Annotated in this window: 53 protein-coding genes and 1 other annotated feature; of the genes, 40 read left to right on the top strand and 13 right to left on the bottom strand. The window is 38.1% G+C overall.

What is annotated here, in order from left to right; translation table 11 throughout:
- Nucleotides 1-6 precede the first annotated feature (6 nt).
- The gene (locus tag ABH902_RS10325; RefSeq protein WP_404590641.1) at nucleotides 7-348 is read right to left on the bottom strand and encodes a hypothetical protein; all 342 of its coding nucleotides are present in this window, start codon (nucleotides 346-348) and stop codon (nucleotides 7-9) included.
- 256 nt (nucleotides 349-604) lie between these two features.
- Between ABH902_RS10325 and mnmE the strand changes: the two genes are divergently transcribed.
- From mnmE to ABH902_RS10310, 3 genes are all read left to right on the top strand, one after another.
- Nucleotides 605-2,002 (top strand): tRNA uridine-5-carboxymethylaminomethyl(34) synthesis GTPase MnmE, encoded by a 1,398-nt coding sequence (gene mnmE / locus ABH902_RS10320; protein WP_404590640.1) that lies wholly within the window; start codon nucleotides 605-607, stop codon nucleotides 2,000-2,002.
- 13 nt (nucleotides 2,003-2,015) lie between these two features.
- The gene (gene mnmG, locus ABH902_RS10315) at nucleotides 2,016-3,914 is read left to right on the top strand and encodes a tRNA uridine-5-carboxymethylaminomethyl(34) synthesis enzyme MnmG (RefSeq protein ID WP_404590639.1); all 1,899 of its coding nucleotides are present in this window, start codon (nucleotides 2,016-2,018) and stop codon (nucleotides 3,912-3,914) included.
- Between the two features lie 522 nt (nucleotides 3,915-4,436).
- A complete protein-coding gene (locus tag ABH902_RS10310; protein WP_404590638.1) occupies nucleotides 4,437-4,883 on the top strand; it encodes a hypothetical protein in 447 nt (148 codons plus the stop codon).
- 319 nt (nucleotides 4,884-5,202) lie between these two features.
- On the opposite strand, the gene pcp is transcribed toward ABH902_RS10310, so the two are convergent.
- The 4 genes from pcp to ABH902_RS10290 all read right to left on the bottom strand — a co-directional run bounded on the left by pcp (nucleotide 5,203) and on the right by ABH902_RS10290 (nucleotide 7,870).
- Nucleotides 5,203-5,850, bottom strand: coding sequence for a pyroglutamyl-peptidase I (pcp, locus tag ABH902_RS10305; RefSeq protein ID WP_404590637.1), 648 nt, complete (start codon nucleotides 5,848-5,850; stop codon nucleotides 5,203-5,205).
- A 30-nt stretch (nucleotides 5,851-5,880) separates the two neighbouring features.
- A complete protein-coding gene (locus tag ABH902_RS10300; protein WP_404590636.1) occupies nucleotides 5,881-6,801 on the bottom strand; it encodes a DUF979 domain-containing protein in 921 nt (306 codons plus the stop codon).
- Nucleotides 6,801-7,487, bottom strand: a complete 687-nt coding sequence (locus tag ABH902_RS10295) for a DUF969 domain-containing protein (RefSeq protein WP_404590635.1) — start codon at nucleotides 7,485-7,487, stop codon at nucleotides 6,801-6,803. The genes ABH902_RS10300 and ABH902_RS10295 overlap by 1 nt, the downstream gene beginning before the upstream one ends.
- A 218-nt stretch (nucleotides 7,488-7,705) precedes the next feature.
- The gene (locus tag ABH902_RS10290; protein ID WP_404590634.1) at nucleotides 7,706-7,870 is read right to left on the bottom strand and encodes a beta-class phenol-soluble modulin; all 165 of its coding nucleotides are present in this window, start codon (nucleotides 7,868-7,870) and stop codon (nucleotides 7,706-7,708) included.
- Between the two features lie 293 nt (nucleotides 7,871-8,163).
- Between ABH902_RS10290 and ABH902_RS10285 the strand changes: the two genes are divergently transcribed.
- From ABH902_RS10285 to ABH902_RS10225, 13 genes are all read left to right on the top strand, one after another.
- The gene (locus ABH902_RS10285; RefSeq protein WP_404590633.1) at nucleotides 8,164-9,411 is read left to right on the top strand and encodes an NAD(P)H-dependent oxidoreductase; all 1,248 of its coding nucleotides are present in this window, start codon (nucleotides 8,164-8,166) and stop codon (nucleotides 9,409-9,411) included.
- A gap of 332 nt (nucleotides 9,412-9,743) precedes the next feature.
- Nucleotides 9,744-10,130 carry a transcriptional regulator GutM gene (locus ABH902_RS10280; RefSeq protein ID WP_404590632.1) on the top strand — a complete coding sequence of 129 codons (387 nt, stop codon included), beginning with the start codon at nucleotides 9,744-9,746 and terminating at the stop codon, nucleotides 10,128-10,130.
- A 23-nt stretch (nucleotides 10,131-10,153) separates the two neighbouring features.
- Nucleotides 10,154-10,681, top strand: coding sequence for a PTS glucitol/sorbitol transporter subunit IIC (locus ABH902_RS10275; RefSeq protein WP_404590631.1), 528 nt, complete (start codon nucleotides 10,154-10,156; stop codon nucleotides 10,679-10,681).
- A 24-nt stretch (nucleotides 10,682-10,705) separates the two neighbouring features.
- Complete coding sequence (locus ABH902_RS10270; protein ID WP_404590630.1) at nucleotides 10,706-11,719, top strand: PTS glucitol/sorbitol transporter subunit IIB; 1,014 nt, start codon at nucleotides 10,706-10,708, stop codon at nucleotides 11,717-11,719.
- Between the two features lie 24 nt (nucleotides 11,720-11,743).
- Complete coding sequence (locus ABH902_RS10265; protein ID WP_404590629.1) at nucleotides 11,744-12,100, top strand: PTS glucitol/sorbitol transporter subunit IIA; 357 nt, start codon at nucleotides 11,744-11,746, stop codon at nucleotides 12,098-12,100.
- Between the two features lie 81 nt (nucleotides 12,101-12,181).
- A complete protein-coding gene (locus tag ABH902_RS10260; RefSeq protein WP_404590628.1) occupies nucleotides 12,182-13,123 on the top strand; it encodes a sugar-binding transcriptional regulator in 942 nt (313 codons plus the stop codon).
- 410 nt (nucleotides 13,124-13,533) lie between these two features.
- Nucleotides 13,534-13,998 (top strand): PTS sugar transporter subunit IIA, encoded by a 465-nt coding sequence (locus ABH902_RS10255; protein WP_404590627.1) that lies wholly within the window; start codon nucleotides 13,534-13,536, stop codon nucleotides 13,996-13,998.
- Entirely contained in the window at nucleotides 13,991-14,269 is a 279-nt protein-coding gene (locus ABH902_RS10250) for a PTS sugar transporter subunit IIB (RefSeq protein WP_154777044.1), read from the top strand. The genes ABH902_RS10255 and ABH902_RS10250 overlap by 8 nt, the downstream gene beginning before the upstream one ends.
- A 20-nt stretch (nucleotides 14,270-14,289) precedes the next feature.
- A complete protein-coding gene (locus ABH902_RS10245) occupies nucleotides 14,290-15,549 on the top strand; it encodes a PTS ascorbate transporter subunit IIC (RefSeq protein WP_404590626.1) in 1,260 nt (419 codons plus the stop codon).
- A gap of 136 nt (nucleotides 15,550-15,685) precedes the next feature.
- Entirely contained in the window at nucleotides 15,686-16,294 is a 609-nt protein-coding gene (locus tag ABH902_RS10240; protein ID WP_404590625.1) for an SIS domain-containing protein, read from the top strand.
- Nucleotides 16,291-17,184: a 4-hydroxy-tetrahydrodipicolinate synthase gene (dapA, locus tag ABH902_RS10235; RefSeq protein ID WP_404590624.1), complete on the top strand. Its 894-nt coding sequence runs from the start codon at nucleotides 16,291-16,293 to the stop codon at nucleotides 17,182-17,184. The genes ABH902_RS10240 and dapA overlap by 4 nt, the downstream gene beginning before the upstream one ends.
- A gap of 12 nt (nucleotides 17,185-17,196) precedes the next feature.
- On the top strand, nucleotides 17,197-17,826 hold the full coding sequence (locus tag ABH902_RS10230; protein ID WP_404590623.1) for a ketohydroxyglutarate aldolase: 630 nt from the start codon (nucleotides 17,197-17,199) through the stop codon (nucleotides 17,824-17,826).
- A 191-nt stretch (nucleotides 17,827-18,017) separates the two neighbouring features.
- Entirely contained in the window at nucleotides 18,018-20,084 is a 2,067-nt protein-coding gene (locus ABH902_RS10225) for a BglG family transcription antiterminator (RefSeq protein WP_404590622.1), read from the top strand.
- 165 nt (nucleotides 20,085-20,249) lie between these two features.
- Here the strand turns inward: ABH902_RS10225 and ABH902_RS10220 are convergent, their stop codons facing one another.
- Nucleotides 20,250-24,572, bottom strand: a complete 4,323-nt coding sequence (locus ABH902_RS10220) for an LPXTG cell wall anchor domain-containing protein (RefSeq protein WP_404590621.1) — start codon at nucleotides 24,570-24,572, stop codon at nucleotides 20,250-20,252.
- A 581-nt stretch (nucleotides 24,573-25,153) separates the two neighbouring features.
- On the opposite strand from ABH902_RS10220, the gene ABH902_RS10215 reads away from it, so the two are divergent.
- From ABH902_RS10215 to ABH902_RS10195, 5 genes are all read left to right on the top strand, one after another.
- Complete coding sequence (locus ABH902_RS10215; RefSeq protein ID WP_404590620.1) at nucleotides 25,154-25,480, top strand: hypothetical protein; 327 nt, start codon at nucleotides 25,154-25,156, stop codon at nucleotides 25,478-25,480.
- Nucleotides 25,481-25,483: 3 nt separating this feature from the next.
- Complete coding sequence (locus ABH902_RS10210) at nucleotides 25,484-25,732, top strand: phage holin (RefSeq protein ID WP_404590619.1); 249 nt, start codon at nucleotides 25,484-25,486, stop codon at nucleotides 25,730-25,732.
- Nucleotides 25,719-26,456, top strand: coding sequence for a peptidoglycan amidohydrolase family protein (locus tag ABH902_RS10205; RefSeq protein ID WP_404590618.1), 738 nt, complete (start codon nucleotides 25,719-25,721; stop codon nucleotides 26,454-26,456). Before ABH902_RS10210 ends, ABH902_RS10205 begins: the two co-directional genes overlap by 14 nt.
- 79 nt (nucleotides 26,457-26,535) lie before the next feature.
- On the top strand, nucleotides 26,536-27,504 hold the full coding sequence (locus tag ABH902_RS10200; RefSeq protein WP_404590617.1) for a dimethylarginine dimethylaminohydrolase family protein: 969 nt from the start codon (nucleotides 26,536-26,538) through the stop codon (nucleotides 27,502-27,504).
- A 354-nt stretch (nucleotides 27,505-27,858) separates the two neighbouring features.
- Entirely contained in the window at nucleotides 27,859-28,902 is a 1,044-nt protein-coding gene (locus tag ABH902_RS10195; protein WP_404590616.1) for a bifunctional transcriptional activator/DNA repair enzyme AdaA, read from the top strand.
- 42 nt (nucleotides 28,903-28,944) lie between these two features.
- Here the strand turns inward: ABH902_RS10195 and ABH902_RS10190 are convergent, their stop codons facing one another.
- On the bottom strand, nucleotides 28,945-29,889 hold the full coding sequence (locus ABH902_RS10190) for a 1-phosphofructokinase family hexose kinase (RefSeq protein WP_404590615.1): 945 nt from the start codon (nucleotides 29,887-29,889) through the stop codon (nucleotides 28,945-28,947).
- 61 nt (nucleotides 29,890-29,950) lie between these two features.
- On the bottom strand, nucleotides 29,951-30,709 hold the full coding sequence (locus ABH902_RS10185) for a DeoR/GlpR family DNA-binding transcription regulator (RefSeq protein WP_404590614.1): 759 nt from the start codon (nucleotides 30,707-30,709) through the stop codon (nucleotides 29,951-29,953).
- A 206-nt stretch (nucleotides 30,710-30,915) separates the two neighbouring features.
- Between ABH902_RS10185 and ABH902_RS10180 the strand changes: the two genes are divergently transcribed.
- The 14 genes from ABH902_RS10180 to ABH902_RS10115 all read left to right on the top strand — a co-directional run bounded on the left by ABH902_RS10180 (nucleotide 30,916) and on the right by ABH902_RS10115 (nucleotide 44,615).
- A complete protein-coding gene (locus tag ABH902_RS10180; RefSeq protein WP_404590613.1) occupies nucleotides 30,916-31,392 on the top strand; it encodes a PTS sugar transporter subunit IIA in 477 nt (158 codons plus the stop codon).
- The gene (locus tag ABH902_RS10175; protein ID WP_404590612.1) at nucleotides 31,385-31,687 is read left to right on the top strand and encodes a PTS sugar transporter subunit IIB; all 303 of its coding nucleotides are present in this window, start codon (nucleotides 31,385-31,387) and stop codon (nucleotides 31,685-31,687) included. Before ABH902_RS10180 ends, ABH902_RS10175 begins: the two co-directional genes overlap by 8 nt.
- A gap of 123 nt (nucleotides 31,688-31,810) precedes the next feature.
- Nucleotides 31,811-33,166 (top strand): PTS galactitol transporter subunit IIC, encoded by a 1,356-nt coding sequence (locus ABH902_RS10170; protein WP_404590611.1) that lies wholly within the window; start codon nucleotides 31,811-31,813, stop codon nucleotides 33,164-33,166.
- Nucleotides 33,167-33,184: 18 nt separating this feature from the next.
- A complete protein-coding gene (locus tag ABH902_RS10165) occupies nucleotides 33,185-33,445 on the top strand; it encodes a hypothetical protein (RefSeq protein ID WP_404590610.1) in 261 nt (86 codons plus the stop codon).
- A gap of 6 nt (nucleotides 33,446-33,451) precedes the next feature.
- The gene (locus ABH902_RS10160) at nucleotides 33,452-34,210 is read left to right on the top strand and encodes a class II aldolase/adducin family protein (RefSeq protein ID WP_404590609.1); all 759 of its coding nucleotides are present in this window, start codon (nucleotides 33,452-33,454) and stop codon (nucleotides 34,208-34,210) included.
- Nucleotides 34,211-34,457: 247 nt separating this feature from the next.
- Complete coding sequence (gene rsmG, locus ABH902_RS10155; RefSeq protein ID WP_404590608.1) at nucleotides 34,458-35,174, top strand: 16S rRNA (guanine(527)-N(7))-methyltransferase RsmG; 717 nt, start codon at nucleotides 34,458-34,460, stop codon at nucleotides 35,172-35,174.
- 15 nt (nucleotides 35,175-35,189) lie between these two features.
- Nucleotides 35,190-35,951, top strand: a complete 762-nt coding sequence (locus ABH902_RS10150; RefSeq protein WP_404590607.1) for a ParA family protein — start codon at nucleotides 35,190-35,192, stop codon at nucleotides 35,949-35,951.
- On the top strand, nucleotides 35,944-36,837 hold the full coding sequence (locus ABH902_RS10145; RefSeq protein WP_404590606.1) for a ParB/RepB/Spo0J family partition protein: 894 nt from the start codon (nucleotides 35,944-35,946) through the stop codon (nucleotides 36,835-36,837). Before ABH902_RS10150 ends, ABH902_RS10145 begins: the two co-directional genes overlap by 8 nt.
- An 830-nt stretch (nucleotides 36,838-37,667) precedes the next feature.
- Nucleotides 37,668-38,477: a helix-turn-helix domain-containing protein gene (locus tag ABH902_RS10140; RefSeq protein WP_404590605.1), complete on the top strand. Its 810-nt coding sequence runs from the start codon at nucleotides 37,668-37,670 to the stop codon at nucleotides 38,475-38,477.
- A gap of 44 nt (nucleotides 38,478-38,521) precedes the next feature.
- Nucleotides 38,522-39,328: a hypothetical protein gene (locus tag ABH902_RS10135; protein ID WP_404590685.1), complete on the top strand. Its 807-nt coding sequence runs from the start codon at nucleotides 38,522-38,524 to the stop codon at nucleotides 39,326-39,328.
- A gap of 17 nt (nucleotides 39,329-39,345) precedes the next feature.
- The gene (locus ABH902_RS10130) at nucleotides 39,346-40,524 is read left to right on the top strand and encodes a hypothetical protein (RefSeq protein WP_404590604.1); all 1,179 of its coding nucleotides are present in this window, start codon (nucleotides 39,346-39,348) and stop codon (nucleotides 40,522-40,524) included.
- A gap of 178 nt (nucleotides 40,525-40,702) precedes the next feature.
- On the top strand, nucleotides 40,703-41,935 hold the full coding sequence (locus ABH902_RS10125; RefSeq protein ID WP_404590603.1) for a DUF916 and DUF3324 domain-containing protein: 1,233 nt from the start codon (nucleotides 40,703-40,705) through the stop codon (nucleotides 41,933-41,935).
- 45 nt (nucleotides 41,936-41,980) lie between these two features.
- Nucleotides 41,981-43,222: a coiled-coil domain-containing protein gene (locus ABH902_RS10120; protein WP_404590602.1), complete on the top strand. Its 1,242-nt coding sequence runs from the start codon at nucleotides 41,981-41,983 to the stop codon at nucleotides 43,220-43,222.
- A 286-nt stretch (nucleotides 43,223-43,508) separates the two neighbouring features.
- Nucleotides 43,509-44,615, top strand: coding sequence for a tyrosine-type recombinase/integrase (locus ABH902_RS10115; RefSeq protein WP_404590601.1), 1,107 nt, complete (start codon nucleotides 43,509-43,511; stop codon nucleotides 44,613-44,615).
- Between the two features lie 39 nt (nucleotides 44,616-44,654).
- On the opposite strand, the gene ABH902_RS10110 is transcribed toward ABH902_RS10115, so the two are convergent.
- On the bottom strand, nucleotides 44,655-46,178 hold the full coding sequence (locus ABH902_RS10110) for a helix-turn-helix domain-containing protein (protein WP_404590600.1): 1,524 nt from the start codon (nucleotides 46,176-46,178) through the stop codon (nucleotides 44,655-44,657).
- 293 nt (nucleotides 46,179-46,471) lie between these two features.
- On the opposite strand from ABH902_RS10110, the gene ABH902_RS10105 reads away from it, so the two are divergent.
- The 5 genes from ABH902_RS10105 to guaB all read left to right on the top strand — a co-directional run bounded on the left by ABH902_RS10105 (nucleotide 46,472) and on the right by guaB (nucleotide 52,038).
- Nucleotides 46,472-46,654, top strand: coding sequence for a DUF951 domain-containing protein (locus ABH902_RS10105; protein WP_271494175.1), 183 nt, complete (start codon nucleotides 46,472-46,474; stop codon nucleotides 46,652-46,654).
- A gap of 21 nt (nucleotides 46,655-46,675) precedes the next feature.
- Entirely contained in the window at nucleotides 46,676-47,776 is a 1,101-nt protein-coding gene (gene ychF / locus ABH902_RS10100) for a redox-regulated ATPase YchF (RefSeq protein WP_404590599.1), read from the top strand.
- A 97-nt stretch (nucleotides 47,777-47,873) separates the two neighbouring features.
- Nucleotides 47,874-48,557 (top strand): DUF1129 domain-containing protein, encoded by a 684-nt coding sequence (locus ABH902_RS10095; RefSeq protein WP_404590598.1) that lies wholly within the window; start codon nucleotides 47,874-47,876, stop codon nucleotides 48,555-48,557.
- 179 nt (nucleotides 48,558-48,736) lie between these two features.
- Nucleotides 48,737-50,428: a hypothetical protein gene (locus ABH902_RS10090; protein ID WP_404590597.1), complete on the top strand. Its 1,692-nt coding sequence runs from the start codon at nucleotides 48,737-48,739 to the stop codon at nucleotides 50,426-50,428.
- Between the two features lie 125 nt (nucleotides 50,429-50,553).
- Nucleotides 50,554-52,038, top strand: coding sequence for an IMP dehydrogenase (gene guaB, locus ABH902_RS10085; protein WP_404590596.1), 1,485 nt, complete (start codon nucleotides 50,554-50,556; stop codon nucleotides 52,036-52,038).
- Between the two features lie 304 nt (nucleotides 52,039-52,342).
- Here the strand turns inward: guaB and ABH902_RS10080 are convergent, their stop codons facing one another.
- The 4 genes from ABH902_RS10080 to ABH902_RS10065 all read right to left on the bottom strand — a co-directional run bounded on the left by ABH902_RS10080 (nucleotide 52,343) and on the right by ABH902_RS10065 (nucleotide 57,392).
- Entirely contained in the window at nucleotides 52,343-53,830 is a 1,488-nt protein-coding gene (locus ABH902_RS10080) for a polysaccharide deacetylase family protein (protein WP_404590595.1), read from the bottom strand.
- A gap of 111 nt (nucleotides 53,831-53,941) precedes the next feature.
- Nucleotides 53,942-55,213, bottom strand: a complete 1,272-nt coding sequence (gene serS, locus ABH902_RS10075) for a serine--tRNA ligase (RefSeq protein ID WP_404590594.1) — start codon at nucleotides 55,211-55,213, stop codon at nucleotides 53,942-53,944.
- 92 nt (nucleotides 55,214-55,305) lie between these two features.
- Nucleotides 55,306-55,515 (bottom strand) — a binding site (T-box leader).
- A 25-nt stretch (nucleotides 55,516-55,540) separates the two neighbouring features.
- Nucleotides 55,541-56,713, bottom strand: a complete 1,173-nt coding sequence (locus tag ABH902_RS10070) for a sensor histidine kinase (protein WP_404590593.1) — start codon at nucleotides 56,711-56,713, stop codon at nucleotides 55,541-55,543.
- The gene (locus ABH902_RS10065; RefSeq protein ID WP_404590592.1) at nucleotides 56,703-57,392 is read right to left on the bottom strand and encodes a response regulator; all 690 of its coding nucleotides are present in this window, start codon (nucleotides 57,390-57,392) and stop codon (nucleotides 56,703-56,705) included. The genes ABH902_RS10070 and ABH902_RS10065 overlap by 11 nt, the downstream gene beginning before the upstream one ends.
- Between the last annotated feature and the right edge of the window lie 279 nt (nucleotides 57,393-57,671).

Here is a 57,671-nt window from a genome sequence, read left to right as displayed (position 1 = left end):
GTCTTATTAGCCGATAGTTGTTTGAGTAAATTGGACCACAGTGCCGTAAGCAAAGATTTCAACGACCCATTTTCCTTGGTATTCCACATATTTTTCTTCAAAATGACAGTTGATTACGGCATCAGCTTCATATTCAAAGGCTATCTCTTTTAATTGACGATAAACACCGCTGAAAACATCGTTTGCGTTTACTTCCGGTGAAAATAAATCTGTTTCAATTCGGTCTGTCGCAAAAACAATATCCCGAACAATATATTTCTTATTCACATTTCCGGTAGATAAAGTAATTCCGCTTAAACGGTTGTCCAATTCTTCCGGTGTTAGCTCTTCTTTTTGTGCACGTTTCATTTCAAAAACCTCCTGTCTTAGATACTTTTATTTTAAAGATAGTAAGGTTGAATTGCAAAATTTAAGCTATATTTTTAAAAACAGCAGATGTTGCGAAAAAAAAGAAAATATGCTATTCTAGGTCAAGAATTAAATAGGAATTGATGCAGTGAAAGTGCTAGATCCTACCCGAAAAAATATGGGGGGAAGTGGGCGCTTTTTTTGTAGTCAAAAATCAGCATACATAGTAAAAACAATGAGTGAAAGGAAGTCAATCATGCAAAAAGTCACGTTAGAATTTGATACGATTGCCGCTATTTCAACGCCGCCGGGTGAAGGTGCGATCAGCATTGTCCGTTTGAGCGGTGAAGAAGCAATTGCAATTGCAGATAAGGTTTACCGTTCCGGCAGTAAGCAACTGACGGATGTGCCGACGCATACGATTCATTATGGTCATATTATTGATCCACAGGATGAGCATCTACTGGATGAAGTCATGGTGTCTGTTATGCGTGCGCCTAAAACGTTTACTCGTGAAGATGTTGTGGAAATTAATTGTCACGGCGGCATTGTTGTCGTGAATCAGCTGCTGCAGCTGTTGCTAAGAGAGGGTGCTCGTTTGGCCGAGCCGGGAGAATTTACGAAGCGGGCCTTTTTAAACGGACGAATGGACTTGTCACAGGCAGAAGCAGTAATGGATCTCATTCGTGCGAAAACGGATAAAGCGATGCATGTGGCATTAGATCAATTAGACGGAAATTTATCTTCTCTAATTCGAGCATTGCGTCAGGAAATTTTAGAAACTTTGGCGCAAGTTGAGGTGAATATTGATTATCCGGAATATGATGATGTCGAAGAATTAACAACGAAATTATTATTGGAAAAAGCTGGCTTTGTCAAAGGTCAGATTGATGCACTTTTAACAACGGCCAAGCAGGGAAAAATTTTGCGGGAAGGCTTGAGTACAGCTATCATCGGACGACCGAACGTGGGGAAATCCAGCTTGCTGAATCACTTATTACGTGAAGAAAAAGCGATTGTTACCGATATTGCCGGAACAACCCGAGATGTTATTGAAGAATATGTCAATGTACGTGGTGTGCCTTTGAAATTAATAGATACAGCCGGAATTCGTGAAACAGAAGATATTGTGGAGCGAATCGGTGTAGAACGTAGCCGTAAAGCTTTAGCGGAATCAGATTTAATTTTACTTGTATTGAATCAAAATGAAGCATTAACGACAGAAGATCAACAATTATTGGCAGCTACTGAAGGCTTAAAACGGATTATTCTATTGAATAAAATGGATTTGCCGACAGAATTAGATAAAGAAGAGTTGAAGCAGCTAGTGAAGGATGAGGAAATTTTACCTGTTTCCGTTTTATCTAATACAGGCATGGATGCCTTAGAAGTGAAGATTGCCGACCTGTTCTTTGGTGGACAAACGGCAGAAAAAGATGCGACTTATGTATCGAACACGCGCCACATTGCTTTGCTGGATCAGGCAGCTATTGCTTTAGATGAGGTAATCCGCGGCATTGAAGCAGGCATGCCGGTCGACTTAGTCCAAATGGATATGACACGCTGCTGGGATTTTTTAGGAGAAATAGTCGGAGACAGTGTTCAAGACGAGCTGATTACACAATTATTCAGCCAATTTTGTTTAGGAAAATAGAGAGGAAGAGACGATGAATCAATTTAAAGCAGATTCTTATGATGTAATTGTTGTGGGAGCAGGACATGCCGGTTCAGAAGCTGCCTTAGCCGCTGCGCGTATGGGTAGCAAAACTTTGCTTTTAACAATTAACTTAGATATGGTCGCATTTATGCCCTGTAATCCATCAGTCGGCGGACCAGCCAAAGGAGTAGTCGTTAGAGAAATTGATGCCTTAGGCGGAGAAATGGGTCGTAATATAGACAAGACATACATCCAAATGCGGATGCTGAACACAGGAAAAGGTCCGGCCGTTCGCGCCCTGCGCGCCCAAGCGGACAAACATGCTTATGCAACAGAAATGAAGCATACGATTGAAAAGACAGAGAACTTGACACTGCGTCAAGGTGTCGTTGAAAAATTATTAGTAGAAGAAGGGATTTGCCACGGTGTTGTAACAACAACGGGTGCGGAATATCACAGTCAAGCTGTTATTATTACAGCGGGAACAGCTCTACGCGGTGAAATTATTATCGGAGAATTAAAATATTCCTCCGGTCCCAATAATTCATTGCCGTCTATTGGTTTAGCCGATCATTTAAAAGAATTAGGCTTGGAAATGGATCGTTTCAAAACAGGAACACCGCCTCGGGTGAAATCAAGTACCATTGATTATTCCGTGACGGAAGAACAGCCGGGGGATGAAACGCCTAATCATTTCAGCTTCAGCACGCCGGATGATGCATATAATTTAGATCAGCGTTCTTGCTGGCTGACATATACCAATGAAGGAACACATGAAATCATTCAGGCAAATCTGCATCGGGCACCAATGTTTACAGGAATTGTCGAAGGTGTAGGCGCTCGTTATTGTCCGTCGATCGAAGATAAAATCGTCCGTTTTTCAGATAAGCCGCGTCATCAGTTATTCTTGGAACCAGAAGGCTTAAACACGGAAGAAGTCTATGTTCAAGGACTTTCTACTTCTTTACCGGAAGATGTGCAAACGCAAGTCCTACATTCAGTAGCAGGCTTGGAAAATGCTGAAATGATGCGTACCGGCTATGCGATCGAATACGATGTGGTTGTGCCGCACCAGTTACGCCCAACCTTGGAAACAAAAATTATTGAAAATCTCTTTACAGCAGGCCAAACAAATGGTACCAGCGGCTATGAAGAAGCAGCCGGTCAAGGCTTGATTGCCGGAATTAATGCTGCTTTAAAAGTTCAAGGAAGAGACCCCTTTGTCATGAAACGCAGTGATGGCTATATCGGTGTAATGATTGATGATTTGGTTACTAAAGGAACCAACGAGCCGTACCGTTTACTAACCTCAAGAGCCGAATATCGCCTTATTTTACGCCATGACAATGCCGATTTACGTCTAACGGAACAAGGTCATGCGCTTGGCTTAGTGAAGGAAGCACAATATACTGCTTACTTGGCTAAGAAAAAAGCCGTAGAAGCCGAAATTGCTCGCTTAAGCTCTGTCAGAGTGAAGCCTACAGCTGACGTTCAAGCCTTTTTAGAAGCGAAAGGCTCTGTTCCGCTGAAAGATGGCGTCTTAGCCAGCGACTTCTTAAAACGCCCGGAAATGACGTATCATGAAGTCACACAATTTATCCCAGCTGCAGAAACAGAACTGGATGCAAAAGTCATCGAGCAAGTCGAAATCCAAATCAAATACGAAGGCTACATCAAAAAAGCCATGGACAAAGTTGAAAAACTAAAACGCATGGAAGCCAAACGTATTCCGGAAAACATCGACTACGAAGCAATTAACGGTCTGGCAACAGAAGCCAAACAAAAACTACAAAAAATCCAGCCGGAAACCATTGCCCAAGCCAGCCGCATCAGCGGTGTGAACCCCGCTGATTTGAGTATCTTGATGGTGTATATCGAACAAGGCAAGATAGCGAAGGTGAAGGCTTAAAAGTTTGTCGTTTCACTTTTTTTAGCAAATTATTAGGATAAGCCTTATATAAATATTGGTTTTTCCTATAGAGTAACGAATGACTGAACACCACATTATCATTGAATTTTTTCTCTTGTGACAAGAGTGAACACTTCTTTGGTAATGTGGTTTTTGTATTTCTATTTCATCATTATTATTGGCTTTGATCAATAGTAAAAGCTAAGTTAGTGATTGTTTTTGCAGTACTTGTTTAGTGACACTATATATACCGTTTTTTTCTGTCTCTTCAAGCATGATTATTTAGAGAACGCAAGTTAAATAATTTTTTGTATATATATATTATTACTTTTGGTATTATAAATTAAGAAGGAGAGCTGATGTTAGTTGAATCTATTTTGGCTTTAATTTTTAGGTGCTTTTGAAGAAAAGACTGATAAATTAACAAACAATCAAGATCAAATTTTATATTTGATTGTCGCTTAGTAGTGAAGTTTAAACTATCCTATTAAGAAGTTTATTATAAAATAAAGGAATGTTTCTATGCGAAAAATAGTAACAAATTTAATGTTCATAATGGCAGTTTTTATTTTAACTGCTTGTGCATCGAATAGCAAAAAAACGAGTTTAGATAGTACAGCAACAACGGTCAGTGTGGAAAAAGTGAGTCTATCTAAGAGGGAATATGATGCTTTGATTGGGACATGGGAGTGTGTAGACCCTGATTGGTCAGGAGAAAAAGTTTATATATCAAGAAATGATAAAGGGTTGGATATCAAGTATGATGATCGAGAGAACACAAAAACTAAGTTTGTTTCTAAGTCTGATGAATCAGAAGATGTTTACTATCGTTTTGAAAATAAAAAGGAGAAACTTGGGTACAATATTGTCTTGTTGAAGAACGGAAATATTATTCTAAATTTCGGTACCACAAACCCAGAATTAACTGGACTAAGCAAACCGATGGAATATAAAAGAGTTACAAGATAAGTATGTATAGCGCCGTACTTTTATGTGAATTTTAGTTGATCTTAAAGGTAAAAAAGTTTTATCTGTTAGTCTTTAAAATGAGATATCGTTACTATACTCAATTATAATAAGCAAGGAAAGAGCGCGAGTAATTGGTTAGAAGCTCAAGAAGCATTATGTAATGAACAGAGCGTAAAAAATCCCTTAGTAGACTCAGTTATGTTTACTAAGGGGTTTTTCATAAGGATTTGCGCGCCTTTTTGTAGTTCTCACTACATGTTTAGTGTACCATAGTTGAGATATCCTAAAAAATAATTATGGGTAAAGCTAGATAAGTCTCTTAATGCGTTGTTCCTTCAATTGTTTTAACATCTTCTTTTCCGTCAAATGCCACGATTGCTTCGATAGCTTTTTCAAGAGAAGTAATAATATCTGTTAAGCTCATAAAAGGATTTCCCGGTTTATCAACGACTTGGGAGGCAATAAACGGTACGTGAATGAAGCCGCCCTTTATTTCAGGAAATTCTTTGTCAATCATGTATTGAACTTGGTACATAATATGGTTGCAGACAAATGTTCCGGCAGAATTTGACAGCGCAGCAGGAAGCCCGGCTTCTTTGATAGTTTTAACCATTGCTTTTACCGGTAATTGAGTAAAGTAAGCAGGCGCGCCATCTTCGTGGATCGGTACATCGATTGGCTGATTGCCTTCGTTGTCTGGAATACGAGCATCATCTACATTAATTGCTATACGTTCCGGTGTCACAGTATAACGTCCGCCAGCTTGTCCGATATTCAATACGACATCCGGCTGATGCTGTAAAATCGCTTTTTTCGTTACCTCAGCAGATTTGTTAAAAACAGTTGGAATTTCCAGCTTAATAATTTCCGCTCCATTGATTTCGTTCGGAAGCCCCTTCACTGCTTCTAAGGCAGGATTCGTAGATTCTCCGCCAAATGGATCAAAACCTGTAACTAATATTTTCATCGTAATCATCCTCTCTCATCTATTGTAAAACTAAAACGCCAAAAGATACATTAATACGATATGAATGACAATCATAATGAACGCCATTGGAGCTTGTGTCTTAATAACGCCGTTAGGATCTTTCATTTCCAAAAGTGCCGCTGGCAGGGCATTAAAGTTAGCTGCCATTGGTGTTAAAAGCGTTCCGCAAAAGCCGGCAGTCATCGCTAAGGTACCGGCAACCACAGGATCGCCGCCCTGCGCAATAACGAAAGGCACACCAATTCCCGCAGTAATAACAGTAAAGGCTGCAAAGCCGTTCCCCATAACCATTGTAAAGATCATCATACCCAAACAGTAAGCAACCACCCCTACAAAACGATTTCCTTCAGGAACAAAACCGGAAATAGCATTAGAAATAACATCGCCTACACCAGCAGCATTAAAAATGACGCCAAGCGCTGCAAGTAATTGGGGTAAAATCCCTGTCGTTCCAACCGATTGAAACATCCGATCTGTATCATCCAAAACTGTTTTAGGTTTTGCGCGTGTAATGAACATCGCAACTAGTAAAGCAACAATCGAAGCAATTCCGATTCCTACTTGCCCGCCAAGCGGTGTATAAGAAATACCGACAGCGACAGCAGCCAATAGGACAGAAGGGAAAAAGACCCAGCTGCCAATTCTTTTCGCAGATTCTTCGCCTTCTTTTTCACTTAATTCCGCTAACTTTCCAACCTTTACTTGCTTAAACAATGTAAGCACACCAATAATGGCTAATAGTATACCGGAAACCATATAAGGAATGAAATTTCCTGCGGCAAAAATAACTCCCAGAATCAACCAGAAAAGTCCTGTGCCAATACGTGCTTTATTCGTTTTGTCTCTAAAAGCACGAACGGAGGTCATAATAGCCAGCAGTCCAATTAAGATATAAAAGAATTCTAGAATATTTGGTAACAATTCCGCCATTATTTTTCCCCCTCTTTTTTCCCGTATTTTTTCGCTAATTTTCGATCAAAAAGCATATTGGAAATCGCCGTTAAAACAAGAGCAATCAAAGCGATCAACAACGCTAAGCGAGCGATGCTGCCTTCTGATACATCGTAATTCAGATCCTTCAATGTTCCTGCAATTAATAACACACCTGAGGCAGCTACAAAAGTATTTTGGGCAAAGAAGTTTCCGTAATTTTCATTGGCAGCAGCTCGTGCTTTAATTTTATCTTCGTCTGCTTCGGAAAGCTCACCGTATTTTGTCTTTGCAGCAGCCTGCGCCATCGGATTGACAATAGGTCGAACAAATTGGGGATGTCCGGAAATACGAATCCCAAACAAGCCGGCAATTTCTCTAATGGCTGTGTAAAGCGTTAAGAATTTACCCGGTGTCAGCCCTTTGATTTTCTGTATTAAAATAACAGCCTGCTGTCTTAAGCCAAAACGTTCTGATACACCGATCATCGGTAAAGTCAGTAAGAAAATCGTGACTAAACGATTATTTACAAAGGCTTCACCCAGCATAGTGAAGAAGTCACCAATCGAAATTCCTGATACAAGTGCTGTGACTAATGCCGCAATGATAACAACGGCGATTGTGTCGAATTTTAAAATAAATCCGACTAAAATAATCAGAATCCCGATTAATTTGATCCATTCCATCTAATTCATCTCCTTAAAGTAATACCTTATTATAAAGCAATAAATAACATGATGTAAAGAATTATCAAGTATACTGTGCCATTTTTAAAGGGTAAAAAAGACAATGAAATCAAATAAATACAAAGAAAAAACTGTTCTTCTCATAAAAAATGAGTCGAACAGTCTTTTTAGAATGATTGCTTCAGCTACAAAATAAGACCACAAACAAAATAAAAATATTAGATAAAACCTAACAGACTTAATAATGTGTAAGCTAACTCAAAAGCAATTCCAAGAGAATTTTGAACAATATCAACGATACTTAAGCCTAAATGCACCCAGTCACCATAGATCGCACTTTGAACAACCGCACGTATCGAATCAAATAATCCTTCTAAAGCCATCCTCTATCCCTCCTTTCCTTCAAATAGTATACACAAGACAAATTGTAAAAAAAACGTGTTTTTTGCAAACTAAATTTGATTAATTTTGTGAATATAAAATTTTATAGCAATTTAAATGAAAAATAACTCCCGATTGAGAGGAAACAAGCACGACAATAATTATTACCACAAAAAATTTCACAGAGTCATTAAATAACCATTGACATATGACAATTCATTTGTCATAATTTTAATGTAATAATCAAATGACAATGTATTTGTCAAATGACAAAAATTGCACAGGAGGAATAAAAATGACTTTGTACGGAAAATTATTGCAGAGAGAACAAGAAGGAAACTCAATTAAAGTTGGCGTGATTGGAGCCGGGCAAATGGGCTTCGGGATGGTTTCACAAATTTCCACCATTCCTGGAATGGTTGTCGCAGGGATTAGTGATATTAATATAGATGCCGCTAAACGTGCAGCTGACGCATATAATGCAAGCGCAAACAAAAAAAGGTCAATCTTAACTAGCACCGATTTTAAGGAAATTGTCCAATCGCCAAATGTGGAAGTGATCGTTGATGCGACAGGTGTTCCGGAAGTAGGAGCGAAAATTTCCTTAGAAACATTAATTGCTAAAAAGCACTTGGTATTATTGAATGTTGAGATTGACATTACCATTGGCCCCTTAATGAAAAAATTATATGATGCTGCTGGCTTGGTTTATACCGGATCGGATGGAGACGAACCTGCTGCGACTGCTCAAATGTACGAATTCGCGAAAAGCATGGGTATGGAAGTTTTAGTAGCCGGCAAAGGCAAAAACAATGCATTGAAAGTAAGTGCGAATCCTGACACTGCACAAGCTGAAGCAGATTCAAAGAAAATGAACAGTCATATGCTGGCAGCGTTTCAGGATGGAACCAAAACCATGGCGGAAATGAACTTATTATCGAATGCCATCGGCTTTGTACCAGACGTAGTGGGTATGCACGGAATTTCTGCTGACTTGGACGGTACAGTGAACAATCTGGATCTCAAAGAAAACGGCGGCGTTTTGAACAGCTTTGGTGTTGTGGAATATGTGGATGGCATTGCCCCGGGCATTTTCTGTATTGTCAAAGGCCAAAATGAAGGTGTACAGCATGAGCTAAATTATTTAATGAAAAAAGGTGATCGGGATCATCATATTTTATATCGGCCTTATCATCTATGTAGTCTGGAAACGCCGTTAACCATTGCCCGTGCCGTCTTAGAGCATGATCATGCCATTGTACCGCTAGGCGCGCCGATTTCTGAAACGGTAGCTGTTGCGAAAAAAGCGATCAAAGCAGGGGAAAGAATTGACGGAATTGGCGGATTTTGTGTACGCGGCGTTTTAGAAACACATGGGGATATGAAGAAAAACGGCAATATTCCAATCGGTCTCATCGGTGGTTCAGCTGTAGCAAAACGTGATATCCAAGATGGAGCATTCTTAACGTATGATGATATCGAACTAGATGAGTCAATGACTGTTTTCAAATTACGTAAATTGCAGGATGAAACTTTTGCATAAAGTAACAAGTAAAGTATAGGATTTTGCTGAATAAACAGATTTTTCATAACGGCTAACCTTGTGAAAGAAAATAAAATACCCTAGAATAAATAAGTGGCTGTACTTGATGTAATATGTTAAAAGTCAGTCATAAATGCATTTTAATAAATAGCAGAAACAGAAGTTGCTCCTTTTTTGACATCTAAATATTCACAAAGAAAAAAGAATATATCTGGTAAAACAATTCTTGTTGCTGGAAAACATAACAAAAATAATAAAATAATACAGAGTATTTAAATCAATTTTGGCTGATTGCACTTTTGTTTCTGCATAAATAAGAAGGAGGGGATTTATTGAGTAGTCTGGCGGCATTAGCAACCGTTATTTTGTTGCTGCAAACGGTGTTCAGCCTGTATCAGGTGAAGTATTATAATAATTTTGTAAAGAAACTGGCACAGAAATACAGTGAAGCAAAAGGATACCATTTAACAACAGAAGTAGCGAAGCATCTTATGACTTCTATCGTAGCAGTGGTAATAACAGATGAAAAAGATACCATTATTGAGCTATATTTTTATAGCGGCTTAACGATTTTTTCGAGATTTCGACGGTTTAAAACATTCGATGGGAAGCTGTTGGACAGTATGTTACTAATACAACTGGAGCAAGAAAAATCGAAGCTGAAGCAAAAAGTCTTTAAACAACTAATTAACAAAAAAATGGAAGCGATTACTATTTAATAAAATAGGAGGAAATAGTAGATATGAAATATATTGAGTGGTTTGGAAAAAATTTCATCGGCCTTTTTGAAGCCGGCGGTGAAACGTTTATGGGATTTATGACGGGTATTATTCCTTTGCTGATTGTACTGCTGACCTTTACGTATTCGTTGATTGCTTTTATCGGGGAAGACCGCGTAAATAGAGCAATTGAACGTAGTGCGCGTTTTACGCTACTGAGATATACGGTGATGCCAGTGCTGTCCGTTATGCTTTTGACCAATCCGATGGCCTATACATTTGGGAAATTCGTTAAGGAAGTAGAAAAACCAGCTTTTTATGATTCGGTAGTAACCTTTTTGCATCCTGTAACGGGCCTTTTTCCCTATGCTAATGCAGGCGAGCTCTTTGTTTATTTAGGTATTGCCAATGGAGTAATGAAAGCCGGCTACGATCAGGGAAGTTTGGCTGTTCGTTATTTTCTGTGCGGTATTGTTATTGTATTTGTAAGAGGCGTTATTACAGAAAGAATAACGAAATTTTTGATTAGACGTGAGGGGATTACTTTATAATCACATATCGGAGGACAATAAATTATGTATAAAAAAGTATTAGTCAAAAAAGGTACCGGCGGCTGGGGTGTCGGCTTGGAACTTGAACCACAAGGCAAAAAGACCAAAGTGATTTCGGTAACTGGCGGCGGGATTCATCCGGTTGCTCAAGCAATTGCTGATTTAAGCGGAGCAGAGGTAGTGGATGGCTTTGCTAACTCTGTGCCGGAGGATGAAATTATGGCAGCGGTAATTGACTGCGGCGGAACTGCCCGAATAGGCGTGTATCCAATGAAGCGGATTCCCACGATAGATGTTTTGCCGTCCTCTCCATCTGGTCCGTTATCCAAGCACATTACAGAAGATATTTTCGTATCCGGTGTAACGCCTAAAGATATTGAAGTTATGGACGTAGCAGTTGAAAAAGAGCCAGAAGCATCAGCTACTGTTGAACAAATAGAAGTAAAAGAAGCCTCCTTTGACGAAAAATATGCGCAAGCTAAAGCAGAGCATAAAGCGAATAAACAAAAGGAAGACGGTTTTTTGATTAAGTTTTCCAGAGGCATCGGGAAAATCATGGGTGTTTTCTATCAAGCTGGGCGTGACGCAGTGGATATGCTTTTAAAAAATATCATTCCTTTCATGGCCTTTATCAGTATGCTGATAGGGATTATTAATTATACGGGGATTGGCGATTTAATTGCGAACCTGCTGGCACCGATTTCTGATTCTATTTTAGGAATGATCGTGATTGCTTTTATTTGCAGCTTGCCGTTCTTGTCACCTATTTTAGGACCGGGTGCAGTCATTGCTCAAGTGGTTGGCGTATTAATTGGCACCCAAATTGCGGCTGGCTCAATTCCCGTAACCTACGCACTGCCGGCATTGTTTGCTATCAATGCGCAGGCCGGTTGTGATTTTATTCCTGTAGGTTTGTCATTAGGCGAGGCCAAACCAGAAACTGTTCAGGTCGGCGTACCGGCAATCTTGTACAGTCGCGTTGTAACAGGTGCACTAGCTGTGGTGATTGCTTGGATATTTAGTATTGGCATGTATTAATTTTAATGAATGAGGTGGAAAAAAATGATTGAAAGTAAAGTGATAGAAATTGGCGAATTGGTTGCGGCTTTCGCGGAAGAAAAACTTTTGGTACTATTTGGACCGACAGCGACAGCAGAACTAAGATCCATCTGTGTGATCCATGAATTTAACAAGCAGCCGGAGAATCTTTTAAAACCAGGTTTAAAGATGGAGATCGGTGGACAAACCTATACGATTACTAAGGTTGGCGACGCGGCAAATAAGAATTTTGATGAACTGGGACATATTTCTATTTATTTTAGAACAGGTGAAAATGAAATTCTACCGGGCGCAATTATCGCGGAGCCGGAAATTTATCCGGCAGTGAAGCTTAACGACACAATTCGCTTTCATCAATAATTAGCAAAGCAAGCCTGTGTTGTTCGCCCGTAAGTTATTGTGGTATATTAATCATAATGAATAAGGTGGAGGGTCTATTCTATGGATCAATTAGAAGAAAAAGAATTCGTTAGAGTAGCTACAATGTATTATGAAGAAGGAATGACACAGGCTGAAATTGCTAAAAAAATCGGTGTTTCCCGTTCGTTAATTTCTAAAATACTACTAGATGCTAAAAAATCAGGAATCGTTGAAATCTTTATCAATAGTAAAAGTGCGTATACCGTTAATTTAGAGCGCAAGCTAGAACGCAAATATGATCTCAAGCGGGTCATAATTGTAGATACCTCAGAAGTTGAAAATAATGAAATCAGCAAAACGATTAGCCGTGAAGCAGCCTTGTACTTAAAAGAAATATCTAAAAATACTTCCTCAATCGGTATTTCTTGGGGCGAATCATTAAGAGGATTGGTTAGCCATTATCCGTACACTAATCAGTCGGATATCACTGTTTTTCCTCTAATTGGGGGAATGGGAGATGACTATATTGATATTCACTCCAATCAGCTTTGCTATGATTTAGCTAGAAAAATGCGGGCTAAAGCCAAATACTTATATGCGCCGGCACTAGTCTCCAATGAACGCATCAAAAAAGAATTGAAGGACAATCCCACAATTCATGCAGTTTTTGAAGAAAGTAAAACAGTCGATATTGCATTGGTAGGAATTTCCAGTCCCTTTAAAGAAAGCACTATGGTTAAAATTGGTTATTTGAATCAGGATGATTTAAGTGAAATTAAAGCCAATCACGTCATTGGTGATATAAATTCCCGTTTTTTTGATGCAACGGGTGAAGAAGCTGACTGCATGATCAATCGAAATGTTCTGGGTATTAATTTAAAAGAAATCCAGCAAATCCCTACAGTTATGACGATTGCTTACGGAGATGAAAAATTCAATGCCATCCAAGTCGCTGTAACGAAAAAGCTCATTAATGTTTTGATAACCACAGACACGATTGCGATGAAACTGCTAGAAGAATAAGCTAGCATGTTTTAATTATTAATGTTCAATATTTCACAATTACTCATATTTCTCCTTTTTAATTAGAAAAAAGACTAAAAATCCTTTCATGAATAATCATGGAAGGATTTTTTTGTTAGAAAAAGAGTTATGTTGAATGTCGTGCCTCTTTTCATCCCATTTTTTGTAAGCGTTTGAAACAAAAGCTGGGGCTTAATGTGAAAATAACGGTAAATTTATCAGTAAATGGAAAACAGTTGCTGGATTTAGTGAAAATGTTTGTTACTTCGGTTCACTTTTTGTCAGAACGGCCAACTAAATCAGGTCTTAATCGTTATTGCCAATTGTGACCGGGTGACCTATAGTCTAGGTGTAAGGTAATTACATCAAGTCGATCGCTTGAAACAAAAAAATACTGAAGGTGATAGAATTTGTTAAGTGAAATTTTAAAAGAAAGTTATATTCAGCTGAATGTGACAGCAGATACATTTGAAGAAGCAATCATAAAAGCAACTTCACCTCTAGTAAATGACAAGGTTATAACCGAACAATATGTAGAAAAAATCCTGAGTATTTATGAAGAAACAGGACCTTACATTGTTATTACTAAACATGTTGCTTTGCCTCATGCACCAAGTGATGCCGGCGCTTTAAAAACAGCCATTGGAATTACAACCTTGGCAAAACCGGTTATTTCCGGGCATGAAACCAATGATCCAGTGAAATATCTTTTTGCATTAAGTGCTTCTGATGGAAAAACTCATTTGAAAGCGCTGTCTGAGCTGGTCGGATTATTAAGTGATCCAGCCTTTTTTGAACAATTAGCGTCAACGGATCAGCCACAGGAAATTATTAACTATATTAAACAAGTAGAGAGGAATGAAGAAGATGCATAAAGCATTAGTTGCATGTCGTGCTGGCGTTGGTTCCAGCTTAATGTTGAAAATAAAAGTAAATGAAGTAATCAAAGAAAATAATTATCCTATTGAGGTGGAACATTCCTCTTTAGATGGTGTACCAGGCTTTTCAGGTGATTTATTAATCACGTTAACAGATGTGGCGCAGGAATTGGAACAAAAAAATCTGCCGCAAACCATTATCGGCATTACAAACATTGTCGATAAAAAAGAAATTCAGGAAAAATTAGCTGCTTTTTTAAATGCGTAGAATAAAGGAGTGTATGAGTGATGGATTTCATCATTAGTTTTTTAAGTACACCAGCGGTTTTGTTAGGGCTGGTTGCTTTTGTTGGTTTGATTGCCCAGAAGAAAACGGGAACCGAAGTTTTAACAGGAACCTTTAAAACCATTATCGGCTTTTTAATTTTTAGTGCCGGCGGTTCAATCATGACCGGTGCTTTGCAAAATTTCAATACCTTGTTCCAAAAGGGCTTTCATATTGTCGGAGTCGTAGCTTCTCCGGAAGCTGCGACAGCCTTAGCACAAACCCAATATGCTTTGGTTACCTCTTGTACTTTAATTTTAGGGTTTATTATGAACTTGGTGATTGCCCGTATTACACCGTTTAAGAATATTTTCTTCACAACGGGACATAGCTTATTTTTCGCTTGTGTATTGTCATTAATTATTAAATCTTACGGAATTTCTGATGTTGCAGCTATTCTTTTAGGCGGAACTTTATTGGGCTTCTTTTCAGCAGCCTTACCACAGCTTTGTCAACCGTTTATGCGCAAAATTACTGGCAGTGATGCCACAGCCATCGGACATTTTAACATGATCGGCTATGCGTTATCTGGTTATATCGGTAAGCTTTTCAGTAAACACAAAGATAAAACAACTGAGCATATTAATTTTCCAAAATGGTTGTCTTTCTTTAGAGATTTCTTAATGGGTGTTGCCGCTGTTATGCTGGTCTTGTTCTATGTATCAGCACTGAAAGCGGGAAGAGAAATAACGCAGGAACTAGCAGGAACACAGCATTGGTTAGTCTTCCCATTTGTACAGGCCTTTACATTTGCTGCGGGGATGTCTATCTTGATGACTGGTGTACGGATGTTCTTGGCGGAAATTACGGCAGCCTTTGTTTCTATCTCTGAGAAATTCATTCCAAATTCTCGTCCAGCATTGGATGTACCAACTGTCTTTCCTTTTGCCCCGACGGCAGTTATTGTCGGCTTCATCTCTGCATATGCTGCAGGACTGCTCGGTGTCTTGGTAATGGTGGTCTTCAAGTTTCCGGTCGTGATTATCCCGGCAGCCCATATCTGCTTCTTTTCAGGAGGAACAGCCGGCGTTTTCGGAAATTCAACTGGCGGCTGGCGTGGAGCTGTTGCAGGATCGTTTGTCGTAGGTCTGCTTCTGGCTTTCTTACCGACCATTCTGTATCCAGTATATGGCAGCATGGGCTTGGAAGGTTCTACCTTCCCGAATATTGATTACAACGTAGTCGGTATTTTACTAGAGAAAATTTTAAGTATCTTTCATTAATTAACAAATAGAGGCGGAAGCTGCACCTGAAAAAGGAGAAATTCACAAAAATCGGATACGTCAGTATTGATTTGCTTTTGTCCGGTGCAGCTTCTGTTTTTTAGTGTCGCAAGTTTTAGTTTAAAGGAGGATGTATATGTATCAAGAACGATTAGCTAATTATTTTTCAATTACTGAAAAAGAAACGAAACAGATTATTGATAAAACCAGCAGTGAAGCGCTGGAAGCGGCAAGCGAGCTGATTAAGGAAGCTCAAAAACTGGGCGGTCGCGTGCATGTTACTGGTATTGGTAAACCCGGACACGTCGCACATTATATTGCTTCTTTGTATTCTTCAATTGGAACGCCTACGTATTTTTTAGACGGTACAGAAGCGATTCATGGTTCTTCTGGTCAAGTAGAAGCTGGCGATGTGGTCATTGCTTTGTCAAACAGTGGAGAAACGGAAGAATTGAAGAAAACGGTGCAAACACTAAAAAATAATGAAGCAGTGATTATTGGTGTTTCAGGGCGTGAGCATTCTTGGCTGGCGGAGCAGTCAGAGGTCTTTCTTTTTGCAGGAGTAGAAGAGGAAGGCGACACCTTAAATAAACCACCAAGAGCATCGATTTTAGCAGAAATCATTGTTTTGCAGGCGTTATCTATTTTATTGCAGGAAGAAAACCAGCTGGATCCTGAAATGTATTACAAATGGCATCCGGGTGGCAGCTTGGGAGCAGCAATTAAGGGGAGTGTAAAAGGATGAAGGTAGCCGGCATTATTTCAGCAATGGTGACACCATTTACCGCAGATGGCAAAATAAATGAAGCAGCGACCAGACAATTAGTGAATCATTTGATAGATCAACACATTAATGGTCTTTTTATTTTAGGAACAAACGGCGAATTTCATGTCCTGTCAAAGGAAGAAAAGCTTGCGTTTGCAAAGATCGTAGTTGAAGCAGTAGCAGGACGTGTACCTGTCTATGCAGGCAGCGGCGGCAATTCGACAGAAGAGGTTATTGCATTGACCAATGCCTTTGCAGAGGTTGGTGTGGATGCTGTTTCTGTAATTAGTCCTTACTTTGTACCTTTAACAGAGGAAGAGCTTTTTACCCATTATCAAACGATTGCTGCTCAAGCGAATATCCCGATTCTTTTATATAATATTCCGAAAAACACAGGGAATCCTTTGTCTAGTCAACTGGTCGCACGTTTGGCGAAGCTGCCGAATATTATTGGTATTAAAGACAGCAGCGGCGATATTGAGCTAATGAAAGAGCATATTGAGAAGAATAAGGAGGAAGACTTTGTCGTGTTATCCGGGTCAGATTCACTTATCTTAAAAGCACTAAAATTAGGTGCAGCCGGTGCAGTCGCAGCGACCTCCAATGTATTATCAAAGACAGATGTAGCGATTTATACACACTTCAAAAATGGCGATCTGGCTGAGGCTCAAGCTGCTCAGGACAGCATTGAAGAATTTCGCCGTATCTTAAAATTTGGAACGATTCCTTCTGTTTTAAAATACAGCCTTTCCTTTATGGGAATTGATGTCGGCGCACCTCGCACGCCAACGCTACCGGTTGCCGATCCTGAAAAAATACAGGAAATGAACAAAGTGTTAACCGAAAATTACGCTACCGAAAAAATCTAGGAGGTTCTTGCAATGAAAAAACTAGCAACGCTACAAAGAATTATTGATGAAAAATTAATGGCTATTGTACGTGTCGAAACGATTGAACGAGCGCAGGAAATTGTAGCAGGCTGTCTTCAAGGTCAAATCTCTTGTCTGGAAATCAGCTATACGAACAACAACGCCGGAGAAATCATTCATCAATTAAAAGAAATATACGGCGACACATTGGTGGTCGGCGCTGGAACAGTTTTAGATAGTGAAACAGCTAGACTGGCGATTTTACAAGGTGCTGAATTTGTGATTGCTCCCAATTTTAATTTAGAAGTCAGTAAGCTGTGCAATCGATATCAGATTCCTTATATGCCCGGCTGTACCTCAATGACAGAGGTGGTTACAGCTTTGGAGAGTGGTGCTTCAATGGTGAAGGCTTTCCCGATTTCCAATTATTATGGTCCTACATTAGTCGGAGCAGTCAAAACGCCACTACCTTATGTACCTATCCTATCTTCCGGCGGTGCAACTATCGAAAATGTAAACGAATGGCTGGCAGCAGGTGTGGACTGTATCGGTATCGGCAGCTTATTAACCAAAGGCACGACGGAGCAAATTGGTGCGAACGCACAAGCACTGCGAGAAAAAGTAATGAACTTTAATAAGTAGATTTGTTATATATGTTTATTGAAAGGTTTATTTATAAAATATGGTAATTTGAGGTAGGTCCTTGTTTATAATGAAAAAATAAAGGATTTTTTAAGCTAAAGTATACTTTTTCAGTGTTTTTTAGTAAAATACGAGGGAATTAATACAGGTAATTCATGTTATTTTTTACAAAAAGTATGGAGGAGAAAAGAATGCTTGATGAACGTTCTCGGCTGTTAATTGAAAAATTAGTGGAGCGACCAATGATTGAGACACATCTGTTAATGGAACAAAACGCCATTACTAAAAGACAATTGGAATATTCGATTGACAAGTTAAATGCTTTTTTAAGTGCAGCGCATCAAGCAACGATTAAAAATGATGGCGCCATTATCAGCTTAAGCTCGGAAAGCCGAAAGTATTTTATTGATTTAATGCTGTCTGAGGACTATACCAGTGATTACATCATGAGTAGCACAGAGCGGCAGAAATATATCTTTTTAATGCTGTTTTACTATAATGATACGTATCTTTCCATGCAGCATTTTCTAGAAATTTTAAATGTCGGCAAAACGACCTTCAGCAATGACTTGAAAAAGCTGGAAACTGAATTAAGTCTGGCACATCTTTCCATCTCCTATTCACGTAAAGAGGGATATTCATTAGTTGGCGACGAGTTTGCTATTCGTTATTATTTAATGAAGCTGATTATCCTTGATTTTTCAACGAGTACACAGCATTTTCTCTATGACTATTTCATCGAAACTAATCACTTGATGCGGTATGCAGATGTAGAAGCAACGATTGAAACAGCGATGCAGGAATATCAAATTCATTTTGTGGAAAATCGCAAAAAAGAATTTGTGTATACCTTTTTGCTGCTGCTGCCGCGTTTGAAAAAAGATTGTACAGAGTTTTATCAAAAATATAACTTTTCTGTTTTCCTGGAAATGAAGGAATATGCGTTTGCAGTCTCCATTTTGAACACCTTTGATGCCGAAAGTAAATATTCATCCCATTATGTTTGTGCGTGGATTTTAGGCATCTCGGTAGGCAAGCTGGAACCGGCATCTAGTGATACATCCATTATTAAAGAATTAGTGGAACGGATAACCACCCGTTTTGAGATGCTTTCAGGAATTCGTTTCAAAAACAGCGAGCAGGTCATTCGGCAGCTGTTTAATCATTTTCGTCCGACCTATTATCGTCTTTTCTTCAAACTGCCGATCGTCAATCCTTTATTTGAAAAAATTAAAGTCGAATATCAGGAATTGTACAATATTGTTTCTGAAACAATGAAGCCGATCAGTGCGTTGTTTGAATATAAGATACCAGAAGAAGAAATTGCTTTTTTGACCATTCATTTTGCCTCGTTGATTAACGATTTTGATGAGCTGCAGGTGCGGCAAAAAGTCGCTTTGATTGTTTGTCCGAATGGCATCGGCAGCTCATCCATTGTGTATACTGAATTGATGTCTACCTTTCCCGAATTTATTTTTATCGGACCTGTCGAAACCAATGCTTTGAATAAGCTGGATACAGATGTAGATGTCATTTTTACCACGGTTCCCAACATTCGTCTTTATTCAACAAAAAAACCTGTTTATGTCGTTAATCCGATCATGAATACCGAAGAAAAATACAATCTTATTCGCGATGTGTATACCGAAATCGGTTCACTTACCTTCAAGCTACCCAGCGTAAACAAAATTTTAGCGATTATTGAAAAAAACGCAACGATAAAAAACAAGCTGGCGTTAGAAAAGGAACTGTATCAATATTTGACAGAATCAGATAAGCTGGTGCAGGAAACCAGTCATGAGGGCCCGAGATTAGGCGAGATTATTGATCTTGACTGTATTCAATTAAACGTTAAGGCCAGAAATTGGAGGGAAGCGATCTATGTAGCAGCTTCGCCAATGGTGCAAAAAGCGATTATCACCAGAAATTATGTGGAGAAAATCATACAAACGGCTCAAAACGAAGGTCCATATATGCTGATTTCAAAGCACGTGGCTTTACCGCATGCCAGACCAAGTGACGGCGCGCTTCAATTAGGACTAGGCATTACCACGTTGGCGACACCGCTTGATTTTGATTCATCTGAAAATAATCCGGTTAAATATATTTTTACGTTGTCCGCAGTGGATAATACCAAGCATATTAATGCCATTGCAGATTTAGTTCAGCTGCTAGATGATCAGGACTTTTTCCAGTTGTTGGATCAACAGCCGCCGGTCAGCGAGATTGCTGCTTATATTCGTCGATTTTTCGCTTAATAAAGAAGCGAATGCGCTTTTTGCATTAGCGTATTTTATGAAATTGCCGAAGAGCTTGACATTTGGATACTGATAAATAGAGGAGCATAGTAATTTCGCCGTGCTCCTCTATTTTTGCATAATTCATGATGATGTGCTGTGTGGCCGTGCTTTTTTATTTAATATTTACTTGGCATGTTTGCCTTTTTTGCGTTTCCAAAACATAAGCGTGCCGGCAGCGCCCGCCATTAGACCGCCTATTTGCTGCCTCATTGTATCAGTTGTTGTTCCGGTTTGCGGTAATCTTTTAGCTGAGCGTGTAGTTGGTAATTGAGTACTTTCAGGCTTTTTAACGGAAGATTCTGCCGTTTGAACTGCTTGTGTGTTTCCAGTAGTTGCCGGTTTTATGGTCTTTTCTTTCGGTGCTGGCAAAGGTTTTGGTGCTGCCGGGTGTGAGCATTCATCCGGATTGACGACTGTTTCAGGTTTGGAAGGGTCAGTAATTGTCGCACTTTTTTCGATCGGCACCCCTGCATTATTTACGTTATCTGGTGAATTTGGATCAGCAATAATGGGTTCATCTACGGAAGGCGCTTCTTCTATTTGCTGCGGTTTTTCCACTGCTGGTACATCTGTTACCTCTTCTAAGTCAGTTAAATCAATAGGATTTTCCGGTTCAGTACTTGCTTCAGCTTCTTCATACTCCGGCGTGACTGCTATTACATCATTAGAAACACCTAAATCAACGATAGGTTCTGAGGGTTGTGAACCATGTTCATTGGTTAAGCTTGGTAAGTTAATTCCCGTAACTGATTCAATAATTTTGATTGATGCCTGTGAAGGTGCTGCAGCATTATTGACAGGTTCTTCTACCGGCTCGATTTCTTGAGGTTCTGTCAATGTTTCCGGTGCTACAAAAACTTCCGGCATTTCTTGAACTTCCGGAATTGTCGGAGCAATGACTGGTTCAATACTGAACGTATTCATGCTGGTTAAATCAGCTTTAAACTCTGGCAGTGGAGTAACTGTATTGATTATTTTCTGACCGGTGATGACGCCTGTATAGCCTTGGAAATTACCAAAGTAGGAGGTGACCCATTCCAAAATGGAAACGCCATCTTCTTCGACAAAAGGTAAATTTGATAATTCATTTAAATTATATTCCAGTGCTTTTTGAAATCCTTTAACCATGCCGCTAGCTTGTGTAGGCAGTGGATCTACTTTGTTTTGCATCGTAACATTATTATTTGTAGCAGTATTAAACGCTTCGATTTCTTCTAAGAAAGCTGTCTTGGCGGCAGTCCATTTGCTTGCAACCTCCGTTAGATAGTCTGCATAGACAGACGCTTTATCAATAATCGCTTCTACTGAAGATTGATACTTAGCTACAAAGGCTGTCCAGTCCGCTGAAGTATTCATATCAGAAAGTTCTTTCGTCGTATAGCCAAGTGGTAAAAAGGCATCACCTGCTCCTTGCTGGTCTAAATTAAACATTAAGCTATTTAAAATCGGCTGCCAGACAGTGGCATATTCATTTTTAGGATCGCCCTCATTATTCAAACTCCATCCATCTGTATAAGTGGTGTAGGCTGTTTGGAAATCATTGTAGGCATGGCAATATTTTTGATAAGCCTGAACATTTTCGATATTTTTCGTCATTTTATTTTCAGCTTCTTGGATAAATGCCTTTAAATCATTTTCAAAAGTGGCTGGGCTGTAGACATTTGTCGGATTATTATCTGGTACGATTGAGCTGGCATTGTAAAGATCATTTTTTTCCTGATAATCCTTAACCAGCGGCCACGATTGATCCAAGGCATTTTGTAAGAGCAGCTTAGCTTCCTTGTATTGATTTTCCCAGTCTGTCACTGTATCCGGAATCTTTTCAAGATTCTCCAAAGTCATTTGATCTGAAGGGAAGGTTTCGAAGACTTGGTTCATTTTAGTGATAGCAGCGTTAATAGCCTGAGTGGCAACGACTGCTTTATCATAAGCTGCTTTCGCATCTTCATAAGGTTTACCGGCGGTCAGATATTCTGTTTTTGCTTGATCATATTGAGACTGCAGCACTTGATAAGACTGTTGAGCAGTAGTGTATTGCTCTTTCAAAGTAGTTAATTTTTCCTTCGCCTGTTGATAATCGGCATCTGCCGCATTCTTGGCTGAAAGAGCTGCCTGATACTTTGCATCTATAGTAGTGTAAGCTGTCTTCATCGTTTTAAACACTTCTTTGACCGATTGGTATTCAGTTGATACAGCTGTATATTCAGCATTATGCACAGCTTGTTCATCCTTTAACGTGGTCAAGGTGTCAACAGTTGTATTGTAGGTTTTCAAGGTCGCCTGATACTTTTCCTTCAGTTCTGCATAAAGAGCTGCTAATGCGCGATACTCTGCTTCTGCTGCTTGATAGGTTTCTGTGGCTGTTTTGAGTGCTTGTGCTGCAGCAGCATAGGCGGCTTGAGCAATTTCATAATCATGGGTTAAAGCTGTGAATTGCTCTTTGACTGTTTGATAATTTAACAACGCTTCGTCATATTGTGTTTCTAAAGCGGTATATTGGTTTTGAGTCGTTGCTAAGGTTTCTTCTAATTTATTGAATGAGGTTTTTGTTTGGGTAAGCTCCGTTTTTATTTGAGTTAGTTCTGTTTCAAGAGTTTGTTTGATTTGAAATAAGCGATCATACTCAGCTTGAGCGGTTTCGTATTGCTGGTGGATTTGTTCATAGGCTGCATTTGCTGATTGATACTTTTCTTCAGCCGCTTCGTAGGCAGTCAATCCATCTGTAAATTTAGCAGCTACAGCTTCATAGTCGGTTTTTACCTGAGCATATTTTTCTTTTACTTCACTCGTTTTAGCTAGAGCGGCCTGGTAAGCTGTTTCGGTATCAGCGTAAACGTTCATTACTTGTGCGTAAGAAGCACTGATCTCTTGGTACGTTTGTTCCAGCTTTTGATAAGTGGCTTTTGCTTGATTGTGCTGAGTAACAAGTGCCGCATGCTCTTGCTTAATTGCTTGGTAGGCGTCGGCGATTTTTTGATAATCTTTTACTGCCGCTTCATAAGCTTGGTGGGTCTCTTTAAATGTTGCAGTAAGAGTCGCTGCGTTGGCTTTGACCTGCTGGAAGTCTTGGTAAACCTCGTTGTACAGCTGAGTATTTTCATTATATGCTGTTAGGGCTGCGTTATATTCAGCTGTTCCTTGTTCGTATTGTGTTAAAATCGCTTGAGCTGCACTTCTTTTTTCATCATATGTATTCAATTTTGCTGTATAAGTAGCAAGTTGGGCATCGTAAGCTGATTTTTGTTGTTCATAAGCTGATTTGGCGTTTTCGTAGGCTGTGGTTTTTTGTTGGAAAGTTATTTTTTCAGTTTCATAAGCTGCACGTTTAGTTTCATACTGGTTGACCGATTCAGTTAATTGGTCGGACAATTCGTTGTAGTGGGTTAGTGCGGTTTCATACTCTTGTTTAGCGGTGTTATAGTCATCTTTGATGGTATTATAGACCGCGAGTTGCGCTTCGTAATCATCAATGGTTATATTTAGCTCAGATAAATGTGTTTCATAAGCTGATTTTTTTGCTAAATAGTCTGTTTTGGCTGTCTGATAGTCGGTCAACAGCGCCTGATAATCTTCCAAAATCTGATCATACTCTGTTTTAATGGCTGTTGCGGCTTCTTTGGCTTCTGCTAAAGCAAGTTTTAAGGTATTGTATTGAGCAGTTGCTTGGTTGAATTCGTCTGCTTTGATATCAAAAGCTGATTTTTTCTGTTGATATGTTTCCAACAAGCTTTCGTAGGCAGTTTTCTGATTATTATAATTAGCTAACTGGTTTGTATATTGAAGCTTGGCATCATTATAGGCCGTTTGAATCGCTCGGTAATCCGCTGCCGCTGCTTCATAAATTATCCGTTTGTTCTCGTATTGAACGCGTAGCTTTTCATAAGCTTCTCTTTTTTCCGTGGCTGTCCGGTTTAACGCTTCATGATCCGCTAGAGCTGTTAAATAGGTCGTTTGCTTGTTGAGAAAAGCCGTTTCAGTAGAATTATAAAGTGCTTGTTCGGCTTCGTAAGCAGCTTTTACTTCTTTGAATTGATCAACCTGCTCTTCATACTTCGTTTTATTTGCTTCGTAAGTCGCTTTATTGTCTTCATAGGTTTCAGAAATCCGTTTATAATTTTGCAGCTCTGTTTCATAAGCGGTTTTTAGATCATCGAATTCTTCTTTTAATTGAGTCGCTGTTGCATAGGTTGTGTCAGCCTTCGCTTTGACAGACTTATAAGCCTCTAAAGCCTGATCATACTTCTCTTTTGTGGCAACATAAGCAGCTCTTGCCTGCTCATATTTTGCTAATGTGTCCTGATACTCTCTTTTTACTGCAGTTTTAGTCGGAGCATTTGCTTGTTCTATTGTGGTTGCCAATGTACAAATAGGTGAAGCAATACCAGTCAACATCGTGCTTGAATACAATAAAAACTTAAATGATCCTTTTTTTAGGGTTTCCTTCATTTAAAATCACATACCTTCCTTTTATTATCCATCTTATTAACAACAACATAATAAATATTTAATAAATATTATATTAATGTAATTGTAATTATACATCGATAAAAAGTAAAATATTTTCATGTTTTTGTTCATATACATAATTTTTTGAGAAGATATATTGTTTTGTTGTTAATTAATGAATTTATATTTGAATAAAATCAAGGTATATTTTTTATATTGGGAATTTCACAAATATAAAGAGGATGTAATTAAAAAAACAGCATAAAAATATTTTTGGCAATGCATAACATTGCTTTTTAACTACAGAAAAAACGATGAAAGTCTTAAGCGCTCCGTCGTTATTTTTTGTTTCATGTGAAACATTTTGATTCACTTCTGTAGATACGGGGATGTTTTTTTTCAAGTACGCATAAGATTAAGTCAGTTTTTTGGGAGTATTTTAGCAGTAAGGTGAGAGGTCATTCAGCGTGAAAGAAAGTAAACTTGTCGTATAGATGGAGAACTTAGGCGATAAGCCGTTGATGAATAGGTAGTCAAAAGAACACTTGTTGTATGGTAAAAAAATGGAAAGATGGTGAATTATGAAGTTTTTAGGGTTAACAATTGCAGAAATAGCAGCTTTACTGGCTATTGTTGGATCTGTAGGCGCTTGGCTGATTTGGCTCATTAAAAAAGCTTTTGAGGCAATTAAAGCTAATATTACCGATCCTATTAAAACAAATCTGGATGGCTTATCCGAAGCGATCACTCATTTGTCGGAGAACGTTAAGAGTGAAACAAGATTGCTCCATGAACGATATTCAGAAGTGGCGGAAAGATTAGATGACCATGATGAAAAAATCGGTGAAATGGAAGACACAGTCATTAAGCATGATGAACGCATAAAAACATTACTTAGAAAGGAGTAAGCAATGAACCAATTATCTGCAGACACAATTGCCAGAACTATTATTTTGCTTCTGGCTTTATTGAATCAATTACTGGCAATTTTAGGAAAAGGCACCTTGGATATTGTGGAGGATACTATTTATCAAGTAGTTTCTCTGCTGTTTACCATCGTTTCAGCCATTATGTCCTGGTGGAAAAACAATAGCTTTACTTCTGCCGCAATACAGGCAGATGAGCATTTAAAGGAGTTGAAAAAAGATGGCAAATCTTGAAAACATGCTAAAATGGATGACTGATCGACAAGGAAAAGTCTCTTATTCTATGAATCAACGTTTAGGACCGAACAGTTATGATTGCTCCAGTGCTGTATATTTAGCCTTGATTAGTGGCGGCTTTTTACCGCAACATACGATTGGCAATACTGATTCACTTTTTGGGCATTTAGAAAAAGCGGGCTGGAAGCAGGTAGCACCAGATGCAACAGGAAACTTCCCAGCCCAAAGAGGCGATATTTTTATTTGGGGCAGCAGAGGAGCTTCAAGCGGTGCTGCTGGTCATACTGGAATTTTTACAGATAATCAAGATACGATTATTCACTGTAATTATGGCTACAATGGGATTACCTCTAATAATCATGATGTCATCTGGACAGTTAACGGCTGTCCGCCCATCACTATTTATCGCTATGGCCAAACGATTACAGCGCCAGTTAAACCACAGGCACCGACTCAAGCAGCGGGTTTGAAGCCATTAAGCGGCATTTTTTATCCCGATCGTACGCTGGCTGTTAGTAAAGACACCAATCCGGATGATCAGGCAAGTCCTGCTTTGGCACATTATCAAGCCGGCATGGCGATTTATTATGATAGCTACATTATGGCCAACGGTTATGCTTGGATCAGTTATATTGCCGCAAGTGGTGCAAGACGCTACGTGGCAGTAGGTCCGGACGATGGACAAATCGACACAACTTGGGGACGGGGCTTTTTCAATTAAGCTCAGCCGCTTTATTAGGTAAATAAATAAGAACTTTGCTATAATAGGGGACAAATTACTAAGAGACGGAGTGAAATTAATGGAAACGAATGCTGTAATGAGTGAATTTGCCCCTTTAAAAAGAGTCGTTTTAGCACAATCACAATTTTATATACCAAAAGAAGATCAGCTGGAAACGAATTTTTTATCTGATAAAAATTTAACTCTGTTTGAACATAAATTTGGTGATATCGCAGACCTTTATCCGGAAATGCAAAAAAGATGGGAAAATGAAAAAGAACAAATGCTGCGTTTATTAACCAGCTACGGAGTGGAAGTCCTACGGCCGCGTTTATTAACCGAATACGAAAAAACTGCCGGCAAAGAATCGGGACATGGCTATGCCAATTTCTTTACCAGAGATCCTTTTTTCACCGTGGGGAATTTGATTATCGAAGGGAATTTAAGGTTTCCGCATCGACGCTTGGAAATTTTACCGCTGCGAGAGCTATTGTTAGCTGAAGCTGAGCAGGCACAGGCTATTTATTTAGCGGCACCACAACCTGATATATCACAAGGTTTAGCGGCTGAAACAGGTCCTTTTTTGGAAGGCGGGGATGTTTTAGTTTACGGAAAAACGATTTTTGTCGGCTACTCTGGCTTAGCCAGTAATTTAACCGGTATTCACTGGCTAAAAGCTTTATTGCAGCATTGGGATTACGAGGTAGTGCCTGTACGTTTACATCCGGATATTTTGCATTTGGATTGTGCATTAAGCTTGGTAAGGGAAGGGCTGATGATTTATTGTGAGGAGGCTTTTTTAGATGGTCTGCCCGAACAATTAGAGCATTGGGACAAAATAACGATTTCGTTAGAAGAAGCATCTCAACTAATGGCCAACGGACTACCGCTTAATGAATCCGTCTATATTACAGATCAATCCTTTACCACCTTAATCATGGCGCTGGAAGGCTACGGAGTGAAAGTAGAAGCGTTAGATTATGAAATATCCCGTATTTTTGGCGGTTCCTTCCGCTGTACTACGCAAGCATTTTTAAGAACAGAATAATTATTTAAAAAATCTAAAAGAAATTCCGAGTTTCGCCTAACAATCGTAAAAAAGAATCCTATTTTTGTACACAAAAAGGTCACAATTAGGGGTTATTATTAACTCATACCAAAACAAACAACCCAAATAAAACACTTTTTCATTTTTTAACTCCTTTTCCCGCTCTCCCCCAAAGAGCGGGTCTTTTTTTGTTCTAAAGCTTTCATTAAATAAAAATTGATGTTCATTTTTCGGAAGAAATGAATTGAATCCGGCATTAAAATGGACATATCAAATCAGCGCATATCTAAAGGAACAAAGAGGAGCATTGGCGTATAATAAGTAGAGGGATCCTAAGGGAAAGGATGAGGTCTTGTGTTTAGTGAAAAGCAACAAAAACGGTACTATCAAGCACTGCTGGAGAAAGATTCAACCTACGATGGCATTTTCTTTGTCGGCATTCAAACAACGGGCGTTTTTTGTCATGCAACTTGTCCCGCAAGAAAACCAAAATATGAAAATTGTACTTTTTATGAAACAGCAGAGGCTGCATTATTGGCAGGGTATCGTCCCTGTAAACGCTGCAAGCCCTTATCTTATCCAAGAGAAATTCCGCTGTTGGTACAAAAGATGGTAGAGCTTGTGGAGGAAAATCCGGAAAAGCGCTGGAAGGATCAAGATTTTGCTGAATTAGGCATTCATTCAATGACGGCCAGAAGACAATTCAAGAAATTTTACGGAATGACCTTTGTTCAGTTTGCGCGTTCAAGAAGGATGGGGATCGCATTGAAATCAATTAAAAATGGAGAAAAAAGAATCGACACACAGCTGGATGCCGGTTATGATTCGCCCAGTGGCTTTTATGATGCTTTTTCAAAAATTATGGGACGCAATCCCAAGCAATCGCAGGAGCTGAAAGTCTTATCCGCAGATTGGTTGGATACACTATTAGGACCGATGATCAGTATTGCCGACGATGAGTATCTATATCTATTAGAATTCGTCGATCGTCGCGGCTTGGAAAGAGAAATTGAACGACTGCGCAATCGTATGAATGCCTCCATCGTTCCCGGCAAAACAAAGATTACTGAACAAATCAAAGCAGAGTTAGGACTATATTTTGACAAGAAGCTGGACCAATTTCGTACACCATACCTGTGTATCGGTTCTGATTTTCAAAAAAGCGTCTGGCAAGCCTTAACCGAAATCGAACGCGGTAAAACGGCATCTTACAAGCAGCTGGCAGAACATATCGGCTATCCTAAAGGCATGCGCGCCATTGGTAACGCTAATGGTGCAAACCAGCTGGCTATTATTATTCCATGTCACCGCGTGATTCAAACAGATGGTAGCATCGGCGGCTACGGCGGCGGTGTTGAAAGAAAAAGATGGCTATTGAAACATGAGATGGAGTATTAAAAAAAAAGCAAGATCAGAAGAGAAGCTTCTGATCTTGCTTTTTTAAACAGAAACTCTCTGCACCTTAATCTGCTCTTTAAATCGATGAACATTTTTTAAAGTAATATAGCCAACTGCTTTCTCCAGTGCATTACTCATACCGCAAGCCATTGCATATTGGAGTGTTTCTTCAATAGATAAGCCTTGATCTAAGCCAAACGCAATGCCGCCAACAGTCGCATCTCCGGAACCAGTTGGATTTATGGCGGCAATTTGCGGGATCTCTATATCGAAGAGCTGGTCGTGGTATCTGGCTACGGCGCCTGCACTTCCGCAGGAAACTAAAATAAACGGAATCTCTTTTAATAAGGGATGATTCAGCTGAGCGAGGGCTTCTGATTTGTCTTTAATCGACATAGCTAATAATTCCGCGAATTCATGAATGTTTGGTTTAATGAAATAAGGTTTTACAGTACCTGCGAGTACATGCTGTAATTGACGACCGGAAATATCGGTTAGAATTTTGAAAGAAGTACCCAAATGCTCCAGATAATCTTGATATAAATGATCATTATCTGTATTAACAGAGCCGCAGAATGCCAAAATAGGTGCTTCTTTTGGTTCAGCTGTCAGCTTACTGGTTAACTCGAGGATTTGTTGCGCAGTATCCGCGGTAATTTGCGGACCTAATTCTACGATTTCTGTTTGTCCGTGTAGTGAGTCCATCACGGTAACTGCGTTGCGTGACTCGCCGGCAACAGTTAAAAAATGCGTAGCTGAAAACGGCTCTTGCTCAAGTGCGGAGCGGATCACAGTACCATTTACTCCTGCTAAAACACCCACAGCGGTAACCTCAGCACCTAAAAGTGCGGCTGTTCTGCCGGCATTGATCCCTTTTCCGCCGATGGCTTTGACCGGATTACCGCAGCGGTTCATTGCGCCTAAAACAAAAGTGTCAGTAAAATAAATAGAATCCAGCGATGGATTAAGTGTAACTGTTAAAATCATTATTGCCTCTCCCTTTCAGTTCCCAGATTGACTGGGTTTGGCAAGAAAAGGCTAAACCCAGTTATCGTTGTTTGTTCAATAATTTGCCGTACGATTGATAAAAATGAAATGTCTGTTCATCCATCTGATCATCTGTAATGACATAATCCAAATCAGACAGCTTGTAAAACGTATAAACATCACTCACATTGAATTTTGTGCTGTCTGCTACAACGATCTTTTGCTTGGCATTCTTAAAAGCTGCTCTTTGGACACCGCCTTCTAAATAATTGGATGTGGTGACATTGTTGTTATAAATGCCGTTTGTCGCAGCAAATGCAATATCAAGATTAATCGTCTCAAAGGTTTGTTCCGCATGCTCACCGATAAATTCTTCAGTAATCGGTGTAAAATCCCCTCCAGTCAACAAAATCCGATAATCAGTATGCTCAATAATATAATTAAATGCCAATAAACTATTCGTAACAATCATTAGGTTTTGTTTCTTAATGAAAGGCAAGGCATATAAAATCGTAGTTCCTGCACCAACAAAAACGACTTGATTGTCTTCTATTAAAGAATTCATGATTTTGCCAATGTATTCCTTTTGTTCGATATGCAAATTAATTTTTTCGTGGGTGGCTAGTTCTTTTTCTTTACGATCGATTTTTTGTGCGCCTCCATACAAACGAATCAGCTGATTTGAATCGCTTAGTTCATTAATATCTCTACGTACAGTCATTTCAGAAACATTCAACTTTTGAGCAATGTCGGATACTGTCATAAATGTGTGTTCATCCAGTAATTGTAAAATATGTGTGTGTCGCTCTCTTTTTAACATAATTGTTCTCCTTTTTTGTTCGGGAATGTTTATCTATTACATTTTAAACGTAAAACGAACAAAAAACAATTACAAGAAAGCGTTGACAAACGTTGGTGTAAGATGTATCCTTTTTTTATAAACAAAGTTTAACATAAATAAACAAAAATGAACATATAAATTTTTGTATTTAAAAATTACGTTCGTTTAAGCGGAGGAGGAGAAAGATGACGATCGAAAAAATGATTCAATCGAATTTAATTGATTTACAAGTTACGGTTCAAAATGAAGAAGAGCTATTTGAAGTAATTGCCAAACGTTTGCAGGCACAAGGCTATGTGAATGAAGGCTACCTTGCAGGAATTAAAGCCAGAGAACAAGCATTTCCGACAGGTTTAATTACGGAATATCTTAATTTGGCGTTGCCTCATGCTGACGTGGAATATATTGAAAGGCCTTTCATATATATTGTTCGGACTACCCAGCCGATTAGGGTTAGACAAATGGGAGATAATCAGGAAATGGAGGTGAGAGATGTCTTTTTCTTAGGTATTAAAGAGCCATCCAAACAGGTTGGCTTATTGCAGGAGTTGATGATCTTGTTTCAAAAAGCAGACTTTGTAGCTGCGTTTCAGACTACTGCTGATAAGGATGAAGTGTTTGCATTAATGACGAAACAATGGGAGGAAGTAAAAAATGTCTAGAAAATTGATTGTGGCTTGTGGAAGCGGAGTTGCTACTAGTACGACCGTTGCCGAAAAGATTAAAAGTAAGTTTGATGCTGATCACATTGATTATCCGGTGGAAGCTGTCGATTATAAGTCGATTATGCAAGAATTGCCTGGGGCGAGCATATATGTTTATATTGCTAAGCCAGATGAGGAGGTGTTGGAAGCAGCAGGAAATTTAGGGGTCAGTGTTTATGCTGGAATCCCATTTTTAACCGGAATGGGAGAGTCCGAAATTTACGAACAAATTGTCAGCGATACGAGAAAATAAATAGAAAAGGCTGGAACATAAAAATGCTCCAGACCTCTCAATGAAATAGGAAAAAGAATTTTGGGCTCTGCTTCCTATGAAATAATCATAACAAAATTTTATAAAGATAGGTAGGGAAAGAGGATGGGAATTTTTCAATCTGTGATTGATTATATATTAAATCTGGGTTCAGCTATTTTTGTACCATTAATTATTTTAATTATTGGACTGATTGCCCGCATGCCGTTGAAAAAAGCATTTATGTCGGCGATTACGCTGGGGGTTGCTTTTACCGGAATGAGCATGGTTATTGGGTTTATGTCCGATTCTGTTAGTCCTGCGTCAGAAGCGATGGCTAAAAACACAGGGATCAGTTTGCCTGCTCTTGATCTTGGCTGGACAGGTGCGGCGAGTATTACGTGGTCATGGTCATACGCCTTTATCTTTTTTGCGGTTGTTTTAGGCGTTAATTTTATTATGCTGTTGTTAAATTGGACTAAAACCTTAAATGTGGATATGTGGAATGTTTGGGGCAAAGCATTAACAGCGTATCTAGTTTATTTTATTAGCGGCTCGCTGATTGCCGGTTTTGCTGCGGCGATTGTACAAGTCATTTTAGAATTGAAAATGGGTGATATGTTCCAGCGGCATATTCAGGATTTGACGGGGATTCCTTTAGTTACTGTAACACATTTAATGAATATTTCAGCTGTTTTAATGCTGCCGGTCAACATGATTATGGATAAGATTCCTTTTTTTAACAAAAAAGCAGATACAACTGCTTTAAAAGCTAAAATCGGCATTTTTTCTGAAAACAGTGTAATGGGCTTCATCATCGGGGTGTTGTTAGGCTTTGGTGCAGCTTATGGTGTATCAGGATCTTTGAATTTAGGTATTAAAGTAGCGACAGCGATGGCTCTTTTCCCGATGATTAGCAAAATGTTTATGCAGTCACTCTCACCTTTAGCGGATGCTATGTCTGAAATGATGAAAAAACGCTTTAAGGATCGAGAAGTGTATATCGGACTGGACTGGCCAGTCTTGGCAGGTCGCTCTGAAATTTGGGTGACAGCGATTATTCTTGTTCCGATTTTTATAGGATATGCCATGATTTTGCCGGGAAACCAAGTCCTGCCGCTTGCTGGTATTATTAATTATTCGATTGCAGTCGGTGGACTGCTGCTAACGGGTGGCAATTTATACCGCATGATTACTTTAGGGATTATTTACACACCGCTTTATTTATATAGCGCGACCTACTTTGCGCCGGTGCTAACAGGATTAGCTCAAAAAACCGGTGCGGTAGATTTAAAAGGCGGCAGTATTACCTGGTCTTCAATTGAAGGGCCGGAATTTCGGATCTTATTTGCAGAAGCAGCGAATCTTAATGTTTTAGCGATTGTCGGTTTTGTTCTTTTTATTGCGATGTTTGTTTGGCTTTATAAATATATGGCGAAAAAACCAGTACCAAGTGCCCGTTATGAAAACGCGAGTGAATAAAGAGAGGAAGTGAAGCATATGACGTTAAAAGGAAAATGGCTGTTGCTGTTTTTTATAGATAATCTGCTGTTTTTCACTGCGTTGGCAATAGATAGTCTCCCAATGTATTTTTTCGTTATTGCTCTTTCTTTTTACATTTATAAGAATGGACGTACGGTTCTTTTTAAAGAATACGATGAACGGAAAAAGCGAAAACTGGCGGAGTATCAACTTATTCAAGAGGCTGCAAAGAAAACAATTCGAACAGGTCGGTTATTTAAAAAGGAAAAGGAGCTGTAAATAATTATGGCAGATGGAAGAATTTTATTTGAACGTGAAAGAGAAGATATGGCAAAAATTGTTCAGTTAATCTTTGAACGGAAAAATACGAATGTTGCAGGCGGGAATTTTTCCTTTAAGGTAACAGATGAAGCCGGGAAAGAATACATCATTATGACGCCGACTATGATGTCACAGGCTTATTTAGGGCATTTATCTCCTTCGCAAATTTTAGTTGTCGAGCCTCATACCAGAAAAGTACTAGCTGGAGAAGGTGGACTTACGCGTGAAATTAATTTGCACGAAGCAGTTTACGATGCTAATCCAGAAATCAAAGCCGTATTGCATGCACATGCACCAAACAGTATGTTTTGGGCGACGAGCGGCTTAGATATGCCGAATTTGACAGAAGCGACACAAAAAGTTGAATATATTGAAGTGTTGGATTTTGAACCGAATTGTTCCGAAGAGCTGGCAGAAATCGTCAGCGATCATATCAAAACGATGCCAAGGAAAGCCTTGCCCCATGAATTTTTATTGGATAGCCATGGCGTATTAATTACAACAGGCGGCGCCTCTGGTATAGAAGCGATTCACTCGGCGCTGGCTATTCTTGATACTGTGGAGTGGAATGCGGAGATCGCTTATAAGCAAACAATTTTCCAAAAGTTGGGTATTTTGGATGGTTATTATTCTAAAGGCGTCAAGATTGGAACAGTCGACGAATTAGTGAATCATGTGCCGATTTACAATCAAATAATTAAAATGAATGCAGGCGGCGATTGAGATAGCTGCTGTGCATTGATGATTCAGATACATGTGACTGGAAGAAGCCTGCTGGGCTATCTTTCGGTCACTTTTTTATTTTCGCAGCCGACAAACATGAGGAGATTTTCAGTATTATATAATAGGAAGAAAAAATTTAATAACTCCTGTAAATCTTGCTAAAAATATTGCAAGATCGTTCTATTTGCGTTAAAGTAAGGAAAGACTATTGTGAAACATTTTCTGTTTCACACAAGGAAGGAAACATATGACACCTGAAGAATTTAAACAATTACTAAGTCAAAAAGACATTCAGCTATCTGATCATCAAATGAAGCAGTTTGCTCGCTATTTTGAATTATTGGTTGAGTGGAATGAAAAGATGAATCTGACAGCAATTACTGAAGAAAAAGAAGTATACCTAAAGCATTTTTATGATTCGATTTCGTTGGCGTTCTTTGAGGATTTTGCATCCAATAAGGCAATTTGTGATGTGGGTGCCGGTGCCGGCTTTCCTAGTATTCCATTGAAAATTGTTTTTCCAACATTAAAAGTCACGATTGTTGACTCCTTAAATAAACGTATCACGTTTTTGAATGAATTAGTTCAGGCATTAGAATTAGAAGAGGTTTCTTTGTATCATGACCGTGCAGAAACCTTTGGACAGCAAGCAGCGTTTCGTGCTTCTTTTGATTATGTGACTGCTCGTGCCGTAGCTCGTTTGAACGTGCTGAGTGAGTTATGTCTGCCTTTGGTGAAAAAAGACGGCTTTTTCTTAGCGTTGAAAGCGGCAAAAAGTGAAGAAGAAATTACTGAAGCCAAGCCTGCTATTGCTGTTTTGGGCGGTAAATTTCAAAAAGAAGTTTCTTTTACTCTGCCAATCACCGACGACGAACGACATATTGTTGTGATTCAAAAGAAAAAAGAAACCCCGAAAAAATATCCGAGAAAACCCGGTTTGCCAAATAAACAACCGATCAAATAAGATGGAGGGACACAAATGGCGCGAATAATTTCTGTAGCAAATCAAAAAGGCGGCGTCGGTAAGACAACGACCACTGTTAATCTGGGTGCCTGCCTTGCTTATTATGGAAAGAAAGTTTTATTAATTGATATTGATGCCCAAGGAAATGCAACAAGCGGTATCGGCGTACGCAAGCCCGATGTTGCGACAGACGTTTATGATGTATTAGTGAACGAAGAACCAATTAAAGAAGTGATTCAGCAAACCAGCAGAGAAAATCTGGACATTGTACCAGCAACGATTCAGCTGGCGGGAGCTGAAATTGAATTAACCTCAATGATGGCTAGAGAAACTCGGTTAAAAGCAGCAATTGAAGAAGTTAGCGACAGTTATGATTTTATCTTAATTGATTGTCCGCCTTCTCTAGGACACTTGACGATTAACGCCTTTACGGCCAGTGATTCTATTTTAATTCCAGTTCAGTGTGAATATTATGCACTGGAAGGATTAAGTCAGCTGTTGAATACGATTCGTTTAGTGCAAAAGCATTTCAATTCGGATTTGCGTATTGAAGGTGTGCTGTTGACGATGTATGATGCCCGTACGAATCTTGGTGCTGAAGTCGTTGAAGAAGTCCGCAAGTATTTCCGTGAAAAAGTCTACGATACGATTATTCCTAGAAATGTACGTCTATCAGAAGCGCCGAGTCACGGTTTATCGATTATTGATTATGACCCTCGTTCACGTGGTGCCGAAGTGTACCAAGCACTAGCAAAGGAAGTGTTGGATAATGAGTAAAGGAAAAGGTTTAGGAAGAGGAATTGACGCATTGTTTCAAGATTTTGCTAGTTTAGAAGATGTGGATGTTCAAAAAGAGGAAGTCATCGAAATCCCTTTGAATGAACTGCGGCCGAATCCTTATCAGCCGAGAAAAACATTTGATGAAGCCTCATTACAGGAATTAGCGAATTCGATCCAGCAATCAGGCGTTTTTCAACCAATTATTGTACGAAAATCAGCTGTAAAGGGCTACGAAATCATCGCTGGTGAACGTCGCTTTAGAGCATCAAAATTAGCGGAAAAGCAAACTATTCCGGCGATCGTTCGTGAATTTGATGAAGAAGCGATGATGCAGGTTGCTGTTTTAGAAAACTTGCAACGGGAAGACTTAAATCCCTTAGAAGAAGCTGAAGCTTATGACATGCTGATGAAAAACTTAAAGCTGACACAAGTCGAAGTGGCAGAACGTTTAGGCAAAAGCCGTCCTTATATCGCCAATTACTTGCGTTTGTTAACGTTGCCTACACAGGTTAAAGAAATGGTGCAGGGCGAAACCCTCTCAATGGGGCAAGCCAGAACCTTACTTGGGCTAAAAGACAAGGACATGATTTTGACTTTGGCCAAAAGAGTCGTCGCAGAAAACTTGACGGTTCGTCAACTAGAGCAGATTGTTAATGATTTAAATGAAAATCAAGGCAAAAAAGCACTTAAGAAAGACAAGAAGATCTTAAAAGAAAAACCGTATTACATCCGTGAAAGTGAAGATCGGCTAATGGACAAGTTTGGCACAACAGTTGCCATTCAAGAAAAAGAAGGCAAAGGGAAAATTGAAATAGAATACCTATCCCAATCAGATTTAGCCAGAATTTTAGATATTTTAGAGATTCACTTTGACGAAGAATAAGTTACTTCTATATTAATAAACCAAAAGAACGATTCATTCTATCAATTAACTTTTGATAGAATGAATCGTTCTTTTTCATCTTTGTTAATAATATTGATACATTTTAGAAAAAAAAGCAATTTATTTCTAGATGAGCCACTAAAAATAAAAATCAATAAAAATGGTATTTTATATAAAAATAACTCGGAATTTCTTATTTTTATATAAAATAAGAAAAAACTAGAATTGTCTAAATTTATGTATATTATAGCGCTATGATAGCAACAATATAGTACTCACATATCGAGTATACAATAATCAATTTGGACATGTCAATGCGGAATAAAAAAATAACTATATATTTATATTAATGTTTTATTAGAATCAATTATAATAAAACAAACCAATTTAGATTATCCATATCAACAATAAAGTATAATAATATTATTGAAATCCAAAAAAAGCCATCCTTATATTGAGAATTTAGTTATAACGAGATAATCTTGATACATTCCCCTGTTATTTTACGCCGTCAAATGAACCGTCAAAAGAAAAACGTTATTTTCACTCAAAATGTGTAAAAATAAATGAAATGTGCGACACTTTTTATTCTTTTAATTTACAAAATAAATTATTTTTAACATTTCAAAAATCTTATATTTGTTTATTTTCAACCGTCATCCAGCCGTCAGTATCTCTTTAATATACCTTATTTAATAAATAATAAGGTATATTTTTCTTATTTTATATAAGAATAGGAAATTCCTACTTTTTATGAATTTTAAGTTTCACAATTTTTTTTAAAAGGAATGGTTGGTTTTTACAAATACTAAAAGGAGGGTTCTCAAATAATGAGGAAAAAAATTATTATTTTAACAGACACATTAAGTGCGAACGGATTACTACAAAATAGTCTATTAAATATGGATTATGAAATTATGGTATCAAAAGACATATTGACTCAACCTAAAGATAAGGAATTTTATTTTCTGCAAAATTTCGATCTAATTATTTATCAACAGTCAATGTATAGCGGGTTGAAGGAATCATTTTTAGACAATCTGGCATTGTTGGATAAGCCGATTGTCGTTTTAACCTTTGAGGCTGAAAAGATTAACAAAAGCAAGTATCTAAACAATAGTAATGTCATTTTTGTGCGGTACCCAATTTCAGTCACAGATTTAGCAAGCAAGTTAGCAGCGATTTTTGAAGAAACAAGTCGTTCAGAAAGTGGCCAAACAAAAGTAGTGAATCCATATGCGCCAGTTGAAGAAGGAGCATCAGCGTTCTCTCCAGCGAAGACAAAAAGACACTACTCTTTTCAATTAAAAGACAGAACCTTGATTATTGATAATTGGTTGATTCCATTAACAAAAAAAGAATATCAGGTACTTGAACACTTTGTTAAATCAGATCAAAAGGTTTTCTCAAGTCAAGCATTGTGTGAGGCAATTTGGACAAATGCCCAGCAAAAAAATAAGCAGGCCTTGTTGAGTAATTTAATTAATCGCATCAAACAAAAAATTATGGATAAAACATCCATTTTTGAACCATTCATTTTGAATAAAAAAGGAATTGGTTACTATTTAAATCAAGAATTTGTAGCAGTAAACGAGCAACAAGATGAAAAGGTAAGAGAATTATTGGTTGGTAATGTATAAACTTAAGCACTACGTATAAAAAGGGAGGAAGAAATAAATTGGCAATGTTTAAAAAGAAAAAAAAGTATGAAGATGATTATGAAGAGTTTTACGATGAGTATGATGACGACTACGAAGATGAGTATGAAGATGACTATGATTATGATGACGAAGATGAGTATGATGATGAAGACGATGAGTATGAAGAAGAGCTAGCGCCAGCTAAGAAGAACCGTATGGAGCCTTCTGCAAAGAGAGACTCTTTAGAGAATTCACTGAGAAAACAAGAGCAAGAGATTCAAAAAGAGCAGGCTACGGTGATTGATCATTTGACGAATGAAAATCAACAGTTCCAAAAAGAGCTTCAGCGTCAAAAAACCATGGCTGAACGCTTAAAAGCTGAGGTAGAAAATAAACAAGAGGAAATTGATCAATTAACTATGCGTTTAACTACTTCCTCGCAATCTAAAGACAAGATTCATTCATTAGAAGACGAGCTGCGTAAAGCAAATGACCTGCAGATGCAGCTGGAAGAGCAGTTATTGGAAGAACGCAACAGAAATAATGAATTAGAAAAAATAGCCCGAAATCAGGATGCAATGAAAAATCAGATTGCAGAAGTATTGATGGAAGCCAAAGAAAAAGCACAGCAGATCATTGATCGTGCGACCGAAGAAGCTGACCGGACAGTGGCAGCAGCTAGAAATGAAACGGAGAAGGCTATTTCAGAAGCTTCAATCGAACTGAAAATGATTAATCAAGAAGCAGCAAATTATCATAATAGAATTTTGCGTCTGCAAAGTGAAACAAGTATCTTGATGGAAGAACTCTTGAGCAAATCCAGCAGACTAGCTGACCAATCATTAGATTAAGGGAAGGGGTTCATGAAGTGGTTTATCAAAATATTATGGTTGACATTTACCAAGCCGCTTCTCCAGCTGTAGGTGAGCGCCTTTTTGACGATGATATGTTACGCGACATTTATTATATTTGTGAGGAAATCTTTCAAAAAAGAAAACCTGGTGTTCCGTATCCCTATAAAGAAGTAGAGGAATATTTCGAAGAATTTCATACGATTATTTCATTCTTTAAGCATGTAGAAATTACGTTGGATTTTGTAGATCTTAACTGGTCTGCCTTGTTGGAAGAACTAATCCAAACATTTCCGCAAATTGCCTGGATAGGCGGTTCTAAAGAAAAAGAAGATAATCGAGTAGTTTATTATATTGATTTTGTTCCTATTGCTTATAGAGAATCAGGTTTTCCGTTTATGGTTAATTTGCAGCAATCGCTAAAACAACAATTGGCTGTTGATAGAGAGGATATTTTGGAAGTATTTGTTGAGGAAATTGAACAATTGGTTTCCCGTTTCATTCAACCGCTGCAAAAACCAAAAGAAGAAGTCGTTGAAGTGGAAGTCGTCGAAAAACCGAAAGAAGTTAAAAAAACTAAGAAGGCTGAAGTGACTGAATTCAAAAAAACACCTAGTAAAGATAGTCAATTAATGAAAATTAAAGAAACGGTCAATCGAGAAAGATATGCAAAAGAACGATTACAGCTTGCCAATCAAAAGTTGGAGGTTGTGATTGATCAGATGGAACGTCAGAATCTGTCCCGAGCAATCAAAGAGCTCAGTAAATCAACTACTGACAACAATGATAAATGGGATCGTGTTCTTAAGATTGACTTGCGGGAATATTCTCAATTAATCCAGAAAGCTAAATTTTTGGAGCAGTCATGGTTGATGAATAAAGATTTAATGACAAAAACCGAAAAAATGACTATCTCAGAAAATTTGCTGACGTATGAAAGAGAACAGGTCAGAAGCTTCAAAGATTCCGTTTCCACAAATGAAATTTACCTTATTTTAGATGAATGTAAATTGATTGAATCAAGAATAAAAATTAAAAAAAGAACTTGGTTCCGTTCTCCTTATGTGCGGATTATGAAAATGGATTATGATAGTTTGTTGAATAAAGCCGCTTATTTTGACCTAATTCAAGGGGAGAATCATTTGCTGGAAAAGATTGTACTCCGCGAAGAAGATAATGAAAGTATAGATAATTAAGTCGGAAATAGATCAATCAATTAAGGTTCGGGAAACACTGTTTTCCCGACCATTTATATAATCTGACGAAATAAATTCGCGTATGAATGATGACAAGGCCGCTTATTTATGCTTAAAAGATAGCCACAGCTATTAGTAGTTTTCGCCATTCTAATATATTGGAGGAGCTTAGAATGCAATGAAGAATAGACACAAAATCTTTCGTATGATTTTTGTAACAATCATTTTTTTTGTGTTGTCGTTTATACCTCATAAGGCTTTTGCAGAAGAATGGGACGTTTTAGTAGATCCGATATTGCCGCAAAATCAATTTAATCCATCTGTTGAATATTTTGATCTTAGAATGTCGCCTGGGCAAGATCAGGATTTAAAGCTTGAATTAACGAATACTTCTGAAAACGATCAAAAAGTGACCATTCAAATTAATGATGCTACAACAAATGATAAGGGAAATATAGATTATACAGATCGTTGGCAAACGATTGAAAGAGAAGAAAGTTTGAAATTGTCTTTAACGGATATAGCTGAAGCAGAGTCAGAGCTTACGATACCGGCCAAGCAAAAAAAAACCGCAGTTGTTCATCTGAAAATGCCGGAGCAGCAGTTTGATGGTATGGTGTTGGGCGGCATCAAGGTTTTATTGTCGAACCCTGAGAATGCAGAGCAAAAAGATTCTAAGGGGAAAAAGTCTTACACGATAGCAGTGAAATTGACAGAAACAGCTGAACCAGTTGCAGCTAACTTGGAGCTTTTGGAGGTTCGCTCAGCTAAAGAATCTGAAAAAAACGTGATAAAAGCCACGATTAGAAATGATCAGGCCATGACTTTGGACGATATTGAGCTTACAGCAGAAATCACCAAAAAAGATGAGAATGCTATTTATTATCAAGCAGAGGTTTCTGGTTATCGAATGGCGCCTAATTCACGCTTTGATTTTATCATCGAGCATGAGGATAAGCCGTTTCAAGCTGGAGATTATGACATTCATATATCCGCGAATTCTAAAGAAACCGGCCAAACTTGGAGCTGGGATCAGGAATTTAAAATTATGGCTGATGAGGAGAAAAAAACTGCTAAATCGACTGCAGTGGATGCCTCAAAAGATAACTTAGATGTTTATATCATTATTTGTACAGTGACATTGTCACTATTACTGTTGGTATTACTTGTTGTATTGATTAGACGTCGCAGCAAAGAAAAGCGCTATGCAGAAGAACTTTACCGTCAAAGAAAAAAATACGAACAAAGCCAAAAGCTTAAGAAAAAGAAAGCTAGACCAAAGCCTAAAGCTAAACCAAATTCGCCAAAGAAGAACAAGCCTGTAAAAAAGAAAAAAGGCCATCCTCAAACCGACAATATGAAAAAAACCAAGAAAAAACGCAAAGTGAAAAAAAGGCCGGAAAGATCATAATGACAAAGAGGATTTCCAGTTCAGAGATTTTAGGAGTTGGAGAACATGAAAGAAACGGAACGCACGCCTCAAAAGCAAATAAAAAAATACAGCATCCATCAAAAAATTAATCCTAAACTATTAGGCATAGAAATTTTTAAAAACGAGATAGCTGTTCCTTATAAAGCGTATTTGACTTGTAGGTTAGTCTTCAAAGAAGAAATTCAAACCTTAAAGGATATAGAGTGGCTTGCAGTTGAGTTCCAAGAAAACTGGACTAGAAAAAACGACTATATAAAGATTACCAGAATCAATGTTTTTACGCCAAATGAATTGGTTGCATTGACTTTCACATTAGGCTTTTTTCAACAGCCGCATTCGGTATATCTTCGTGAATTAAAGCAGCATGCAAAAACATTCATGAAAGAATACGATTCCCAGAAGCCGATTGAGGCAATCGAACAAAGGGAAACTGCTTCTTTCTCTCAAAAGAAGCTTGATGAAATCTTAAAAAGATATGATCAAATCAATGAACGTATGGACCAATTGGAAGCTAGACTCGAAAAAAATGAGGCTGTTCTCGTTAATTCAGGTGATTTATTAAAAAGTGAACTGGAAAAAATAAATCAAGTAATCCAAGATCAAATTATTCAAACAGAAGATAGTGTAAGTAGCTTGCAGGAGCACGTGGAAGAAATAAAAGCTGAACCCGCAGAACTCAAGCAAGAAAATACGATTCTAACTGATGACCAAATTCCGATTGAGACAGGTGCAAGTACGCAAGGAAAAAAGCTGCCAAATTACGTATTTAACCGCTCAGTATCTGCAGATACAGCAGTGCGTATTAAAAACGGAAAAACGATCCGTCAGAAGCCGAATAAAACTATTCCGAAAAAGAAAATGACCAAAAACACGCTGCAGCGGCATGTTACATCACTGGAAGCAAGTGTATTACGTTATTTTACAGCAAATGTAGATTCAACGAAAAAAAGGTTGGTACCTAAAAAGGATTTTTTAATTCTCAAAGATAAACTTGAGTTTATCAATTATTTATGGATGTTGTTGGAAACAGATAGCGATGAAGAAATTATTATTGCAAATCAGCTTAGCTGCAAAGAGCTAGTTGAAGATTTGGATGAATTTTTCGAAGAAATTGAAGAAGTTTCTATAAAAGCGACCATTTTTAATTACTGGGTGTACTGCCCGCAGAACTTATTTGTGAAATTAAAAGGTTATGCGGCATTAAAAGACTTTTTAGATAATACATTGAGACTATCCGGTAATACTATTTTTGTTAATGAAATATGAATAACAAAAAAACACTAAAAAAGGGGCTTTTCAAGAAACGATAAGATGTTTCATGAGTATAAGCCTCTTTTTGTGTTTTATCTTATAGCAAATTAAAACGTTCACTCACTTTCAAATTTTTAGTTTTTCCCACAAATTTTTGAAAGTATGCCCCAAAAAAACTAAGTCATACTTATTTAAGAAGTCCAGACCTACTACATATACAGAATAATTGTACATAGTTTTTTAAAAATACCATTCATCAGTATTAGATTACTTCAATTTAATTATAGAAAGGATCCTATACATGGCAAAACGAGGAGAAAATATTTATAAACGGAAAGATGGACGCTGGGAAGGTCGATACATAAAAGGTAGACGGGAAAACGGGAAAATTCATTATGGGTATATTTACGGGTATAAATATTCAGAAGTTAAGCATCAGCTGATTTTAATGAAGTATGAAAGACAAGTGAATACGAGTAAAAATTTGTTGGCTTATGATGGCAGTCTAGCGAATTGGGCGAATTATTGGCTTGATACAATCATCTATCCAAAAGTTAAAGGCAGTACCTATGCCAGCTATAAAAATAAATTAACTGTGCATGTACTACCGATTATCGGTGCAATTAAATTACAAAAATTAAAAGAATCGGATATCGAAGGATTGCTGCAAAAAATGAATCAAACATTGAAAGCCAGTTCTGTTAGATCTATTTTTTCTGTTTTGAAAAGCTGCTTAAACAAAGCAATGCTGCTAAATTTAGTAAAAGAAAACCCTTGCCTTAGACTTGAATTGCCTAAAGCGAAGAGAAAAACAGTACAGGCGTTATCCGTAACAGATCAGGAAAGACTCGTGAAAGCAGTCAATACAAACCAAAAGTTCTTTTCAATTATGCTGGCTTTGCAAACTGGGCTGCGGATTGGCGAGATTTGCGGGTTGAAATGGGAAGATATTGATTTTGAAAACAATATACTTTGGGTAAATCGAACCGTTTTACGTGTTCAAACGCAGGATAAATCCGGACGAAAAACTGAAATTATCGAATTAGCACCTAAGAGCAGTAATTCTCAACGGAAAATCCCACTCACTAACGCTTTGAAAGAGAAGTTATTGAAGTTGAAAGAACGTTCAGTCAGTGAATATGTTATTTCCAATAAGCGAAAAGCTCTTGAGCCGCGAACGATTGCTTACCGTTTTCAAATGATCCGCAAGCAAATCGGACTGGAAAAATTCTCTTTTCACTCATTAAGGCATACTTTTGCTACGCGCTGTTTAGAAGCAGGCGGCAACATTGCAACCATTAGTTCTCTTTTGGGGCATTCATCTACAAAAATGACATTGGATTGTTATACGAATTCGTTCTTTTCTGAAGAAAGACAACTGGTGGAAAAGCTTGAATTTGCTCAATAAGCCAATAAACCTAAGGGGAAGATAGTTTAGAGGGAAGCGTTAATGACTCATTGAATATTGCGTAGAAGTATGAATTTCTTGCAACAACCGATCAAGATCTGTAATATCTACTTTCGCACTATAATCGCTCATGAAAAAGAAAAACTTGCCTTTGTTTTTGAGCTGCGCTTGATTGACATTACTAATAATCAGATCATAAGAACGATCTGGCTTAAATGATTCCGCATGAGCAAAATGAGATAGTTTTATATAATTAATCCACCAATTCGTGAAATTCTTCTTTTCTAATAGATCACCCTCGAGAAAGATACCTACAGATATCTTTGTGTTGATCCATTTTTTATAGAAGTGTAATGCATTGATATATTTTTTTATTAATGAGTCGCTATAAATAGTATCAATCAATGCGGGTGGATACTGTTGTTTCAACTCTTCAATAAAAATATTAATCGTGGCATGGTTTGCTTCTTTTTCGGAATTTGTAGTAGGAACCCACTGAGTATCAATATCTCCTTTGAATATCAAGTGATGATAACTAACAGATTTTAAATAATAATGAAATGTCGCATTATGTATTTTGTCTAAATTAGTATTTGAATAATATCTTTTCAAAAAAAGCAGAAATTCTTCTTTTAACTGAAAAATTAGAAAAGCATGCTGTTTTTCAATATGCTCCAATTCCTTTAAGAAATAAGAGCGGGCGGGAACAAGGTCTTCGCCGATTATATAAAGAATTAGCCAAATTGTTTCTATGTTGGAGGATTTGAAAGAATAATAGGTCAAAAATTCTTTTAAAATAGCATTAAATTTTTTGAACAGCTCTGTGTTTTTTAGTGAAGCAAGAAAGCTCTTCTGGTTGTACAGGTTTGTTTCATAGTAAAAAAGACTATCCTGATCGGCTGAAATAGCGATATGTTTTTGAGCGTATCTTCTTTTAAGAATGCTCAGATAACCCGTGAGCTTCTTCTTTGCATTTGTTGAAAGCGGACGGCCTAATGCTTCCTGAAGCTGATTGACAGCTTCGTGTATTCTAGGATCCGTATGATACGTATCAAATGATTCATCAAAATCAATGATGGAATAAAGTGAAATATAAAAGAAGCGTATTTGCAGCTCAGGTCCTGTTAAACAGCTGTTTTGTATAGATAAGTCGAATTCTTTCAGTAATTGATTTAATTCGCCGATCTTTCTAAAATAGGTCGAATGACTAATGTTTATTTTTTCACATAAACGAGCGATGTTAATGGTGCCGGACAAAAATAATTCTTTTAGAATTTTATATTTCGGAGCGCTTGAAATAAATTCATTATATAAGATATGTAAAGAATAATCCGGTTTTGTATGAAACGTGATCGTTTGTTTTGTTATTTCAATTGAAAAACGATGCTCGCTTTTTTTTGATAAAAACTGCAAATTATCTATTATTTTTATAAAAAAGTAATCACTAATATTTAAATGTGCTAATAACTCCCTTTTTGTTGCCGTTCCTCCAGCATGAACCAGATAGACCAACAAATCAATCTGGTAAACCTCGAGTCTCTCTAATAGATCTTGTTTTTTCATACCACAACTCCTTGTTTATTTATGATAGAATTTATTATTTTAAAATTCTAAAATTGATTTACTCTTTTTATTTTCATTATTATCTAATAAAATTAAAAGAAAAACAAGATAAAAATCGAAAGATATATATATTAGATTTAAAAGATATAAAAACATTTCTTTGTTATTAAATTTAAAAAAACTAACTTGAAAAATAGTTTTTGCCTGATTGTCAAAAAAATGGTATTGTATCTTTGTATGCTTATATGCAAATTAATGATACAATGATGTTTTTTAGAAAGGATCTGTCTGTAATGTACGATCTAGGTGATATTGTAGAAATGAAAAAGCCCCATGCTTGTCAGGCAAATCGCTGGGAAATCATCCGTATGGGAGCCGATATAAAGATAAAATGTACGAATTGCGGGCATATCGTCATGATGTCACGCCGCGACTTTGAGAAAAAAATGAAGAAAATTTTAGAAAAAAAAGACTGAGAAAGAAAGAGTGAATAGATAATGGCATTAACAGCTGGAATCGTAGGTTTACCAAACGTTGGGAAATCTACCCTTTTTAACGCAATCACAAAAGCAGGAGCAGAAGCTGCGAACTATCCGTTTGCAACGATTGATCCTAACGTCGGTATGGTGGAAGTGCCAGATGATCGACTACAACGTTTAACTGAACTGGTAAAACCAAAAAAAACAGTACCGACAACCTTTGAATTTACTGATATTGCGGGGATTGTAAAAGGTGCAAGCAAGGGTGAAGGGCTTGGAAATCAGTTTTTAAGTCATATTCGTCAGGTAGATGCGATTTGTCATGTTGTCCGTTGCTTTGATGACGATAACATTACGCACGTAGAGGGACGGGTTGATCCGCTGGCTGATATTGATACCATTAACTTAGAGTTGGTATTGGCTGATTTGGATTCGATCAACAAACGTTATACTCGTGTAGCTAAGATTGCTAAAACAAAAGACAAAGATGCGGTCGCTGAATTAGCTGTTTTGGACAAATTAAAACCGGTGTTGGAAGAAGGCTTGTCAGCACGGACGATTGAATTTACAGAAGACGAACAAAAAATCGTCAAAAGCTTATTTCTTTTGACTGCCAAACCAATCTTATATGTAGCAAATGTTTCTGAAGATGAAGTGGCAGACGTAGACAATAACCCTTATGTTCAACAAGTCCGGACTTTTGCTGCAAATGAAAATGCCGAAGTTATTGTAGTCTGCGCACGTGCAGAAGAAGAAATCGCTGAATTAGACGATGAAGATAAAGCTGAATTTTTAGAAGCGCTTGGTATTGAAGAATCTGGCTTAGATCAATTGATTCGGGCAGCTTATGATTTATTGGGCTTAGCAACTTATTTTACGGCAGGAGAGCAGGAAGTACGTGCTTGGACGTTCCGGAAAGGAATTAAAGCACCTCAAGCAGCAGGAATCATCCATTCCGATTTCGAACGAGGCTTTATCCGTGCAGAAACCGTTTCTTTTGAGGATTTAAGCAAATACGGCAATATGCATGCAGCCAAAGAAGCCGGCAAAGTCCGTTTAGAAGGAAAAGATTATGTTGTGCAGGATGGCGATGTTATGCTTTTCCGTTTCAATGTATAAAAAAATCAAGAAATATCGTTTTTCTCACTAAAAAATGTGATAGAATACATTTTAGGTAAAGACTGCCCTGTAAACTTGGGCGAGGAGGACTTAAAAGATGGAAGCAGAAACACTTCGAGAGATCGTTTCAGAAAATCGTGAACTTGAACAGAAATTAACGAAAAGAAATGAACAATACATTTTCGATTTGAAAAAATCATTGGTTGCAGCAAATCTTTCCGAAGAAGCTCAGACACTTGCTTTACACGAAATCTTACCTCAATTGGTTGATGGACAAAAAAGTGGAATCACTGCCCGCCAATTGTTTGGAACGGTATCTGCACGTACTGAAGCTATCTTGAATAAACCAGAAGAGCTTCCCGAATCTACACCATTTTTGATGTGGCTGGATAATGCATTATTGCTCTTCGGTGTCATGTCAATCATGTTTTCAATTATGATGCTGTGGTCTAAAGGGAAAACACAGCCTATGGGTATACTAACCCTTGTATTGGCATCTATGTTTGGTGGCTATGTATTTTATCTGATGTACAAATATGTCTATCAATATGACCGTCCGGGAATGGACAAATCCAAGCGTCCGGGCTGGTTAAAAACAGGCTTAATTTTAGTTGCATCCATGTTTTTATGGATTGTTGTATTTGCCGGAACCTCTATGCTGCCGACAGTGATTAATCCCGTATTTGATCCGATTATCGTGATTATTCTTGGTGGTGTAGCAATTGGTGTTCGCCATTTATTAAAGAAAAAATATAATATGCGTAGTAGTTTAGCGCGTTAATTAGAAAGAAACAGTTAGTAATCATTTTCGAAGGTGGCTAAGTATGGCTTTTAGAGTCATACTTAGCCACTTTTCTCATTTGAAGGGTTTCTATTTGTAAGAATCGTTGCCTGCTTATAACATAGAGAATGACGAGTATGAAAAATCTCGTTTTATTTATTTTATAAGGAGGTGAGAATGTGAAAATATGGATTAAAAAGCATAGTTCAAGTATGATTTTCTTGAGCTTTTTTCTGTTGAGCATTCTTTCATTAGCGATTGTTTATTTGCACAATGGCCACATATTAATAGGAGATGACTATCATTTCCACCAAAATCGTATTGAAGGATTAGCTGCTTCAATCCAACATGGTAATTGGTTTCCGAAAATTAGTTATTATTTTATCGGTGGCTACGGCTATGCCTCCAGTCTTTTTTATCCGGATTTTTATCTTTATTTTCCTGCACTTTTAAGACTGCTGGGTTTGTCATTGTCAGCTAGTTTTATTATTTTTGCGATTGCAATTAATTTTGGAACCTTTATTTTGACGTACATTTCCGGTCGTTATATGGATTTATCCAAGACGAAAAGCTACTTGTTTTCGTTATTGTACACTTTATCTATTTATCGGCTGCAGGATTTCATCAATCGGCAGGCGCTGGGGGAATTATTGGCCATTAGTTTTTTTCCGTTGGTATTAGCCAGCATGTATTTACTTAAAAATGGGAAAGAGCATAAGTGGCTGCTGCTGGTTGGAGCCATGTGCGGTATTGGGCTGGCTCATTTTATTTCTTTGGAAATTATCAGCTTATTTATTGGTTTATATATGCTTTTAAATTGGAAGAGCTTTTTCAAAAAGCAGCCGCTGCTGGCCTTAGCCAAAGCGACGTTCCTGACGGTAGGACTGCTGCTGTTTTATTTGGCACCGATTATGGAACAAATGGCACATACCACATTTCAGGTAACTTCTAATCCACTGACATTGATTTCTGAACGGAGCTATTCTTTATTCGAGCTGTTATCGCATAGTTTTAAGAATAGTGTTTTTCATGCTTCTTCCGCCAATATCGGGATTATTTTATTAACAGGGCTAGTTGCCTATAGCTTGACTTTATTCAAAAAAACAGAGGCTAATCGCGATTTGATTCTATTATCTTTACTTTTTATGTATATGACGACGGATTATTTCCCTTGGAAATTATTGAATCATACGCCGTTAAACACTATCCAGTTTCCTTGGCGCTTATTGTCACTAGTTACCTTGCTACTGACCTATTTGATTGCCAATGATTCCTTAGGCTTTCTGAAAAAAATTCCTAAGGCATTGCCGATTTTAATTCTCTTTATTCTTTTAGGTGTAGTCATTTATGAAACAGAAAGTGTCGTCACTGTCAGAAAGCGATTGTTGACTTACGAAAAATACAATCATACAAACTGCTATTATATCGGTGCAGGCCATGAGTATCTGCCGGAGGAAACAGATTATTCTGTTATTTTAAAGCACAAGAAGCGTAAACTAGCCTATGATGACGAACAAGTAAATGTCACGAATATCGCTATGACTTTTGACACCATTGCATTCGATTTTCAAACGCAGCAAAATCAAGCAGTGAATGTGACATTGCCATTTATTTATTACTACGGTTATCAGGCTCGAATTCTAACAGATGGAAAAGAAAGAACGGAACCAGTGTCCATGAATCAGAAAAACGGATTAGTAAGTGTTCGTTTAACCGGAAAAGGACAAGTTTCCGTATCGTACCAAATGACAACCGTTCAAAAAGCTTCGTTAGGATTTTCAGCAACGGTCTTACTATTACTTATTCTGGTAAAGAGCAATTCCTTGAGAATAAAAAAACGCGAGTTATCCTACGAAAACGATGGCAAATAAATGAGAAAAAACTCATCTTGAAAAAAAGCCGCAGAAATTGACTGGAAACCCGTAAATCCGGTTGACTTCCCTATTATTATCTGTTATTTTCATATATAAAATTAAATAGAGGAGTGGTCTGAAAAATGTCTAACTGGGAAACAAAATTTGTAAAAAAGGGTCTTACTTTTGATGATGTTTTATTAATTCCAGCTGAAAGTCATGTCTTACCGAACGATGTAGATATGAGTGTGCAATTAGCAAAAAATATCAAATTGAATATTCCTCTGATCAGTGCAAGTATGGATACTGTGACAGATAGTAAAATGGCAATCTCCATGGCACGTCAAGGCGGTTTAGGAGTTATTCACAAAAATATGAGCATTGCGCAGCAGGCGGATGAAGTTCGTAAGGTAAAACGTTCAGAAAGCGGCGTAATTATTGATCCATTTTTCTTAACGCCAACCAACTTGGTAGCTGATGCTGAAAGCCTGATGAGCAAATACCGAATTAGTGGTGTACCGATTGTTGAAACAATGGACAATCGTAAATTAGTCGGAATTATTACAAACCGTGATATGCGATTTGTTGCGGATTACCAAATGAAGATCGAAGAAGTCATGACCAAAGACAATTTAGTAACAGCCCCAGTTGGTACTTCTCTAAAAGATGCTGAAAAGATTTTACAAAGACATAAAATCGAAAAATTACCGATCGTTGACGAGAATAATCGTTTAAGCGGTTTGATCACAATTAAAGATATTGAGAAAGTTATTGAATTTCCAAATGCCGCTAAAGATGAGCATGGTCGCTTGCTAGTTGCTGCGGCTGTCGGTGTAACAAGTGATACCTTTGAACGGGCAGAAGCTTTACTTCAAGCCGGAGCTGATGCGATTGTCATTGATACAGCTCATGGACACAGTGCGGGTGTTATTCGTAAAATTAAAGAAATTCGCGATACTTTCCCTGAAGCAACCTTGATCGCTGGTAATATCGCTACAGCTGAAGGAGCTAAAGCACTTTATGATGTAGGTGTCGATGTAGTCAAAGTTGGGATTGGTCCTGGTTCTATTTGTACAACTCGCGTCGTAGCAGGTGTTGGTGTACCGCAGTTAACAGCTATCTATGATGCAGCTTCTGTAGCCCGCAAATACGGTAAAGCGATTATAGCTGATGGCGGCATTAAATATTCCGGCGATATTGTTAAAGCTCTGGCTGCTGGAGGTCACGCAGTAATGCTTGGAAGCATGCTGGCCGGAACAGATGAATCACCAGGTGAATTTGAAATTTATCAAGGTCGCCGCTTTAAAACTTACCGCGGTATGGGTTCATTAGGCGCAATGGAAAAAGGATCAAGTGACCGTTACTTCCAAGGCGGCGTGAACGAAGCGAACAAATTAGTGCCAGAAGGAATTGAAGGACGTGTGGCCTATAAAGGCAGCGTCGCTGATATTGTTTTCCAAATGATCGGCGGTCTAAAATCAGGAATGGGTTATGTGGGTGCAGCAGATTTAAAACAATTGCGTGATGAAGCTCAATTTATCCAAATGAGCGGCAACGGCTTGAAAGAATCTCATCCTCATGACGTTCAAATCACGAAAGAAGCACCAAACTACTCTGTAGAACAATAGAAACAAAAGGTTGAGCCAAAAGTCGTTAAGGTTCGAGCGGTTGGAGTAAAAGAAGCCGAATGCGCTTTTGGCATTGGCAGATTTTATGAAATAGCCGAAGAACCTGACTTTTGATCACCGTTTATTCAAGGTTGAGCCAAAAGTCGTTAAGGTTCGAGCAATTGGAGTAAAAGAAGCCGAATGCGTTTTTGGCATTGGCGAATTTTATGAAATAGCCGAAGAATCTGACTTTTGATCACCATTTATTCGCAAAAAGAGGGCCAGACAAAACTGTTTTTAGTTTTGTCTGACCCTCTTTTTATTTTTACTGAATCGGCCGCTCATCCTGCGAGCCGTAATACATATGCAAAGGACGCGCCTTGTTTCCCAATAATTGCTTAGAAGGTAGAATCGTGTATCCTTGTTCTCGTAAATGGTCAATGACGGTCGGTACGGCAGCCACCGTTTCTGGATGGATATCATGCATCAAAATAATGGTGTCATTATAAGCAGTGTCGTCAATTCGCTTGATAATGGCGTCTGTATTTTTACTTTTCCAGTCTTGAGAATCAACTGACCATTGGATAACTGGTTTGCCGATGATCGTGGCGACCTCTTTATTAACAGCGCCATAAGGGGGTCTAAAGTCGGTAGGAATTTCTCCAATTGCCTGATAGATTGCTTTATCAGTAGCATAAACTTCTTCTTTTACCTGTTCAGGATCGCAGTTTGTCAGCTGCGGATGTGAATAAGAATGGCTAGCAACCTCATGTCCTTCAGCTTTTACACGTTTGACTAGGTCTTGATTTTTCGCAACGTTTTGTCCCAGCATGAAAAATGTTGCTTTAACGCCTTTTTCTTTTAAAATATCCAAGAGTTTAGGCGTAGTTTCAGGATTTGGTCCATCATCGAAGGTTAGAGAAATATATTTTCTATTGGGATCCATCGTGATTGGTAAAACTCCCTTAATAGAATCAGCTGCAATAAAATCAGTATTAATATAGCTGGCAATCTCCTTGTAGGAAAGAGTCATTTCCTTTTTTCCAACTGTATTTTCAGGTAAATTAAATGTAATTTTATCAGGATAGTAAGTAAAGGTGGTTTTATCGAGTGAAAGTACAGGCAGATTAAGCACACCGTCTATAATTGCATTTCCGTCAGAACTTTCATCTAACATTTTTTGTTGGATGATTTGCCGAACAGCTGAGATATTTGCCTCATCGGTAAAAAGATCCTGTAAGGTAAGTGGCTGCTTACTCTTTTGGTTGATCACGATATTTTTTCCAGCTTGTTTCTTTTCGTTCCAGTCTTTTTTAGCAGGGTCCCAGCTATAATCAGTAACGACCGGCTGATATTCATACACCTGTTCATTAACTTTTTTAAGAGTAATCTCTCCCACTAGTTTGACAGGTTCGTCAGATACGCAATTTTTTTGAGCTTGCTCCATGATGCCGGCTAATTCAGTTTTTAGTGCTTCGAGTTGAGGTATTGAGTCATCGGCCGTAGGCTCATACATGAGCTTTTGGATATTTCCGTCTGAAGCTATACGTTCAGTGCTAGAAACTCTTGTGTTATGCTGTTCATCGCGGATAGTTTTCAACAAAGATGCCTCTTCCTGTTCAAAAGAACTAGCTTCATCGCTTTCATTTTGTTCCTCTGGTACGTGCGTACTAGCATTGGTAGCATACACCCCACCACCAATTAAAATTAATACAGCAATAGTAAAAATCCATAGGCTATTTTTTCGAAAAATCCTTAGCTTCCGTTGATGATATTCTGTACGACTGTTTTTCTGTTTTTTCTGTTTAAACATAATTTAATCCCTCTAACTTGTTTCATTTTAACTACTCCAGTCAAATCCAATGTAACACGCACAATGGGTACTTTCAATAGTCAAATGAGTTAGAGGGATAATTCTTTTCATTTATTTAATTAATTTTAAATTGCCCATATAAGGGACTAAAACTTCAGGAACAGTTACTGAACCATCTTCATTTTGGTAGTTTTCTAAAATTGCTGCGACTGTTCGGCCAACGGCTAGACCAGATCCGTTTAGTGTATGTGCGTATTTAACTTTATCATTTTCGTCGCGGTAACGAATCATGGCACGGCGAGCTTGGAAATCTTCGCAGTTTGAACAAGAACTGATTTCACGATACATATTTTGGGCAGGAATCCAGACTTCTAGATCGTAGGTTTTAGCTGCTGAGAAGCCCATATCACCAGTAGATAATTCCATTACACGGTAAGGGAGATTTAATTTTTGCAAAATTTCTTCTGCATTGGCAGTCATTTTTTCCAATTCTTCATATGAATGCTCTGCATCACTGAATTTGACCATTTCTACTTTATTGAATTGGTGTAAACGAATTAATCCACGCGTGTCTCGGCCGGCACTGCCTGCTTCTGAACGGAAAGAAGGGCTTAATGCAGTAAAGTAGATGGGTAAATCTTTGCCGTCTAAAATCTCGTTATTATAATAGTTGGTTAATGGAACTTCCGCTGTTGGAATTAAAGTTAAATCTGTATCTTCAATTTGGAAGACATCTTCTTTGAATTTAGGGAACTGTCCCGTGCCAAACATAGAGTTGCTGTTGACAAGATAAGGCGTAATCATTTCAGTATAACCGTGATCATACACATGCAGATCAAGCATGAAGTTGTATAAAGCTCTTTCTAAACGTGCGCCTAACCCTTTGTAATAGACAAAACGGCTACCGGCAACCTTAGCACCGCGTTCAAAATCAAGGATGTCAAGATTTTCCGCAATTTCCCAATGTGGTTTTGGTTCAAAGGCAAAATTACGTGGCGTACTCCAACGACGGTTTTCAACATTTTCTTCTTCACCAGCGCCCACAGGAACAGAAGCATGCGGCAAGTTAGGCAAAGTAGTTGCGATGGTTTGAAGCTGGCCATCAATTTCTTCAATTTCGGTATCTAAAGCTTTGATGTTGGCACCGACTTCTTTCATTTCAGCGATTTTATCTGTGGCGTCTTCTTTATTGCGTTTTAATTGTGCGATTTCAGCAGACACATCATTTCGATATTTCTTTAATTCTTCAGTTTTCACTAATAGCTGACGACGGCTTTCGTCTAAACGCATAAACTCCACTAAAACCTCTTCTTTGACGCCTCGGGTTTTTAATTTTGCTTGTACATCATCAAAGTTTTGACGAATCATTTTTACATCTAACATAATTACTCCTCCTTAATATTTAAATGCTGCTGTTTTTTTAGATAACTTATGAAGCAATAAAATAAAAAAGCCACTCCATCCCAGAAAAAATCTCTTGGGACGAAATGACTTGAATTTCGCGGTACCACCCAAGTTCAGCTGACGCTGCCCTTGTATTGCAGATAACGGCTGCGGCCGATTTGACTTATTTCGTCAAATGCATCAATCAGAGACGGACTTCTTTATAGTTGAATATTTGCTCGCACCACCGCAAACTCTCTTTCATTCAGCGCTATAAATACTTTTTCTCTTTGCTTGTCCTTAGGATACAAAACTTTCATTTGAATGTCAACTTGATTTCTGCCCAGATTGATTTCTTTTTAACGGTAAATGAATGATAAAAGAAGTCCATTGATTATCCGAGGTGGCATAAATATAACCGCCATGCAAAGCGACGATACTTTGAGCGATAGCTAAGCCAAGACCTGTTCCGCCAGTTTCTTGAGAGCGTGATTCTTCCACACGATAAAAACGATCAAATAATTGATCCAATGATTTTTTAGGAATAGAAGGTCCGTCGTTTCGCACGGAAATCACCGCTTCGGTTCCAACCTTTTCTACATCAATCACAATCTGTTTGCCGCCTTTACCATATTTTAGCGCATTCGACAGAAGGTTATTAAAGACACGTACCAATTTTTCGGTATCACCGTCCATTTTTAAAGAAGCCGGCTGGGCATTCACATGGATGGACATCTCGTTTTTACTTGCTTCTAATTCAAAATCAGCGGCAAGCTGTTCAATTAATTGCGCCATGTCAAAATGAATAGCATTGATCGGTACAGATGGTTGGCGGACCTTTGTATATTCAAAAAGATCATCAACGAGAATTTTCATCTGTTTCGCTTTTACATATGCAGTATGCGTATATTTCAGCAAGTCTTCTTCATTGTGATATTGCCGATCTTCAATTAAGCCTAAATAACCTATAATAGAAGTTAGCGGTGTACGGATATCATGACTGACATTGGTAATAAGTTCATCCTTTGATTTTTCAATCTTACGTTCATCCTCAATAGCAGCAACTGTGCTGTCAACTAAACCATTCACACTAGTCACTACTTTGGCCAAATCCCCGCTAAGCTCAAAAGGAATGCGGTGATCATAATTACCATCTGCGATAAAGTGAAGTTCACTGATAATATGACGTAGCTGCATTTGACGATAGCGGCGAATTAAGCGCCAATATAAAACAGCGATATCGATGACACAAAAGAGCGGAATAACAAATTTGCCCCAACTCCAGAATAAATCTGTATTTAATTCACGTGCAAAAGCCCCTTTTGTCGCCCAAATGATTCCTTGTAATGTCTGACTGCCAGTCAAAAGAACCGTTATTGACACATTTAATAGAAGCAAAAGAATAATTGTGACAATTCCCTCTGCTAAAAGTTCGCTAATTTCCTTGGATGTTAAGGTGATTCGTTTTTGCTTTTCAATCTTTTTTTGTCTAACGAGCATCGATTTTATATCCAACTCCCCAAACTGTTTGAATGACTTTTTCTCCACCGGTTGCTTCTTCAATTTTATCTCTCAAGTGACTTACGTGAACCATTACTGTTTTAGCGGAAACGATACTTTCCTGCTGCCATACACGCTCAAAAATTTCATCGGCACTAAATACACGATTTGGATGACTAGCTAACAGATACAAAATTCCAAACTCTAAAGCAGTTAATTGAATTTCTTTCCCATCAACAGTTTTAACCTCATGTGAATCTTTGTTAATAACCAATGAACCGATTTCCAAAATATCCGGCTCATCCGCTTTAAGCTGCATTTGACTCCGGCGTAGGATCGATTTGACCCTTGCCATTACCTCTAAGGGGTTAAATGGTTTGGTTACATAATCATCAGCTCCGGCTACCAGACCTTTGATCTTATCCATATCAGTGGTTTTAGCTGTTAACATAATGATAGGAATCTGAGATTCTTTCCGTAGCTCTTTTACCACTTGCATGCCGTCCATAACAGGCATCATAATATCTAATATAAGTAGATCAATATCAGAGGTTGTTCTGATTTTAGATAGAGCTTCTTTTCCATCGTAAGCTTTTACTACTTCATATCCTTCATTATGAATATAAATACTTAATAGTTCAACGATCTCTTTATCGTCATCAGCAACTAAAATTTTCATCTTCTTTATTTCCTCCATTATTCTATAGTAGCATTCCTCTTCACCATTTTAACAAAAAAAGCGGAGAAATGACAAAAACAAGGAGAAGTTACAGGAATTTTAGAATACGTTACTAAAAATTAAGAATTAGATCGAAAATCGCCTGTAATTCTTCTAAAACCGAACAATAATGGATGGAAAGAAGGGAACAATCGGTAACGAAAAAAAGTTCGAAAAAAATGCAAATTTTAATTGACCTGAGCCAAGAATCTTGGTATATTATTACATGTCGCAAGGCGA

The organism is Enterococcus sp. UD-01, from assembly GCF_044909655.1.
Classification (GTDB): domain Bacteria; phylum Bacillota; class Bacilli; order Lactobacillales; family Enterococcaceae; genus Enterococcus_L.
Note: the sequence above shows the minus strand (reverse complement) of the source record. Positions and strands in the feature narration are given on the sequence as shown.

Coding starts and splice junctions, on each gene's coding strand:
- ABH902_RS10325 (WP_404590641.1), bottom strand. CDS start 348: ATGAAACGTGCACAAAAAGAAGAGCTAACACCGGAAGAATTGGACAAC.
- mnmE (WP_404590640.1), top strand. CDS start 605: ATGCAAAAAGTCACGTTAGAATTTGATACGATTGCCGCTATTTCAACG.
- mnmG (WP_404590639.1), top strand. CDS start 2,016: ATGAATCAATTTAAAGCAGATTCTTATGATGTAATTGTTGTGGGAGCA.
- ABH902_RS10310 (WP_404590638.1), top strand. CDS start 4,437: ATGCGAAAAATAGTAACAAATTTAATGTTCATAATGGCAGTTTTTATT.
- pcp (WP_404590637.1), bottom strand. CDS start 5,850: ATGAAAATATTAGTTACAGGTTTTGATCCATTTGGCGGAGAATCTACG.
- ABH902_RS10300 (WP_404590636.1), bottom strand. CDS start 6,801: ATGGCGGAATTGTTACCAAATATTCTAGAATTCTTTTATATCTTAATT.
- ABH902_RS10295 (WP_404590635.1), bottom strand. CDS start 7,487: ATGGAATGGATCAAATTAATCGGGATTCTGATTATTTTAGTCGGATTT.
- ABH902_RS10290 (WP_404590634.1), bottom strand. CDS start 7,870: ATGGCTTTAGAAGGATTATTTGATTCGATACGTGCGGTTGTTCAAAGT.
- ABH902_RS10285 (WP_404590633.1), top strand. CDS start 8,164: ATGACTTTGTACGGAAAATTATTGCAGAGAGAACAAGAAGGAAACTCA.
- ABH902_RS10275 (WP_404590631.1), top strand. CDS start 10,154: ATGAAATATATTGAGTGGTTTGGAAAAAATTTCATCGGCCTTTTTGAA.
- ABH902_RS10270 (WP_404590630.1), top strand. CDS start 10,706: ATGTATAAAAAAGTATTAGTCAAAAAAGGTACCGGCGGCTGGGGTGTC.
- ABH902_RS10265 (WP_404590629.1), top strand. CDS start 11,744: ATGATTGAAAGTAAAGTGATAGAAATTGGCGAATTGGTTGCGGCTTTC.
- ABH902_RS10260 (WP_404590628.1), top strand. CDS start 12,182: ATGGATCAATTAGAAGAAAAAGAATTCGTTAGAGTAGCTACAATGTAT.
- ABH902_RS10250 (WP_154777044.1), top strand. CDS start 13,991: ATGCATAAAGCATTAGTTGCATGTCGTGCTGGCGTTGGTTCCAGCTTA.
- ABH902_RS10245 (WP_404590626.1), top strand. CDS start 14,290: ATGGATTTCATCATTAGTTTTTTAAGTACACCAGCGGTTTTGTTAGGG.
- ABH902_RS10240 (WP_404590625.1), top strand. CDS start 15,686: ATGTATCAAGAACGATTAGCTAATTATTTTTCAATTACTGAAAAAGAA.
- dapA (WP_404590624.1), top strand. CDS start 16,291: ATGAAGGTAGCCGGCATTATTTCAGCAATGGTGACACCATTTACCGCA.
- ABH902_RS10230 (WP_404590623.1), top strand. CDS start 17,197: ATGAAAAAACTAGCAACGCTACAAAGAATTATTGATGAAAAATTAATG.
- ABH902_RS10225 (WP_404590622.1), top strand. CDS start 18,018: ATGCTTGATGAACGTTCTCGGCTGTTAATTGAAAAATTAGTGGAGCGA.
- ABH902_RS10220 (WP_404590621.1), bottom strand. CDS start 24,572: ATGAAGGAAACCCTAAAAAAAGGATCATTTAAGTTTTTATTGTATTCA.
- ABH902_RS10215 (WP_404590620.1), top strand. CDS start 25,154: ATGAAGTTTTTAGGGTTAACAATTGCAGAAATAGCAGCTTTACTGGCT.
- ABH902_RS10210 (WP_404590619.1), top strand. CDS start 25,484: ATGAACCAATTATCTGCAGACACAATTGCCAGAACTATTATTTTGCTT.
- ABH902_RS10205 (WP_404590618.1), top strand. CDS start 25,719: ATGGCAAATCTTGAAAACATGCTAAAATGGATGACTGATCGACAAGGA.
- ABH902_RS10200 (WP_404590617.1), top strand. CDS start 26,536: ATGGAAACGAATGCTGTAATGAGTGAATTTGCCCCTTTAAAAAGAGTC.
- ABH902_RS10190 (WP_404590615.1), bottom strand. CDS start 29,889: ATGATTTTAACAGTTACACTTAATCCATCGCTGGATTCTATTTATTTT.
- ABH902_RS10185 (WP_404590614.1), bottom strand. CDS start 30,709: ATGTTAAAAAGAGAGCGACACACACATATTTTACAATTACTGGATGAA.
- ABH902_RS10180 (WP_404590613.1), top strand. CDS start 30,916: ATGACGATCGAAAAAATGATTCAATCGAATTTAATTGATTTACAAGTT.
- ABH902_RS10175 (WP_404590612.1), top strand. CDS start 31,385: ATGTCTAGAAAATTGATTGTGGCTTGTGGAAGCGGAGTTGCTACTAGT.
- ABH902_RS10170 (WP_404590611.1), top strand. CDS start 31,811: ATGGGAATTTTTCAATCTGTGATTGATTATATATTAAATCTGGGTTCA.
- ABH902_RS10165 (WP_404590610.1), top strand. CDS start 33,185: ATGACGTTAAAAGGAAAATGGCTGTTGCTGTTTTTTATAGATAATCTG.
- ABH902_RS10160 (WP_404590609.1), top strand. CDS start 33,452: ATGGCAGATGGAAGAATTTTATTTGAACGTGAAAGAGAAGATATGGCA.
- rsmG (WP_404590608.1), top strand. CDS start 34,458: ATGACACCTGAAGAATTTAAACAATTACTAAGTCAAAAAGACATTCAG.
- ABH902_RS10150 (WP_404590607.1), top strand. CDS start 35,190: ATGGCGCGAATAATTTCTGTAGCAAATCAAAAAGGCGGCGTCGGTAAG.
- ABH902_RS10145 (WP_404590606.1), top strand. CDS start 35,944: ATGAGTAAAGGAAAAGGTTTAGGAAGAGGAATTGACGCATTGTTTCAA.
- ABH902_RS10140 (WP_404590605.1), top strand. CDS start 37,668: ATGAGGAAAAAAATTATTATTTTAACAGACACATTAAGTGCGAACGGA.
- ABH902_RS10135 (WP_404590685.1), top strand. CDS start 38,522: ATGTTTAAAAAGAAAAAAAAGTATGAAGATGATTATGAAGAGTTTTAC.
- ABH902_RS10125 (WP_404590603.1), top strand. CDS start 40,703: ATGAAGAATAGACACAAAATCTTTCGTATGATTTTTGTAACAATCATT.
- ABH902_RS10120 (WP_404590602.1), top strand. CDS start 41,981: ATGAAAGAAACGGAACGCACGCCTCAAAAGCAAATAAAAAAATACAGC.
- ABH902_RS10115 (WP_404590601.1), top strand. CDS start 43,509: ATGGCAAAACGAGGAGAAAATATTTATAAACGGAAAGATGGACGCTGG.
- ABH902_RS10110 (WP_404590600.1), bottom strand. CDS start 46,178: ATGAAAAAACAAGATCTATTAGAGAGACTCGAGGTTTACCAGATTGAT.
- ABH902_RS10105 (WP_271494175.1), top strand. CDS start 46,472: ATGTACGATCTAGGTGATATTGTAGAAATGAAAAAGCCCCATGCTTGT.
- ychF (WP_404590599.1), top strand. CDS start 46,676: ATGGCATTAACAGCTGGAATCGTAGGTTTACCAAACGTTGGGAAATCT.
- ABH902_RS10095 (WP_404590598.1), top strand. CDS start 47,874: ATGGAAGCAGAAACACTTCGAGAGATCGTTTCAGAAAATCGTGAACTT.
- guaB (WP_404590596.1), top strand. CDS start 50,554: ATGTCTAACTGGGAAACAAAATTTGTAAAAAAGGGTCTTACTTTTGAT.
- ABH902_RS10080 (WP_404590595.1), bottom strand. CDS start 53,830: ATGTTTAAACAGAAAAAACAGAAAAACAGTCGTACAGAATATCATCAA.
- serS (WP_404590594.1), bottom strand. CDS start 55,213: ATGTTAGATGTAAAAATGATTCGTCAAAACTTTGATGATGTACAAGCA.
- ABH902_RS10070 (WP_404590593.1), bottom strand. CDS start 56,713: ATGCTCGTTAGACAAAAAAAGATTGAAAAGCAAAAACGAATCACCTTA.
- ABH902_RS10065 (WP_404590592.1), bottom strand. CDS start 57,392: ATGAAAATTTTAGTTGCTGATGACGATAAAGAGATCGTTGAACTATTA.